Annotated in this window: 38 protein-coding genes, 1 rRNA gene and 1 CRISPR repeat array; of the genes, 19 read left to right on the top strand and 20 right to left on the bottom strand. The window is 39.3% G+C overall.

The features are described 5' to 3' along the window. Positions 1 to 442 precede the first annotated feature (442 nt). The 7 genes from fni (at position 443) to proX (ending at position 10,254) form a co-directional block, all read left to right on the top strand. A complete protein-coding gene (fni, locus tag IQ236_RS17575; RefSeq protein WP_193870498.1) occupies positions 443 to 1,516 on the top strand; it encodes a type 2 isopentenyl-diphosphate Delta-isomerase in 1,074 nt (357 codons plus the stop codon). Between the two features lie 74 nt (positions 1,517 to 1,590). Next, positions 1,591 to 3,417, top strand: a complete 1,827-nt coding sequence (sppA, locus tag IQ236_RS17580) for a signal peptide peptidase SppA (protein ID WP_193870499.1) — start codon at positions 1,591 to 1,593, stop codon at positions 3,415 to 3,417. A 194-nt stretch (positions 3,418 to 3,611) separates the two neighbouring features. Further along, positions 3,612 to 5,147, top strand: a complete 1,536-nt coding sequence (locus tag IQ236_RS17585; RefSeq protein ID WP_193870500.1) for a radical SAM protein — start codon at positions 3,612 to 3,614, stop codon at positions 5,145 to 5,147. 27 nt (positions 5,148 to 5,174) lie between these two features. Then, positions 5,175 to 5,672 (top strand): DUF427 domain-containing protein, encoded by a 498-nt coding sequence (locus IQ236_RS17590; RefSeq protein ID WP_193870501.1) that lies wholly within the window; start codon positions 5,175 to 5,177, stop codon positions 5,670 to 5,672. 3 nt (positions 5,673 to 5,675) lie between these two features. Continuing rightward, positions 5,676 to 7,031 (top strand): hypothetical protein, encoded by a 1,356-nt coding sequence (locus IQ236_RS17595; RefSeq protein WP_193870502.1) that lies wholly within the window; start codon positions 5,676 to 5,678, stop codon positions 7,029 to 7,031. 33 nt (positions 7,032 to 7,064) lie between these two features. Beyond that, positions 7,065 to 8,267, top strand: coding sequence for a quaternary amine ABC transporter ATP-binding protein (locus IQ236_RS17600; protein WP_193870503.1), 1,203 nt, complete (start codon positions 7,065 to 7,067; stop codon positions 8,265 to 8,267). Positions 8,268 to 8,307: 40 nt separating this feature from the next. Then, positions 8,308 to 10,254, top strand: coding sequence for a glycine betaine/L-proline ABC transporter substrate-binding protein ProX (gene proX, locus IQ236_RS27830; protein WP_228041711.1), 1,947 nt, complete (start codon positions 8,308 to 8,310; stop codon positions 10,252 to 10,254). 45 nt (positions 10,255 to 10,299) lie between these two features. Here the strand turns inward: proX and IQ236_RS17615 are convergent, their stop codons facing one another. Then, the gene (locus IQ236_RS17615) at positions 10,300 to 11,085 is read right to left on the bottom strand and encodes a TIGR00297 family protein (protein ID WP_193870504.1); all 786 of its coding nucleotides are present in this window, start codon (positions 11,083 to 11,085) and stop codon (positions 10,300 to 10,302) included. 18 nt (positions 11,086 to 11,103) lie between these two features. On the opposite strand from IQ236_RS17615, the gene IQ236_RS17620 reads away from it, so the two are divergent. After that, a complete protein-coding gene (locus IQ236_RS17620) occupies positions 11,104 to 11,532 on the top strand; it encodes a VOC family protein (RefSeq protein ID WP_193870505.1) in 429 nt (142 codons plus the stop codon). A gap of 11 nt (positions 11,533 to 11,543) precedes the next feature. On the opposite strand, the gene IQ236_RS17625 is transcribed toward IQ236_RS17620, so the two are convergent. Then, positions 11,544 to 12,194, bottom strand: coding sequence for a lipase family alpha/beta hydrolase (locus IQ236_RS17625; RefSeq protein WP_193870506.1), 651 nt, complete (start codon positions 12,192 to 12,194; stop codon positions 11,544 to 11,546). A gap of 316 nt (positions 12,195 to 12,510) precedes the next feature. On the opposite strand from IQ236_RS17625, the gene IQ236_RS17630 reads away from it, so the two are divergent. Further along, on the top strand, positions 12,511 to 12,882 hold the full coding sequence (locus tag IQ236_RS17630; RefSeq protein WP_193870507.1) for a hypothetical protein: 372 nt from the start codon (positions 12,511 to 12,513) through the stop codon (positions 12,880 to 12,882). Positions 12,883 to 13,336: 454 nt separating this feature from the next. Continuing rightward, the gene (hetR, locus tag IQ236_RS17635) at positions 13,337 to 14,239 is read left to right on the top strand and encodes a heterocyst differentiation master regulator HetR (protein ID WP_072720060.1); all 903 of its coding nucleotides are present in this window, start codon (positions 13,337 to 13,339) and stop codon (positions 14,237 to 14,239) included. Positions 14,240 to 14,298: 59 nt separating this feature from the next. On the opposite strand, the gene IQ236_RS28235 is transcribed toward hetR, so the two are convergent. From IQ236_RS28235 to IQ236_RS28240, 4 genes are all read right to left on the bottom strand, one after another. After that, complete coding sequence (locus tag IQ236_RS28235) at positions 14,299 to 15,582, bottom strand: O-antigen ligase family protein (protein ID WP_193870508.1); 1,284 nt, start codon at positions 15,580 to 15,582, stop codon at positions 14,299 to 14,301. Next, a complete protein-coding gene (locus IQ236_RS17645) occupies positions 15,582 to 16,430 on the bottom strand; it encodes a PEP-CTERM sorting domain-containing protein (protein ID WP_193870509.1) in 849 nt (282 codons plus the stop codon). Before IQ236_RS17645 ends, IQ236_RS28235 begins: the two co-directional genes overlap by 1 nt. Positions 16,431 to 16,698: 268 nt before the next feature. Then, positions 16,699 to 17,385 carry a hypothetical protein gene (locus tag IQ236_RS17650; RefSeq protein WP_193870510.1) on the bottom strand — a complete coding sequence of 229 codons (687 nt, stop codon included), beginning with the start codon at positions 17,383 to 17,385 and terminating at the stop codon, positions 16,699 to 16,701. Between the two features lie 730 nt (positions 17,386 to 18,115). Further along, on the bottom strand, positions 18,116 to 18,877 hold the full coding sequence (locus tag IQ236_RS28240) for a peptidylprolyl isomerase (protein WP_193870511.1): 762 nt from the start codon (positions 18,875 to 18,877) through the stop codon (positions 18,116 to 18,118). Between the two features lie 97 nt (positions 18,878 to 18,974). Between IQ236_RS28240 and IQ236_RS17660 the strand changes: the two genes are divergently transcribed. Then, positions 18,975 to 19,250: a cupin domain-containing protein gene (locus tag IQ236_RS17660; RefSeq protein WP_193870512.1), complete on the top strand. Its 276-nt coding sequence runs from the start codon at positions 18,975 to 18,977 to the stop codon at positions 19,248 to 19,250. 81 nt (positions 19,251 to 19,331) lie between these two features. Here the strand turns inward: IQ236_RS17660 and IQ236_RS17665 are convergent, their stop codons facing one another. Then, the gene (locus IQ236_RS17665) at positions 19,332 to 20,213 is read right to left on the bottom strand and encodes a 4-hydroxybenzoate solanesyltransferase (RefSeq protein WP_193870513.1); all 882 of its coding nucleotides are present in this window, start codon (positions 20,211 to 20,213) and stop codon (positions 19,332 to 19,334) included. A gap of 103 nt (positions 20,214 to 20,316) precedes the next feature. Between IQ236_RS17665 and IQ236_RS17670 the strand changes: the two genes are divergently transcribed. Continuing rightward, entirely contained in the window at positions 20,317 to 21,936 is a 1,620-nt protein-coding gene (locus IQ236_RS17670; protein WP_193870514.1) for a Ppx/GppA phosphatase family protein, read from the top strand. 82 nt (positions 21,937 to 22,018) lie between these two features. Here the strand turns inward: IQ236_RS17670 and IQ236_RS17675 are convergent, their stop codons facing one another. Continuing rightward, positions 22,019 to 25,945 carry a hypothetical protein gene (locus tag IQ236_RS17675; protein WP_193870515.1) on the bottom strand — a complete coding sequence of 1,309 codons (3,927 nt, stop codon included), beginning with the start codon at positions 25,943 to 25,945 and terminating at the stop codon, positions 22,019 to 22,021. A gap of 242 nt (positions 25,946 to 26,187) precedes the next feature. Between IQ236_RS17675 and IQ236_RS17680 the strand changes: the two genes are divergently transcribed. Further along, positions 26,188 to 26,967 carry a Uma2 family endonuclease gene (locus IQ236_RS17680; protein WP_193870516.1) on the top strand — a complete coding sequence of 260 codons (780 nt, stop codon included), beginning with the start codon at positions 26,188 to 26,190 and terminating at the stop codon, positions 26,965 to 26,967. Positions 26,968 to 27,177: 210 nt separating this feature from the next. Here the strand turns inward: IQ236_RS17680 and petN are convergent, their stop codons facing one another. Then, positions 27,178 to 27,267 (bottom strand): cytochrome b6-f complex subunit PetN, encoded by a 90-nt coding sequence (gene petN, locus IQ236_RS17685; RefSeq protein WP_071782645.1) that lies wholly within the window; start codon positions 27,265 to 27,267, stop codon positions 27,178 to 27,180. Positions 27,268 to 27,335: 68 nt separating this feature from the next. Here petN and IQ236_RS17690 point away from each other — a divergent pair, with 68 nt between their 5' ends. Further along, positions 27,336 to 27,758: a hypothetical protein gene (locus IQ236_RS17690; protein ID WP_193870517.1), complete on the top strand. Its 423-nt coding sequence runs from the start codon at positions 27,336 to 27,338 to the stop codon at positions 27,756 to 27,758. 28 nt (positions 27,759 to 27,786) lie between these two features. On the opposite strand, the gene IQ236_RS17695 is transcribed toward IQ236_RS17690, so the two are convergent. Further along, positions 27,787 to 28,464: an SDR family oxidoreductase gene (locus IQ236_RS17695; RefSeq protein ID WP_193870518.1), complete on the bottom strand. Its 678-nt coding sequence runs from the start codon at positions 28,462 to 28,464 to the stop codon at positions 27,787 to 27,789. Between the two features lie 275 nt (positions 28,465 to 28,739). Between IQ236_RS17695 and IQ236_RS17700 the strand changes: the two genes are divergently transcribed. The 3 genes from IQ236_RS17700 to IQ236_RS17710 all read left to right on the top strand — a co-directional run bounded on the left by IQ236_RS17700 (position 28,740) and on the right by IQ236_RS17710 (position 35,681). Further along, positions 28,740 to 30,668 (top strand): PP2C family protein-serine/threonine phosphatase, encoded by a 1,929-nt coding sequence (locus IQ236_RS17700; RefSeq protein WP_193870519.1) that lies wholly within the window; start codon positions 28,740 to 28,742, stop codon positions 30,666 to 30,668. 628 nt (positions 30,669 to 31,296) lie between these two features. Further along, a CRISPR array of direct repeats spans positions 31,297 to 32,969; the repeat unit is 37 nt; unit sequence GTTATAATAACCATTAATCCCTATCAGGGATTGAAAC. Between the two features lie 187 nt (positions 32,970 to 33,156). Next, entirely contained in the window at positions 33,157 to 34,671 is a 1,515-nt protein-coding gene (locus tag IQ236_RS17705) for a family 10 glycosylhydrolase (protein WP_193870520.1), read from the top strand. 152 nt (positions 34,672 to 34,823) lie between these two features. Further along, positions 34,824 to 35,681 carry a prohibitin family protein gene (locus IQ236_RS17710; protein WP_193870521.1) on the top strand — a complete coding sequence of 286 codons (858 nt, stop codon included), beginning with the start codon at positions 34,824 to 34,826 and terminating at the stop codon, positions 35,679 to 35,681. A 3-nt stretch (positions 35,682 to 35,684) separates the two neighbouring features. Here the strand turns inward: IQ236_RS17710 and IQ236_RS17715 are convergent, their stop codons facing one another. Both IQ236_RS17715 and IQ236_RS17720 read right to left on the bottom strand, forming a co-directional pair. Then, complete coding sequence (locus tag IQ236_RS17715) at positions 35,685 to 36,065, bottom strand: DUF5615 family PIN-like protein (RefSeq protein WP_193870522.1); 381 nt, start codon at positions 36,063 to 36,065, stop codon at positions 35,685 to 35,687. An 11-nt stretch (positions 36,066 to 36,076) separates the two neighbouring features. Beyond that, a complete protein-coding gene (locus IQ236_RS17720; RefSeq protein ID WP_193870523.1) occupies positions 36,077 to 36,322 on the bottom strand; it encodes a DUF433 domain-containing protein in 246 nt (81 codons plus the stop codon). A 113-nt stretch (positions 36,323 to 36,435) separates the two neighbouring features. Here IQ236_RS17720 and IQ236_RS17725 point away from each other — a divergent pair, with 113 nt between their 5' ends. After that, positions 36,436 to 38,376 carry an ABC-F family ATP-binding cassette domain-containing protein gene (locus tag IQ236_RS17725; RefSeq protein WP_193870524.1) on the top strand — a complete coding sequence of 647 codons (1,941 nt, stop codon included), beginning with the start codon at positions 36,436 to 36,438 and terminating at the stop codon, positions 38,374 to 38,376. A 46-nt stretch (positions 38,377 to 38,422) separates the two neighbouring features. Here the strand turns inward: IQ236_RS17725 and IQ236_RS17730 are convergent, their stop codons facing one another. The 8 genes from IQ236_RS17730 to IQ236_RS17765 form a co-directional block, all read right to left on the bottom strand. Next, entirely contained in the window at positions 38,423 to 38,731 is a 309-nt protein-coding gene (locus IQ236_RS17730) for a hypothetical protein (protein WP_193870525.1), read from the bottom strand. A gap of 225 nt (positions 38,732 to 38,956) precedes the next feature. Next, positions 38,957 to 39,994, bottom strand: coding sequence for a galactose-1-phosphate uridylyltransferase (gene galT, locus IQ236_RS17735; protein ID WP_322744237.1), 1,038 nt, complete (start codon positions 39,992 to 39,994; stop codon positions 38,957 to 38,959). Positions 39,995 to 40,038: 44 nt separating this feature from the next. Then, positions 40,039 to 41,079, bottom strand: a complete 1,041-nt coding sequence (locus tag IQ236_RS17740) for a DUF2891 domain-containing protein (RefSeq protein ID WP_193870527.1) — start codon at positions 41,077 to 41,079, stop codon at positions 40,039 to 40,041. 243 nt (positions 41,080 to 41,322) lie between these two features. Further along, positions 41,323 to 41,775 (bottom strand): CVNH domain-containing protein, encoded by a 453-nt coding sequence (locus IQ236_RS17745; protein ID WP_193870528.1) that lies wholly within the window; start codon positions 41,773 to 41,775, stop codon positions 41,323 to 41,325. 163 nt (positions 41,776 to 41,938) lie between these two features. After that, positions 41,939 to 42,604, bottom strand: coding sequence for a DUF4340 domain-containing protein (locus IQ236_RS17750; protein ID WP_193870529.1), 666 nt, complete (start codon positions 42,602 to 42,604; stop codon positions 41,939 to 41,941). Between the two features lie 82 nt (positions 42,605 to 42,686). Beyond that, positions 42,687 to 44,312: a GldG family protein gene (locus tag IQ236_RS17755; protein WP_193870530.1), complete on the bottom strand. Its 1,626-nt coding sequence runs from the start codon at positions 44,310 to 44,312 to the stop codon at positions 42,687 to 42,689. A 62-nt stretch (positions 44,313 to 44,374) separates the two neighbouring features. After that, positions 44,375 to 45,175, bottom strand: a complete 801-nt coding sequence (locus tag IQ236_RS17760; RefSeq protein ID WP_193870531.1) for an ABC transporter permease — start codon at positions 45,173 to 45,175, stop codon at positions 44,375 to 44,377. Between the two features lie 5 nt (positions 45,176 to 45,180). Then, on the bottom strand, positions 45,181 to 46,281 hold the full coding sequence (locus IQ236_RS17765) for an ABC transporter ATP-binding protein (protein ID WP_193870532.1): 1,101 nt from the start codon (positions 46,279 to 46,281) through the stop codon (positions 45,181 to 45,183). A 499-nt stretch (positions 46,282 to 46,780) separates the two neighbouring features. Between IQ236_RS17765 and IQ236_RS17770 the strand changes: the two genes are divergently transcribed. Further along, positions 46,781 to 46,900: ribosomal RNA gene (locus tag IQ236_RS17770) — 16S ribosomal RNA — on the top strand; the annotation flags it as partial.

Below are 46,900 nucleotides of genomic sequence, written 5' to 3' on the forward strand. Positions count from 1 at the left end.
TCATTAATTTCTGTACAGATGCACCTAGGGGGGAGTGAGGCTGTAGGCTTTAAGTACATCTAAGCACTGATGACTGATGACTGATGACTGATGACTGATAACTGATAACTGGTACAGACGCGCCATGGCACGTCTCTACACTGATGACTGATGACTGATAACTGATAACTGATAACTGATAACTGGTACAGACGCGCCATGGCACGTCTCTACACTGATGACTGATGACTGATAACTGATAACTGATAACTGGTACAGACGCGCCATGGCACGTCTCTACACTGATGACTGATGACTGATGACTGATAACTGATAACTGGTACAGACGCGCCATGGCACGTCTCTACACTGATGACTGATAACTGATAACTGATAACTGATAACTGTCAACCGTCAACCAAAATAGGTAATACTGTTAAAAGTTGAGTCTTAATAAAACTCAATGTCTGTGTTAATTTCCCCGAATACTGTTCCGATGGATATTGCTTCTACTCAAATTGAAAGCCGCAAAGCAGATCACCTGCGGATTTGCTTAGAAGAAGATGTGCAGTTTCGACAAACAACAACGGGATTAGAACGTTATCATTTTACCCATTGTTGTTTACCGGATTTAAACCGCAGTGAAATTGAAATCACAACCTCGTTTTTAGGTAAAATATTAGGAGCGCCGTTCTTAATTTCCTCCATGACCGGGGGAACACAACCAGCAAAATTAATTAATTATCGGTTAGCGGCTGTAGCTCAACACTATAATATTGCTATGGGGGTAGGTTCCCAACGGGTAGCGGTAGAAAATCCTGATGTTGCAGATACCTTTGCGGTGCGATCCGTTGCTCCTGATATTTTACTTTTTGCCAATTTAGGAGCCGTTCAGCTAAATTATCAATATGGTTTAGAAGAATGTCGAAAAACCATTGATTTATTAGCAGCCGATGCCTTAATTTTACATCTTAATCCCTTACAAGAATGTATTCAAACCGAAGGTGATACCAACTTTAAAGGATTACTCCCTAAAATCGAACAATTATGTACTCAACTTCCTGTTCCTGTGATTGCTAAAGAAGTCGGAAATGGTATTAATGCAGCCATGGCAAAACAATTAATCGAAGCCGGAGTTGCTGCCATTGACGTTGCAGGCGCAGGCGGCACATCTTGGGCTAAAATTGAAGGAGAACGCGCTCAAGACCCCTTACAACGTCGCCTAGGGGAAACCTTTGCTAATTGGGGAATCCCGACGGCTGATTGTATTAGCAAAATTCGCGAACTTTCCCCCGATATTCCGTTAATTGCTTCCGGGGGATTACGCAATGGTTTAGAATCGGCAAAAGCCATCGCCTTGGGTGCAAATTTAGCCGGGTTAGCATGGCCGTTTTTGCAAGCCGCTGCTGAATCTGAAGCAGCCGTCTATACTTTAGTTGAAATTTTACAAGCTGAACTGATTACGGTTCTTTTTTGTACAAATAATCGTACCCTTTCTGAACTGCAAACATCAGGAGCATTAACTCTGGAAAAATAAAATCTTCCCTCCCTCTCCTCCCTCCTAATTGAAATTAATTACAATAGATTTAACCCTATCCCTAAATCATAATTATGAAAGATTTTTTCAAGTTTACATTAGCAAGTTTATTAGGAAATTTAATCGGACTTGTCTTAATTACCACAATGGGAATTGGCGGATTAATTTTCCTGATTATTATGAGTGCGAGTCAAGATTCAGGGCCACAAGTTAAGGATAAATCTGTATTAGTATTTGATTTATCCTTAAGTGTTAGTGATACTGGCCCTAATCCTTCAACTTCGGAAGCATTACAACAAGCCTTATCCGAAAATACTGCAACAGAAATTCAATTAAGAACCTTAGTTCAAAGTATTGATCAAGCCAGCAAAGATGACAAAATTATCGCTCTTTATTTGCAAGGAACTAATAGTCCCACCTCCGCAGGATTAGCTAATTTAAAAGAAATTCGTCAAGCCTTACAACGGTTTAAAGAGAGCGGAAAAACCATTATTGCTTATGATATGGACTGGACAGCACCGGAATATTATTTAGCTTCCGTTGCAAATCAAGTCATTGTTAATCCTTTAGGGTCTTTAGATATTAAAGGCTTGAGTTCTCAAGTCATGTTTTTAACAGGTGCATTAGAAAAATATGGCATTGGCGTGCAAGTTACACGGGTGGGGAAATATAAATCAGCCGTTGAACCTTTTTTACTCAAAAAATTAAGCCCGGAAAGTCGGCAACAAACCCAACAATTGTTAGGGAATATTTGGGGAGAATGGTTAAGAACAATTGCCCCTAGTCGTCAAGTTACACCCCAACAGTTACAAGCTTTTTCTAATACGGAAGGCATTTTATTAGCAAATACCGCTTTAAAAACAAAGCTGGTAGATCAGATTGCTTATGGTGATGAAGTGGTTACTAACTTCAAAAAAATCACGGGAGAATCTCAAGAAGAGGATAAGCAATTTCGCCAAATCAGTATTACTTCCTATTCAAAACTACCTGAAGTTGCTAAAAACAATAGTGGCGATAAAAATAGCGATAATAAAATTGCTATTGTTTATGCTGAGGGTGAAATAGTCGATGGAAAAGGAACCTCAACTCAAATTGGAGGGGATCGGTTAGCCAAAGAATTAAGAAAACTTCGCTTAGATGAAAAGGTAAAAGCAGTAGTTTTACGGGTTAATAGTCCAGGGGGAAGTGCCACAGCCTCCGAGGTAATTGGACGGGAAATAGAACTGATCCGCAAGCAAAAACCTGTAATTGTTTCCATGGGAAATTATGCGGCTTCCGGGGGATATTGGATCTCAATGGGTGCGGATCAAATTTTTGCCGAAACCAATACCATTACTGGATCAATTGGGGTGTTTGGATTATTATTTAATATTCAAGATATTTCTAATCAAAATGGCATTACTTGGGATATTGTTAAAACAGGTAAATTTGCCGATATTCAAAGCATTAGTCGCCCGAAAACTCCAGAAGAATTAGCAAAACTACAACGGATTGTAGACTTAATTTATGAACGGTTTGTTTCTCATGTAGCGACGAATCGTAAATTACCCAAGACTAAAGTTCAAGAAATTGCTCAAGGGCGAGTTTGGTCAGGATCACAAGCCAAACAGTTAGGGTTAGTCGATGAAATTGGAGGGTTAGATGCCGCGATCGCAGCAGCAGTTAAAAAAGCAAACTTAGGAGATAATTGGACATTACAAGAAGCCCCGAAACCTCGAAGCTTAGAAGAACGAATCTTAGAAAATTTAGCCGGAGAAAATACCGGACATTCCCTAGGGACTCCGGTTGATCCCTTAACCCAGGAATTTCTCAGACTTAAAGAGGAATTATCGACCCTAACAACAATGAATGATCCCAAAGGAATTTATGCTCGTTTACCCTTTAATTTAAGAATTGAATAAAGAAATCGTAAAGATTAATTAACGATTGGTGGGTTTGGTATTGAAAATCCTAAAGACTACCCCTACAATCAATAAAACATAAACAGATTCTGAAATTTCCCCCTCCCTATAGGTCTATAAACTTAGAGATTGATGTCTCCAACAATCTACATCCAGTGACATTAAAATTTTCCCTCTGTTTTTAGGAGATTCTCATGACATTACCCTCAAAAAAGGCGCCGACCATTGGACTTGTGGAAGTACCCGCCCTGGGATTATATGACGAAGAAGGGCATAATTGGACAGCCTTATATCGACGGAATACTCTACTCAGTAAGCAGGTTTTAATGGCTGACTTACAAGCGGGTGGTTTCGATGCTCAATTGGTTAATCTCAAAGATGGTGATTGTCGAGAACCCTTTGGAGAAGTGACCTGGAAAGGCATGAATCTGACTAAAGCTTATGTGGGGCGACGGATTTTTGATGTCGATCCAGACGCTTATGATGCTTGGGGAGTGACTGTTAACTACACCCAAGAACGCCAAGTCACCTGTATGACCATCGCCCATCTCGCCAGTCAAGGCAAACCCGTTGTTGTGGGCGGGTCTGACGCCATTGCTGAACCGGAACATTACCTGAAAGCGGGTGCAACAGCCATCGTCACGGATAAATCCGGTGCAGCCAATTGGCCGATTTTTGACCATGTAGTGGGAACACTGCCACGAGAAAAGCTGACGGGTGTGCTTTTTGCCGATGGTCGTTCTTATCCCAACCGGACTAAAGCCATGAGCCCCGATGAGTGGGCACTGCCATCGGTGGACGTCGCCCGACAATGTTTGGGTCAAGAATATTCAGAAGAGCCTTTTATTGAAGACCTTGTACCCATCGGCTCAGTCTATCCTGATATTGGGTGCGATCGCAAATGTGACTTCTGCCAAACCCCAACCTACACATCAGGCTTTCGGCGGATGTCACCGGAAACTACCCTCAAATGGATTGCTCGTCAGAAGGAAGCTGGGGCAAAATGTACCGTGATGGGTTCTGATCAATTTCTGGGTCGTGTTTTGTTTCCAGAGGGACGAGAAGAAGTTCTACAAATTACTAAGGGTGCCAGAGAAATTGGAATGCCGCTTTTATGGCCTAATGGTTTAGAACTGAGAAAAGCGACTTTAGGTCGAGGACGCAACTACGATCATACAGACCTCACACCGGATGAAGAATTAATCGAAGCCCTTTGGGGATGGGATGGCAAAGTTGGCGGTTTTCTCGGTTATATTCCCGCCGAACGTCCGGTTTTTGGCCGAGAATCCTATGCAAAGCTTCTCCCTTGGCGGCAACATTGTGAGATGATGCGAGCCATTGTTCGAGTCGGTCTTCCGGTGATTGTCTATGGTTTTATCATTGGATTTCCTGATGACAACCATGACAGTTTATCGCGTCTTGAAGAAGCGATTTTAGAACTCCATCAACAACTCCGAGAAATTAACCCCAATTTAGAATTTCAAGTTGCTTCCTATTCTATTTCTCCCATACCCGGAACACCCCAAGGCGAAAATATCCGTAAATCGGGTTTATTGCGGTTTGATGATCCCTCAATTGTGGGTGGTTTATGGACGCCCTGTTGTGACACCCACCACCTCAGTTATGAAGAGATTTCTGAGTGGCAATTTCGATTAGCTCAAATTGGCAAAGCTGAATCTAAATTGATTAACTATCATGGCGGACTGACCAAACTATCAACCGCTAGTTAAACAGAAATTCTACCCAGTTATACAACAATGAGAACACCCAATCCTATTCCACCAGAACCCGGTCAAGAATCCGTTTGGAATTATCCCCGTCCTGCTATTTTGGAAGATACGAATAAACATCTGAAGGTGATTTGTAAGGGGATTATTTTAGCCGAAACCAATAGAGGCAAAAGAGTCTTAGAAACTAGCCATCCTCCAACTTATTACTTTCCCCCAGAAGACATTAAATTAGAACATCTGATTGCAACACCTAAAAAAGGATTGTGTGAATGGAAAGGGCGATATCAATATTACGATATCAGCATCGGTGATCAATATATTAACCATGCCGCTTGGCGCTATTTTGAACCGACCCCCGGTTTTGAGTCGATTCAAGAATACTATGGTTTTATTGCTAGTTTAATGGATGCTTGCTATGTTAACGATGAGCAAGTAATCCCTCAACCAGGGGAGTTTTATGGGGGATGGATTACGGCTGATATTGTGGGGCCGTTTAAAGGTAGCCCTGGGACTTATGGATGGTAAGTCATGAAAATTGAAGTCATTAAAATAGATGATTTGGTAATTCATGAACATCATCTTGATATCTCCTATCGTGCCGATCAATTTCGATTTTCCACGAAAGTTTTTTATCATGATGTCTCATTTTCGGCACTGATAGAAAAGTATTCTCAACCCTTAATAGAACGGATTGCTGCCCATATTGCCTTATTTGAAGGCATGAAATTCTGTTCTTTATTTCCCAAATATTACGATATTTCAAAAATTTCTCCCCATCTGGAAAAGCCTGTTTTAGATTTATTTATCAAAATCTATCAAGGCGTATTTGGTCAACATTGGTATGAAAATAACATCACAGATTATCAACATCCCGAAATCATTTATTCACAAACATTAGGAGAAAGTCATCCGGTTTCAATTTTAGGGGATAATCCTACAATTCTGACAGGTTGCGGGGGCGGGAAAGATAGTATTTTAGCGATGAAAATGTTGGAAGAAGCAGAAATTCCTTTTGCTTCTATGCAATATTCTCATAGTGTTTATGGCAAAGCTGATTTACAACATCAATTAATTGCTCAAGTATTGGAAAATGTTCAACCGATTAAAAGCCATAAAATCTCAATTTTTGATGATTTTATTGACTTTCCCTTTTTCCAACTTTATTTTCCCGAAAATTCAGGAATTACTGCTCCAGAAACCCCTGTTTCTATCTTTGAATCCTTAATTTTAATGCTCGATGGAGGATACAATTATTTGTGTTTAGCCCATGAAAAAAGTGCCAACACAGGGAATCTGTTTTGGTCAGAAATCGGACAAGAAGTTAATCATCAATGGGGTAAAAGTCTGGAAGCTGAACAAATTTTAGATCAATTTGTTCGAGAGCATCTTTTATCCAACTTTAAATATTTTAGCATCTTACAACCGATTTACGACTTCCGCATTTTTCAAAATTTAAGTAAATATCCCGAAGTTATTCCCAAAATCCATTCGTGTAATATCCAAAAACCTTGGTGTAAAAAATGCCCAAAATGTGCTTATGTTTGGTTGGGGTTAATGGCTTTTTGTCAGCCGGAAGAGGTTAATGCTGTGTTTCAATCCAACTTGTTTGATGATGAAGATTTACAGCCTACATTTCGAGAAATGTTAGGTTTATCAACCCATACTCCGTTTGAATGTATTGGCGAAATCGATGAAAGCCGTTTACTGATGAAAAAATGCTTTGAAAAAGGTTTATCGGGTAAGGCGTTAGAAATGTTTAGACAAAAAATTCTATCAGAAAATTCAATAGATTGGAAAAAGCTAGAACAAAAGTATAATTTTGTTTACTCCCAAGAACACGCTATTCCAGAGCAGATATTTGCTAAAATAAAAGATAAATTATAAACCGAGTTCTACCCGTCTTACAACTTATGTTTCATGAATGATTCTCAACCCAAAATCCGCATTGAACATCTGATCAAAATCTATGGAGAAAATTGTCGTGATGCACTGAAACTATTTTCCCAAGGCGCAAACCGAGAGGCGATTTTGCAAGCAACGGGTCAGGTTTTGGGGATTGCAGATGTGTCTTTTACCATTAACCCAGGTGAAATTTTTGTAGTCATGGGGTTGTCCGGTTCGGGTAAATCGACTCTGATTCGTTGTATTAATCGTTTGATTACCCCAACCAGTGGACACATTTATATTGATGATGAGGATATTGCCTATATTGATGAAAGACGGATTCGTCAAATCCGCCTCACTAAAATATCAATGGTGTTTCAGCATTTTGGCTTATTTCCCCATCGAACCGTCGCTGATAACGTAGAATATGGATTGAAGTTACGGGGAATCAGCAAAACCCAACGTCGGAAAAAAGCCTTGGAAGCCTTGGAAGTCGTTGGGCTGGCTCAATGGGCCGACTACCGACCTTCGGCGTTGAGTGGGGGAATGCAGCAACGGGTGGGACTGGCTCGTGCGTTGGCGACGGATGCTGAGATTTTACTCATGGATGAACCCTTTAGCGCCCTCGATCCCTTGACTCGCCGGGAGATGCAAAATGAATTATTAAGACTTCAGAAAGAGTTGAACAAAACTATCGTTTTTATTACCCATGATACTCCCGAAGCTTTAAAATTAGGCGATCGCATTGCGGTAATGAAAGAGGGAGTAATTGTTCAACTTGCGACTCCTGAAGAACTATTAAATCAACCGACTAATGATTATATCCGGGATTTTATTCAAGATGTTAATCGCGGACAAATCCTGAAAGCAGGAACCATTACCCGTCCAACTATTTCCTTAACTCTCGGTGAAGATTTAGATCAACTCGCACTCCAACAGATACAAAGCTCAAACAAAGAGCGAATCTATATACTCAATCCTAACAAAGAACCTGTTGGTTTTCTTGATCCACAACAGCTTGATCTCGCAATTCAACAAGACGTTAAAAATATTACTCAATTCATGGAAACTAACTTTTCCAAAGTTTCAGAAACTGTACCTTTAGAAGATGTTTTTCACCTTTACCGCCATGAACAAAACCTAGTCGTGGTTGATGAAACTGGAAAATTTAAAGGAGTTTTAAAACCCACAGATATTCTCGCTAGTTTAAGCAAGGTTAGCGAGAATTTCAACTAAAAAGATCGTAATTCGTAATTCGTAATTCGTAATTCATAATATGTTCAAATATTCAAAAGTAAAACTATTAAAAACGTTGATTTTAACGATTCTATTGTTAATCGGTTTAATCAATTTTTCCTCCTTAGCACAAACCACAACTAATTCAGATCTACCTGGAAAAGGCGTGATGATTCGTTCCGCAACAAGTGATTGGATTGACGATCGATTTCAATCTGAAATTATTAATATAGGCTTAGAGAAACTCGGTTACAAAATAGCACCCCTGGTAGCAGCAACTTATCCGGCTGTCTATACCGCAGTGGCGAATGGAGATTTAGATTTTGCGCCCATTTTTGGAGATCCTGGACATAATGAATTTTATAAAAATGCGGGCGGTGACAAAAAATTAGAGAAAGTGGGTCTACTGTTTCCCCTGATTCAAGGTTATCAAATTGATAAAAAAACGGCTGATCAATATAAAATTACTAACTTACAACAATTTCAAGATCCGCGTATTGCCAAGATCTTTGATACCGATGGAGATGGGAAAGCAGATCTCGTGGGTTGCGATCCCGGTTGGAGTTGTGAGTTAGAAATGGATTACCATTTAGATGCTTATAAACTGCGGGATACTGTAGAAATTAATAAAGGAAATTATACCGCCTTAATTGCAGATGCTTTAACTCGTTATAAACAAGGAAAACCAGTTTTTTTGTATGCTTATAGTCCGTTCTGGTTGGGTGATATTCTGAAAGTAAATCAAGATGTTATCTGGTTAGAAGTTCCTTTTACTGCTGTTCGCCCAGGTTATGGAAAACTAACCGACAAAGATACATCTGTAAATGGTAAAAATCTGGGAATGGTTCAAGGTAAATATCGAGTGATTGCTAACAAGAATTTTTTAGCAAATAATCCGACGGCTCGACGTTTTTTTGAACTGGTTAAAATTCCTTCTGAGGATATGGCTAGAGAAAGTTCTCGTATTAAACAAGGTGAAAATAAACCCCAAGATATTCGTCGTCATGCTGAAGAATGGATTAAGGAGAATCAAACCCAATTTGAAGGGTGGCTGAATCAAATTAAGCAGATTAATAACAATCCCGAAGCATCCTCATCTAGTATTCCAAACCCAACTAACCCGGAAGCTTTAAACAGACTAAATATTCTATTAGATCCCTTCCAACTATACACAATTCCTCTCGCTCAATGGATTACCACCGCCATTAATTTCCTAGTAGAACACTTTCGCCCCTTTTTCCAAGCGATTCGGATTCCGATTAGTTGGGTACTCGAAGAAATTCGCCGTTTATTATTAACAATTCCTCCGCTTATTTTCCTTATACTGTTGGGTGTGACGACTTGGAAACTGGCTGGGCGAAGAGTCGGAATTTTCAGCGTCCTCGCTCTCGCGTTAATAGGTTTTATGGGACAGTGGGAAGCAGCAATGATTTCCCTGGCTTTGGTGATTACGGCGGTAATTTTCTGTATTCTTGTTGGTATTCCGTTGGGTGTGGCTTGTGCACGCAGCAACCGATTTGAACAAGGGTTTCTTCCCCTTCTGGATGTGATGCAAACTCTACCGACTTTTGTTTATTTGGTTCCGGTAATTATGCTGTTTGGAATTGGAGAAGTTCCGGGGGTCATTGCTACAATTATTTACGCCCTTCCTCCCTTAATTCGCTTTACAAATTTGGGAATTCGACAAGTCTCAACTGAGTTTGTTGAGGTAGGTTATGCGTTTGGTTCAACGCCGAGACAAATCCTCTGGGACGTGCAAATTCCTCTGGCTATTCCGACGATTTTGGCGGGAGTCAATCAAACGGTATTATTCTCTCTGGGGATGTCGGTTATTGCTTCTATGATTGCAGTTCCAGGGCTGGGTTTAACGGTATTACAAGGGATGGGACGTTTGGATGTGGGGATGGCGGCGGTGGGAGGACTAGCAATTGTTTTGTTAGCTATCTTACTAGATCGGATTACTCAAGCCATTGGAAAGGTGAATTAGGAATTAGGAATTACGAATTACGAATTAGGAATTACGAATTACGAATTAGGAGAAAAATTGCCCATAAAAACCGAAAAGGATAGCTGCGATCGCACCAATTAACGTATTAATAAAATTAACGATTTCATTGGTTAACCAGGTAAACTTGGTTTGTAAGGTTGCACCAATCACACTTTCTAAATTCGTCGCTATAAATGCAGCAATGACACACCCAAGAATTCCCCAAACATTAATTAAACCGATACTCCAGCCCAAAACAGAAACAATAATAGAAGCCAAAACACCTGCTAATGTTCCTTCTAAACTAACAGCCCCTTCTGTCCCTCTAGGAACGGGTTTTAAGGTGGTAATTAAAAACGTACTTTTGCCATAGGCTTTACCAATTTCACTTCCACAGGTATCAGATAATTTTGTACTAAAACTGGCAACATATCCTAATAATAATAGCGGAATCCAAGGCTGTAGTTCAACTGCATCAGGAAAAAAACCCTCTAGGACAAAGACTCCTAACGCGCATAATGTGGCCGTTAACGCCGAACCCCAGACATTTTCTGGCCCCCTAGCACCGCCTCGTTTTTCTGCAATTCCGGCGGCTTCTTTTTCAGCTTTTCCAATGCGAGTCACACCCGAACCCACTAAAAAATAAAATACTACAATTACATAACCTCGCCACCCCAAACACCCCCAAATTAGTACCCCCAACAGCCAAGCGTGCAGCCATCCGGCGGTTGTTAATAACCTTTTGGCTAAAATTACCCCTAAACTAATTAAAACTGTATTTAAAGCGATCGCAAATAGCCAAGGATTAAGCCAGACTAATTCATGAATCATAATCTCAATCTCAAAACAATGAACAAAACTTTATTCCATCTTGCCTTTCCCGTGAACAATATTGCAGAAACTAAAGCCTTTTATGGGGAAGGGTTAGGCTGTGGACTGGGGCGAGAAACCCCCAATTCCATTATTATGAACCTTTACGGTCATCAAATTGTTGCCCATGTTAGCAAAGAACCCCTAACGTCCCAAAACGGGATTTATCCCCGACATTTTGGCTTAGTCTTTACCTCGGAAGCGGACTGGGAAACCCTGTTAAACCGTGTCCAACAAAACCACCTCAAATTTTACCAAGACCCTAAACGCCGTTTTCCGAATTTACCCACCGAACACCGCACCTTTTTCTTAGAAGATCCCTTTGGGAATCTTTTAGAGTTCAAATACTATTGTTATCCTGAAGCGGTGTTCGGTTGTAACGAATACGCCCAAGTCGGAGACGTGTAAAATTCGGTTTGTCACCCGTTGTGACGTGAAACCATAGCGGGTGATACCGGAGTGGGGAGGGTTTTTAACGGTGCATTTAAGGCTTCCTCAACCCGAACTAAACATTTTAAATCACTCACCATCCAGGAGTGAACCAAAACATTTACAATAAATTCTTGACCAATGGGCATTTGAGAACTTTGAGCCGGAACAATCATGCTGTCATAGGGTGTCCAAATTGAGGTAAAATTAATTCGGTCTAAGGTTTCTAAATCCCGATTTAAATCTTTTAAAAACGGACAATTTGAACGCATTTGAGATGCGGCTAAGGTGGGGTAAAGGTATCCGGTTAAGGTTCCATGATGAGGCGAGGAAATGGTGATGAAACGTTGAACTCGTTCAATTCCTCCTAAGCGTTGAACATAGTAACGGCTGACAATTCCCCCCATACTAAAGCCGATTAAATCAATCGGTTGTTCTGCTGGGAAAGTTTGAGTCACATAATCTGCAACTTGTTTGGCTAATATTTCTAATCCTAATCGGCCATCATTAGGAATAAGATTCAAACTATGAACATTCCATCCCCGTTGAGTTAGATGGGCTGTCATGGTTTTAAAAATAGCTTTAGTATCAAAAATACCATGAATCAATAAAACCGGATTGCGAAGGGTGCTGTTATTCATCGGATCAACACGAGATTAATCTGGTTCCAACTTAGACTATCACAAACCCTACCCGACTACGGGATATGACACTGCGGGAATTGGATGTCAGGAAATGGGCAACCGAGAACAGGCCACCTGCAAGAGATTCTGAGAAATTTGTAAATAAACGCAAAGATTTAACAGAATTATGGCGGAAAAAGCCCAATACAGGGGGTTGTCCTGGGAACAAATGTAACGAAATGTAAATTTTTATCGACAAATCTTTCATTCTTCCTTAATCTATCGTTAAGGCTAAAGCTTTAAAGTTGTTAAAAATACGGACGGAGTAAGCATAATGTTAGGTAAACTATTCAATTCTAAAAAAGAAGAATATTTTTTAGAGTTTGACGAAGCGAAAGACAAGCAGGCTCCTCAACCTGAGTCTAAACCTGCACCAGAACCTCAAACAAAAGCAGAAAAATCTGCAAAGACTAAAACCCCATCGGCCCCATCAGCGCAACCTCAAACCACCGCCGTTGTTCCTCCTCAACCTAAACCCGCCCCTGCTAAGGAGCCCGCACCCCTCAACCCGGGACAAGTCAAAACACCTGCGGGGATGACCTTCGCCCCAGATAATTTAATGCCGAACGCCTCTACTCCTCGCCGGGGGCCAGGGCCAAGTATGGCAATGTTTACAAATATGGCAGGTCAGATGAATCGTTCTTAATCAATATCAATCTTTCAAAACAATTTTTCAAGCGATTAGACCCCCCTAACCTCATTGAGACGGCTAGGGGGGTTGTTCTCTTTCTTAGGGATGAAAAATATCCAAAAATCGGGGGAATTTTATTGAGAATTCAGCAAATTCTTGTAGAAAGCAAGAGGTCTTGTATAATAGAGTCGTGTGACACATCCATCAATAGAGAACCCTGAGTGCCAAGGGTGCGAAATAATCTACTTAATTTTTGACGATGCTCATCGATAATCGTGTCGTCACATCCCAGTTCAATTCACAACGCTCACTCAAGCGTCAAAACCTCACTCATCTCAGGGATAGGAACTGGCGTAGATTGAGTAAAAAACTGACTTCCCCTAAACTTAGGGTTTCCAAGTCAGAGAATTTCTCACAATTTATGGAGGATGCTACCATGCCTCCAAGGTAGGCGATTTCAGGGATGATTATGACAAAAGATACCGATCTGATCAAAAGTCTAAGCCCCAGCGCCATGGATCAGATCATGTTATATCTGGCCTTTAGCGCGATGCGAACCAGTGGACATCGACATGGGGCTTTCCTGGATGCAGCCGCAACGGCGGCAAAATGCGCTATCTATATGACTTATATGGAACAGGGAAAAAACCTGAGAATGACAGGACACCTGCACCATATTGAACCGAAGCGAGTTAAAGTGATTGTTGAGGAAGTTCAACAAGCATTAACCGAAGGTAAACTGTTAAAAATGTTGGGGTCTCAAGAACCTCGATATTTAATTCAGTTTCCCTATGTTTGGTTAGAACATTATCCTTGGCAACCCGGTAAATCTCGCATTTCCGGCAGTAGTTTAACCTCAGAAGAAAAACGGGTTATTGAAAGTAAACTCCCGAAATATTTACCCGATGCTCAATTAATTAATTCCTTTCAATTTATGGAATTAATTGAATTTTTGCATAGGCGTTCTCAAGAAGATTTAGAACCCAGTCGCAGAATGCCTTTAAGTGAAGCTTTAGCAGAACATATTAAGCGACGTTTAACTTATTCCGAAACAGTTATTAAAATAGAATCACCTTGGGGAATGCCTTTTTATGCCCTAAATCGTTCTTCCTATTCTCCAGAAGATCAGGAAGAGCGCACTTATATTATGGTTGAAGATACAGCTAGATATTTCAGATTAATGAAAGATTGGGCTGAACGTCAACCCAGGGTGATGAGGGTTTTGGAAGAATTAGATATCCCTCCTGAACGAATTGATCAAGCCATTGAAGAATTAGATGAAATTATTCGTCAATGGGCTGATCGATATCATGAAAAAGGGGGAGAACCGATGGTGGTACAAATGGTATTTGGGCCAAAAGGAGAGGATTAAAAAGCAAGGGCTAGGGCTGTTTCAACGTCGGGTCAGAAAGAATAAAGAAAAAGCGGTCGTTACTTGATAAAATCATTCAGCGATCGCAATTTTTTGTTAAAACTGAGCACCCACCAAAAGATATGGGTGAATTGGGCGCATTCAAACCAGGTGAAGGTAAAAATAAGATAGCAAATCGCTACTGCTTCCATGCCATAGTAAGGCGATTGTATCAGAAGCTTGATCGGGAATATTATGAGTGCAAAATACGACAGTAACCCTAACACACCGACAGATAAAGTTACGTCCAATATGAGATTATGAGCTTTAGCAGTCGGTAAGGGTTTTGTGTGTATTTTTCCTTTTTCGTTCTCCACATCAAAGCTGAAATCACCCAAATGTAATACTTTTAGCTTTTTTTCAGAATTGACAATATACGGATAGGCAATGCCAAACCCATCAAAACCCCACCCCAGTAAGGGACGCTGACTAATTCCATGTTTTGAGAGTTGCCACATCCCAATGCGACCGGAAGTGATTTGTTTAATTAAAGGTAAATTATTGATCTGCCGAGTAGTTGTAGCAATACCAATGACAAGTAAACAAATAATTGTGGCAGGAATTAACAGTTTGTAGTATTTTTTTTCTAATAAGTAAATTGTTGCTACTAACAGAGCTAACACGGCTTGCCGAGTCTGAGTTAATAGTATAGCTAATCCGATTAATAATCCTGCTGCTTTCATCAGGCGATCGCTGATCCACTGGTGCTGCCAACTGGTGATTAAAAGAACGACTATTGCTGCTAATACAAATGAAGCATGACCCCGATGGGAGTATAAACCAATGGGTTGCTGACCTTGGAAAATGGTACTGGCTAAGACATTTTTCTGGATGAGTTGCCCCATTGTAGCAGTATAGTCAATTCGCCAATCAATGACTTGGGGAAAGATACTCAAGGCAAGGATAATTCCTCCTATCAGTAGTCCTTTGAGTTGAGAGTGAAAAAGTTCGGGGTGATGGGTTAAGAGTAAGGAATTGCTGAGGGTAAAAACAGCTAGTGTTAACCAATATAACCAGCCGTCACCCATCTGTTCTTGACCGAATAAAGAGTATAGGGGGAAAGGACTTAATAAAGTAGAAAGCAGTCCAATTCCTAAAAATATTCCCCATAGAATTGAGTAGATTTTCCAGCTACGGGGTACGGTGAGGGATTTTCTGGCTTCCCAAAGCATTGAGAGGTTCAATAGGGTAATTAACAGAACAGCTAATATTTTGGGTTCCGTCCAAATTGAACCTCGACTGTTACCCCAAGGGTCGATAAGGATGATGCTGAAGGTAAATAGCAGGGTGTAAAAACTTTTCACTATTGTTTGTTAAACTTGTTTTTGAGGATTTCAATTGTTCCAGCAACACCTAAAGCCAAGAGTCCTAATAGGGTAGTGGGTTCGGGGACTTTTTCTGGTAATTGATTGGGGTCGCCACTGTCAAAGTCGGAAACTGGAAGTTCTCGGATTGCAATGTCGCTGGCTGTGGTAACGCATCCGCCGCCACCACTACTTCCGTCACAAGGAAGTGGAGGCTGAGAAATAGGAGGAGGAGAAGGTGTGAAGGTATTGTTCCACCCCCACGAAATGCCGTTATAAATCGTTACTGTCTTGGGTGCGGTTTCTTGAACAAGATATAGTTCAGCCGACCAGTCATTATTATTGAAGAAATCATTTCTGCCTGAAACATCTCGGACAAGAATACTGCTATTTGAGTAGCTCCATACCTGACCGTATGTATCATAAAAAGGATTAAATGTTTGCTTCTGAGGGTTTTGAAGATCCACATAGATTGGATTAGTTTGCTCTATGACGGTATCAATCTTATTCTCTAAAGTACCGTATGGTAGTTCGATATTTCCCTGACGGGTAGCTATAACAGCATGGTTATTGAATACCCGTTGAATAAAATGGACTTGGTTGCCTATGGGGTCTTGTCCAATAACAGGGTTGTAAAAGAGTTGTATCTCACCCGATACTCCAGGTGAAGTAGAAGCCATTGAAGCCAAAGGAGCGTATACTCCTATGTTGAAACTACCAGCTAAGTTTGTTGTTGAACGCTGAAAAGCCCAACCGTTTGAAGCCCAAACTGATGAAGATAGCAGGTTAAAAAAATCGTCTGTTCCACCTAGTTTCAGACTAGATACTTGCTTCAAATTCGTAGTCACAGTGCCAATACCTTCCTGGGTACTGGATGTTGATAAACAGTAATTTGAGCTTAGGGTACAGGGGGAATCGGGCGTTTGGGAGGGCATCGTAAAAGAAAAGGCGAAACCCGCTCGACCTGTTGACGCAATCAGTAAAGGGGAAGAGAGTAAAACTATCAGGCATTGTCGTAATCGCATTCTTAGTAGATCCTTTACTTAATAGATATTTAAGAAATATCAGCCTCGCTCAGAAATCCGAGCTAAATCGGGGTTTAGATGCTGTTTTCATTTAAAACTGCACTAGGTGAAACATCACAAACGGAGTTGATGCCTTACCTGTCCAAATCCCTGGGATTATCTCACCTCCATCTGTTGTTGGGTCATAGCACGGCATCACCGATCTAGCACTCATGTATGTGAACCGAGCTTGGTAATCACCCGGCTTAAGATGGTCAAAATACCACGAGCCACCTAATCCATCAGAGCCTCCAAGTAAAAGCTTATTGTTCTGCCAAAAAAGCTTGGCATCCAGAAAAAAGATCGTACTTTGTCCCGGCTTAACTAACGGACAAGCAGCTTGCTCTGACTTGAGGAGCATAGCTCTAGTCCAGTGCTTTTGAAATGGTTTACCATCCGCTCCCACTATTTCTATAAAAACTGCAAAAAGGGGGTCAAACGGAGGGAAGCGAATCAGAATTTGGGTGTTATTGGTAATTTCAATCCCAAGTTGCACAGGCGTATGAGCCCCTGGTATTTTTGCCGGAATAGTCAACTCCCGTTGGGGCATTAAGATTTCAAACCGGATACCATCAACTTCAACTGCATTGCTATCAGTCGATTCAATAGATATCAAGTTAGCGTATTTCCTCATGCCCAAATCTTCCGTCGCACTCAACCCAGTTGGCATCAGAAAATGCGCTATTTGCCCTAACAAAACTAAAACCAAAGCCCAACTGAAAATCAAGAAATTACCCATGAGAAATAGTAGGTTTTCACCACCCTAAATAGAGAATAAAATTTTTATAACAATTCAAAAACAAGAATTGCCAACAGGTAGCAGTGATGTAGTAGCGATTGAAAGTTTGGGTAGACTCAGCCTTTACTGTAAATCTTGAAAAATAATTAAGCCAGAGTAAATTTACGGAAATTTAGAAATGTCATAGCTCCGTAAAATCCCGATATTGACTGATTGTTCTACTAGATTCTCTGAAATAGCGACTCCTAAGCGTCAGTCCTAGATTTAACACAACATGAGAGTGCAACATAGAAGCTGCTCCCTGCAAGGCGTACAATCGCTTATACCCTAAAGCTTGTTTTGCGATTCAGAAGACGACATCAGCAAAAGCACCCTTAATTTAAATAAGGAGCAATCCAATCGCCGACCTAGGGAATGATTCCGTAATCTTTTTATTAGACAAAATATTAACTCTGAATACGCAGATTAATCTATTAGAAAAAATACTGAATTTTTCTCAATTAATCTGTCAACCTTTTACCCGTAAATTCAGTAATATTACTAAATTTATTGAGAAAGAAACCGAAAAGGGAAAGATTAGCCTCATCCGTACTGACGCCGAACGTTGCACTCAACTAAACTATCCAGCAAAAATAGAGGAGTTAGAATTAATTCTAACTCCTCTATTTTTATAGGAGTCGCAGAAGCGCTGTTCCCTGTTCCCTGTTCCCTGTTCCCTACTATAAGAGAATTAATCTTGAATATTTAGGGTAATTTTAGCGGATTGAAGTTGTTGATTTAACCAGCGTTCAAATAATTCATTTTGCAACCGTTGTTTGATTTGAGGATTCTCTAAGGACGCTTCTAAAAATTGTTCAACTCGGAAAATACACCAGCCGCCTTCCACTTCTAGGGGGCCAATAATTTGTCCGGGTAGGGTTTGTTGGACAACGACCTTAAGAGAATCGGGTAAAGTTGACAAAGCAACGGCTCCCATCATGCCATTAAACGAGCTTTCATTGGTAATAGAATACTCTTTTGCTAATTCTTCAAACCGGGTTTCATGTTCTTTTAAACGGTTGAATAATGTTTCTGCTAATTCATAGTCATTTAATGAAATTCGAGAGAGAACAATTGCATCTAAAGCAGGTTTTCGTTGGATAAAATAGTTTTCCAGTTCCGGTTCAACCACCGACAGTTTAAGTTTTTCTCGTTTGAACCCCAGCATAATTTGCTGGTGAAACCCTTCATAACTCATGCGATTATTTTCTAACCACTGTTGAAACGCTTGAGGGTCACTAAGATTGCGTTCTAGTCTAAAATTAACAACCGCTTGTTCAATACTCGCAGCCGGGACATCTAAATCAGACCTCGACTGTAATTCCCGATCCAGAATATATTCGCGCAGAATATCTGTGATCATCGGCTGTAATTTTCCAGCCGCTTGCAAATATTTTAGTGCTTGACCTAAAAGAATGGGTTCGTCGTTAACGGTTAAAAAGGGATTAGCCACTGAGATTTACATCCTAAAAAATTCTATTTACCAATATTGTAGGGGTTGAGGTTCCCTTCCTGTAAAATTTGGGCGTAGATGTTGATAGGAATTTGAAATGAGCATTCAGGTTGAATCTCAACCCAGTTTAGAACGATTAGAACAATTGGGGGTTTTGAATTGGCCAATTTGGGAAAAGGAGGTTTCGGAGTTTCCTTGGACGTATGATGAAAGCGAAACCTGCTATTTATTAGCGGGGGATGTCATCGTTACCCCAGAGGTCGGTGAACCTGTGCAGTTTGGAAAAGGGGATTTAGTTACCTTTGAGGCGGGACTGTCTTGTCGGTGGAAAATCCGGGCAGAGGTTCGTAAACATTATCGGTTTGGGAAATAAACCTGTAATATTTAGACGTGCCGTTATTTAGACGTGCCGTTATTTAGACGTGCCGTTATTTAGACGTGCCATGGCACGTCTCTACAGTAATAATCCGCTAATCATTCCCCCTAATAAAATAAAACCAATTCCGACATTATCACTAAAAATTTTGCCATAAATCGGTCTAGGAAGATCGGGGTTTCGCAGTTGCCAATATTGTCTTGACCAGAGCCCAATAGCAGCCGTTAGGGTCAGCCAATATTCCCAATGTAAGTGTAGATTCCAGCCTAGAATTCCTAATAAAATTGCTGTACCTAAAAAGAAAATACCCACAGCATTCGCCGATTGTTCTCCAAAAAAGATAGCACTGGAATTCACCCCTAAACGCAGATCATCTTCGCGATCGCTCATAGCATAAACGGTATCAAATCCTAACGTCCATAATATCGTTGCTCCCCATAAAAACCAAGTAGCTGTTTCTAAATTTCCCACGGCCGCCGTCCAACTAATTAATACCGCAAATCCCCAAGCAATTGATAAAACTAATTGGGGAATGGGAAACACCCGTTTTGCTAAGGGATAACCAATAATTACAGGAACAGCCACCACACATAAACCAAAACTTAAAGGGTTTAAATAAACCGCCAGTCCCGCCGCACAAATAAAGGCAACCCCAGCGATAACCAACCCGGTTTTGACCGTTAAGGCACGGGAGGCCAGGGGACGGGTGCGGGTGCGTTCTACTTCCGGGTCAATATCCCTGTCCCATAAATCATTGACGACACACCCGGCGGCACTGGTGGCCAAGGTTCCAAAGACAATCACCAAAATTAAAGCCAAAGGAGGTGTGCCATGGGTGGCTAAAACAATAGCCCATAAGGCAGGGATCATCAAAATTAGGCGTCCGGCGGGTTTGTCCCATCGCAACAGTCGAATAATAATTTGCCAAGTCGGTTCCGGTGGATTAGATTGGGTCAGCATTGCCAGTTGCACCGAGAGAGTTAGATTGAATCTTCACAATATTTTTTAACACAGATCCGCCCTCGGTCTAAAATTAAGAGGATTAGCTTCTGAGAGAGTGATTATGGTCACATCAATGCCTTTGGTGAAGAGTTTTGAACCCGCAGATAATCGAGATCGAATCTTAGCCGCCATTGATTTAGGAACAAATTCTCTGCACATGGTTGTGGTGAAAGTTCAGCCCCAACTGACCACTTTTACGATAATTGCACGGGAAAAAGAAACCGTTCGTTTGGGAGATTGTGGAGAAAAGGGCAACCTCAAACCCGAGGTAATGGAACGGGCGATTAATTGTTTAAAACGGTTTCAAGACATTGCTAAAACATTTAATGCGGAACAAATTGTAGCCGTAGCAACCAGTGCAGTGCGAGAAGCTCCCAATGGTCGAGACTTTATTCGCAGAGTTGCTGATGAATTGGATTTAGAAATTAGTTTAATTTCCGGTCAGGAAGAAGCCCGACGCATCTATTTAGGGGTGCTTTCGGCAATGGAATTTAATAACCAACCCCATATTATTATTGATATTGGTGGGGGGTCTACGGAATTAATTTTAGGAGATGGTTGGGAACCCCGATTTTTAAGTAGTACAAAAGTGGGGGCGGTGCGATTAACTCATGATTTTGTGCATACAGATCCGATTAATCGCGCAGAATTTTTATATTTACAAGCTTATATTCGAGGCACATTAGAACGAGTTGTTGATGAATTATCCTCCCATTTAAAATCCGGGGAAATACCCCGTTTAGTCGGAACTTCGGGAACGATTGAAACTTTAGTTGGAATTAAAGCGAGAGAAAAACTAGGAACAGACCCGACTCGGTTGGTGGGGTATGAATTAACGTTAGAAGAATTACAAGAATTTATTAATAAAATTCGGAAATTATCTTATCAAGAACGATTACAAATTCCGGGCATTGCTGACCGTCGCGCCGAGATTATTTTAGCGGGGGCTTTAATTTTACAAGAAGCTATGACGTTGTTAAATCTGCGGTCTTTAACGGTGTGTGAACGCAGTCTCCGAGAAGGGGTGATTGTAGACTGGATGTTAACTCATGGGTTAATTGATGATCGACTTCATTATGGCCGTTCAGTTCGGGAAAGAAGTGTTTTAAAAATTGCTCAAAAATATCAAGTTGATTTAGAATCTAGCCAACGGGTTGCTACTTTTGCCTTAAGTTTATTTGATCAGACAAAAGGATTATTACATAATTGGGGAGAAACTGAACGAGAATTATTATGGTCGGCGAGTATTCTTCATAATTGCGGATTATATGTCAGTCATTCGGCTCATCATAAACATTCCTATTATTTAATTCGCTATGGGGAATTATTAGGATTTACAGAAATGGAAATTGAAGCGATCGCAAATTTAGCTCGATATCATCGCAAAAGTAGTCCTAAAAAGAAACATGAAGCCTATCAAGGTTTACCGCGACGATTTCGACAAGTGATTGATCAATTGCATCCTTTATTACGATTAGCAGTCGCTTTAGATCGGCGGATGATTGGCGCTATTTCTCAAGTTATTTGTGAATATAAACCCATGACACGGGAGTTTTATGTGAAATTAAAACCGACCCATGCTGATGATGATTGTGCTTTAGAATTATGGAGTTTAGACTTAAAGAAAGAAGCCTTTGAAACTAACTATGGCTTAAAGTTAGTGGCTCAATTAGAACCTTAATCTTATGGAGTTCGGTGCGTGCGCGGAGCTTACGCACCCTACAATATTTAGGTTGGAGCCAAATTAATGCCTGATTTTTGCCTTATTCCCAGGTTTCTAATTCTGCCATCCAGTTATTCCAAAGAGCAATTAATTGTTCTCGACGGGTTTCAAAAGTAGCAGCAATCCAAATTAAAATTAACCCTAAAATAAAGGAAATTACCCATTTCATAAAAGAATAATGAGCATTAAGAATCATTAGTTGCTCTACAATATTAATTAAAAATGTTGCAGTTCCAATATAGAGAAAAGCTCGAATTTTAAATCCTAACCCCGCAAAAATTGTGATTAAGCTTAACATTCCCGGAAGAATCCCTATCCCTTGATTAGTTATCAGAGACATTCCACAAAATAGACTGGTTCCAAAAATCCGAAATCCATGCCTCCAAGGGCGATTTTGTTCTAAGATTAAATTGGGTTCAAATTGGGCAAAATAAAGTAATGATAAGGCAATGGGGAGGGTTAGAATAAACTCATCCGCTTGATAATTAATCAACCCTAACCAATGATAAAAGGTAAAATTAATTAAGATTAAACTGAAATAACTTAAGCGAATATTTCGGGTTAAGCTTGATAATGCCATATACAATATAATGGCAAGAATAGCTGAAAGATATCCCGTTAATTGTTGTTCAGGTTGTAAGAGGAAAAAGGAAGTGATAACCGTGATAATCGGAAGAATAATGGCGGCTCTTTTCCAGGGTTTCTCCGACCATCCCCCATTATTCCAAGGCAAAATATAAAAGAACCAGGATAGGATTGATACAATTGACCCTGACCAAGGAATAAAAAATTCGTTTAAATTGAATAAATTTTGCAGATAAAGAATTAAAGCGGTTGCTTCTGCTAAACCGAGATAGACCCAAATTTCCGAGGCTGTAGGATTGGAATTATAACGACCTTGGAAAATAGCATAACGCACGACTAATATACTGGTTCCAATGGCTAAAAAAGGTTGAGAATAACCCGGAGTTAAACTGGCTAATAATAAAAATAAACTACTAATCAACCAATGAACATGGGCAATAAATTTGATTTCACTTTCCTGAAGTTGTAAATAAACGGTTAACCCCGGACTGAGAACTCGATAAGCATACATTAAACTGGTTCCTAATGTGGCAAAAGCAATCCATTGTGTGGCTAAAGGTTGAGACTGAATTTGATAAAATAAAATTTCATAGGTAGAAATAGAAATTCCTATTAGTCCTAAATAAGTTAAAGGTTTGGTGTCGATACTGCGTCTGCCAATGCCAATTAAAATTAAGGCAAGTCCTAGGGAAATTAATCCGGTCCAATTAGCAATGGTTTGGAACCGAAAAACTACACCTAAAAGACCGTATAGCATGGGAATTGTTTGCCAAGGGTTGGGCAATTTTTGAATTTGATAATGACGTTGCCACCAATCTCCTAAAAGTTGTGTAATTAGTCCTAAAATAATATTAGCAACTGCCAAGCTAACTAAAGAACGGTCGTTAAAAATTAGGATTTCAACAATTAGTAATTCAACGGCCCAAGCTAAACTATATAATATCCAAGGGGAGAATCCCAACCTGTCTCTTCTGGGGGGTTCTGCTATATTCAATCCTCGGAGAATTAAGGCAATGATTAAAATGATTAAGGGTGAAATTAAGTTTAAATTAGCTGGAAATCTAGCTGTATATAACCCAAAGGAATGTAGGGTTATGGCAGAAAGTTCAAACCCTAATAATCCTATTGCCCAACCGTCAATAGATTTTTTATAAAGTTTAATAATTCTTGATTGAGGTGAACCATAGCGAGATAACATTAATCGTAATATCCATAACCCGGTGACGGTTAAACTCAATAGCATTAACCATCCTTCTCTGACTACAAAATCCTGTACGGATAAACAGAGTACAGTTAATCCTAAACCAACGGTAAAAGTTGATGCAAATAACGTTTTTAGAATTTGGGTATTAACAACCATTAATAGCGTTGTTAAGCCTAAACTCCATAAACGGATTTCAGGATGGGGTAAAGTTAAAATTTGAACTAACCCACAAGCTACAAAACTAAATTGGCTGGCTTTTATTCGTTGGGTGTCTGTGGTTTGGGTTGCTACAACTGTTAAGGCTAGGGGTGTGATTAACCAAGTAATTTCTAAAATTTTGTTATCAAAATAAAAGTTAGTTAAAAATAACATATAACTGAGTTCAGATAATACTATTCCTAGGTTTAAGGCATCTTTTCGGATAATATTATCTAGGGGGCTATTGACCGTAAATAATAAAAATTCACCCAGCATTAAGCCCAATAAAATTATTGCCCAAAGTTCTAAGGTTAAGTTGGGAAATTGCCAGTAAACTAGATTACAAACGGTAACTAACCCTAAAAGATGGGTAGCTAAAACTAAGGGGGGGTTTAGGGGTTGACGACGGCTCGTAATAACGGCTAAAGTAATAGTAGATGCTAATAAATTTAGCGATCGCAATGCAGGGTTTAATAATGATAAACTGGTTAGAAATACCCCAAACATTAAACTCATTTGATCTCCAAATTGAGCTAATTTTCGTTGTGGACGGTGGTAAATCCAATCCGTCAAGACAACCATTGCAATCAGATAGGGAAACCAGGTTAAACTGAGTAAAGCCCAAGGGGAATGCTGAGAACGGGTAACTTCTACTCCAACTGTAATCGCCGTTTGTCTAAGTTCCGGTGGAATTAAACGACCGACTAACACCACCATTGATAATCCAAAACCAAAGATTGCAGCTAAATCTTGGCGTTTCCAATATTTTAATAAATTATGAGTAAAAATTCCAACGCCAATTCCACTGATTAAAAAGGCTTGTCCAGGTTGGGTAAAAATCGTGATTAACCAACCGAAAAATAGAATGATATAGCTACACCGATGTAAAATGATAGATGGAGAAAGGTATAAAAATATTGAAAAGATTCCTAAACCTAATCCCAGTTCACTAATGGCAATATCAACCCCAAAGATTGCCCGACCAAACAGCAAGGCGAGAAGATAAATCACAATAATTTTAGGGTCAATACCGTGGAACAGGCATCTTGCCTGTTGATTATGACTTGCCTGTTGATTATGACTTGCCTGTTGATTATGACTTGCCTGTTGATTATGACTTGCCTGTTGATTATGACTTGCCTGTTGATTATGACTTGCCTGTTGATTATGACTTGCCTGTTGGTTTTGAGGGGAGGAATTAGGGGGAGAATTAGCAATAGTTAAAATTCCACTAATGATAATTCCCAAATAAACCGCGATGACGGGAAACCCTGGAATTTGCCATCCCCAGTTTAAATAACTTAATCCTAACTGGTTGAAGAGGAAACGACGTTGCAATTGTCCTTGATTTCGATATAAAATAATAGTTAGCGCTGTTAGAGCAATTGTAGCGATCGCTATTGTAACTAACCCCAAGGGATATAACCACAACTTTAATCCATCCATTGCCCAAAAATTTAGAGGAATTAACAGTAAGGTGACTAATTTTAAAGCTTTCGCCGTCACGGGTAAGCTAGACTGTTGACTTCCCCATAAACTCGTCCCCCAGAATGCAAAGGTATAGGCAAATAAGATTAAATATTGTCCGGTGGCTGGAAATTTTTCCCATTGACTTGCTGCTAAAACCCCAGAGGAAACAATGACTAAAAATAACCCTAAAAATAAGAGCCAGCGAACACTCAATTCAGCTTTTAAAGATTCAACTAAATCCGTGACAATAGCTGGTAATTCAAAAGCGGGTTGAGGCGGTTTAGAAACAACAGAATTTCGAGTTGTTGTTTCCATACTCACAACGTTAGTTTTAGCAGAAGAGACAACTTTTTGAGAGATAGGGTCACTTAAATAAAGTTCACCAATTTCGCGGACTTGGGTATCGGATAATAAACCTAAACGCAACCAAGCTTCTAACCCTTCTAAAATCATGGGATTAGTTGTATCGGCTTGAATTAAAATGCGAATTAAGGGTTTTGGCGGAGACATGGGGGGGAAGGGTTGGGGTTTTGGGAAAAAGACGGAATGGATTTTGATGTATGTCTACGATAACGGCTGATCTTGCGAGTTAGATTTTTATTAATAATTATTTTAGATCATCAAAAAGCTAAAAACCAAGCTTCTCGTCTGAATTCATTAATGATTGAGGACGACTATAATTTTATTTGAAATTAATGGCGATTTCGGTTATTTTATGCTATTCTAATACTTAAGCATTTATTCAGTCTGCTATGGTTCAAACTGATCCCCCACGTTCCCCAAAAGAAGTCCTACCGACGATGTATGACCTCAAAAGTGAAGACCCGGAGGAACCCGGTTTGCCTGACGAATTCCATGATTTACAACCCGAATTATTGAGAATAACGTTTCATCTCCCTGATTATTCTCCTGACTCGATTTTTATTGCCAGTGACCTCAATCTCTATTATGACCCTCACCATCTGAACTGGTATAAACGCCCAGATTGGTTTGTGGTTATGGGGGTATCTCGGTTATATGAACAACGAGATTTACGCTTAAGTTATGTCACTTGGCAAGAAGGAGTAAACCCGTTTGTGGTGGTAGAATTATTATCACCGGGAACAGAAGCTGAAGATTTAGGTCAAACCTTGGGAGAAATTCATCAACCGCCGACAAAATGGGAAGTCTACGAACGAATTTTACGCATTCCTTATTATGTGGTTTTTAGTCGTTATACCCATGAACTGCGGGTGTTTCAAAATAATGCCAGTCGCTATCAGGAATTAACGGTTTCAAATTCACGGGTTTGGATGCCCGAATTGGAATTAGGGTTAGGATTATGGCAAGGATGTTATCAAGGAATTGCAGGATGTTGGTTGCGTTGGTATGATCAAAATCAGAATTGGATACCAACACCGACAGAACAAATAGAACAGGAACGTTTAAGGACAGAACAGGAGCGTTTAAGAGCAGAACAAGAACGACAAAAAGTTGAAGAATTAGAAGCCCTATTGCAGCGTTATCGAGAACAATATGGGGATTTATCCTAATAATTGTAGAGACGTGTCCCCTAATAATTGTAGAGACGTGCCTCCTAATAATTGTAGAGACGTGCCTCCTAATAATTGTAGAGACGTGCCCCCTAATAATTGTAGAGACGTGCCCCCTAATAATTGTAGAGACGTGCCCCCTAATAATTGTAGAGACGTGCCATGGCGCGTCTCTACAGATTTTGGGAAGGGTTAGATAGGGAATCAACGTTAGAATCCGTTACGAGCCCAAACAACCATTGAAATTGAAAAAGTAAACAGCACTAACAGCGAAACCCAGCCCAGTGACACAATATCCATAGTAATGTTTTAAAAAAACGTTGCAAAATAACTGCACTGTAGATCATAACTTGAAACGGAGCGATCGCGTGAACCTAAACTCCTCCTCAAATTTTACCGCCATAGAACGGTTAGAATCTCTCAAGGGAGGTCTTTTAGCCGGATTTTGTGTCGGACTGACTCATATTCTCCTCACTAGCCTTAACCTGTGGCTTTGGGGACAACCAATTAATGTTTGGCTTTCCGTCCCCATCGCAGGAATTAGCGGGTTTTTATTTGGTGTCACCTATCGATATATTATTCGGGGTGACCATAACCCCCAATTAAAATTAGGAGGAATTTTTGCTTTTGGACTGGTTCGCGGTTTAGCAGAAATTGAAATCCAACTTAAAACCCAAACCCCCCTGGAACAAATAGTTATTGTAGCTGGCGAAAGTTTATTATTATTTGCAATAGCGGGATTAATCTTAGATAAAGCTTTACAAAAAGGTTGGATTAAACCCTTTTGTTAAACTTTTCCCCTATTCCCGGTTTCCGATTTTAACTCAAATTCAAAACCTCAAAATCCGGTTCACCATAAGCCATATTGCGGTCAATCGCTGACAAAATCTTACCATTTGCTAAATCTGAAAATAAACAATTACAAACCAACTGACCCACATCCGCCCGATGAATTAGACCTGCAACCCGATAATTTTCCGTTAATACTCCATTCCCCGTTGCGGGTTCAGATTTTAACCCCCCCGGACGAATAATCGTGTAAGTTAGTCCACTCTTGATTAAATGTTGTTCGGCTTTTTCCTTTTCCACCAAAACCGATTTTAAAGTTTCCAACGCTTGAGGCGGTAAAGCCACCACACTCTCCCCACTCCCAATAGAAGACACTAAAATAAACTTTCTAACCCCTGCTTTCACCGCCGCATCAATTAAATTTTTATTTCCTAAATAATCAGCCCTCTCTCCATCTTTGGGTAAACCGCCAATGGTACTAATTACGGCGGAAATAGGTTCTGGGCCTAACATCGCCTGTTCAACGGTCGTTATCTCTAACGCATCCCCCATCACCACTTGTACCCCCATCCCTTCCAACTCTGGGCGAGTGTCCGGTGTTCTTAATAATGCTTTCACGTGTTTCTGTTGGTTTCGTAAGCAGTTCACCACTTCCCGTCCCACACCTCGACTCGCACCCCCAACAAAAATATAAGATTCCGTGTTCATAGATGTTAACGATTCAACAATTCTTTCTATGTATCAATCTACTATAGCAATCCGTATAGGGGTTGTAATATTTTATCGTAGGGGTTTGGTCTCCAAACCCAGGCAGAAAGAGGGTTGGGAGGGACGCCACCCCTACAGGTTTTGATCACAAATCATTTAGGATTGCTATAGATGGTTGTGCTAACCTAATCCTTCTAATAAATCAATAAAAGCTACAATCGTTTTATATTATCAATCTTTGTACGATTAAGTCCCCCCTATTAACAGTTCTAGCCGTGTCCTTACAAAAATTATTTCAAATTACCACTTCGGCGCCGCCGCCTATCCATTGTACAAATCCCGCCTGTCCCCAACCTCGGAACTCCTTGGGAAATCACATCTGCGAAACCTGTCAAACTCCCCTAACCTATCGGTATTTGTGGGCGACGGGCTCTGGGGCGAATCAAATTCAACCGGGTCAGTTAGTGGGAAATCGCTATTATGTGACCTTTCCCCAAGTTTGGTTAGATACCAAACCCGGAGCTCCGCCGATTTTACCCGATATCCTCTCGGAGTCAATTTTATCCTATTTATACTTACATCCTCATCGCCTGCATATTCCTGGAGTGTTTGGGGTGTATCCCTTGGGAATTCCCCCCGAAGCAACGGAAACTTTATTATTAGATAACATTCCCGTTGATAGTCGGGGTCAACTGTTACCGACATTAGTAGAAGCATGGCCCAAAACAAACCCCGTGCGTCAGGTGTATTGGTTATGGCAAATGCTGCAATTATGGACACCCTTAACCGAACAAGGTGCCGCCTATAGTTTATTAGTCAAAGATAATTTACGAGTAGATGGATGGCGGGTGCGGTTGCGAGAACTGCATCAAGGTAAAGTTCAACCCACCCAACGAGATTTAGCCGAATCTTGGACAGCGTTTATTGAAACCGCCCATCCCACCATCCAATATCGGTTACAAACCATTCATCAATTGCTGCGTCACCAGGAAGATTCGTTAAAAGAAGTGGCGAGTCAACTGAATCAATTATTAATGGAACAAGCGGCTCAATTACCCTTACATTTAGCCGTAATGGGATTAACAGATGTGGGGATTAAACGTTCCCATAATGAAGATAGTTGTTATCCGAATTTTCAGGATGTACGGAATCTCTATATTTATCCGAATGATAAATTAATTCCTAATTTAAGTATTGTTTGTGATGGTGTGGGCGGTCATGACGGGGGGGAAGTTGCTAGTCAATTAGCCGTACAATCTGTTAAACCGTTAATTCATAGTTTAATGGCGGAAATTTATGCTCAAGAAGAATTAGCATCGCCAGAATTAATTATGGAACAATTGCAAGAAATTGCTCGGGTTATTAATAATGTAATTGCGGCGCAAAATAATCAACAGGGACGAGAATTTAGACAACGGATGGGAACAACCTTAGTCATGGCCGTTCAACTCCCCCAAAAAGTCAAAACTCCAGAGGGAATTGAATTCAATAATTGCCATGAACTTTATATTGTCAATATTGGGGATAGTCGGGCTTATTGGATAACCCAGAATTCCTGTCAACAATTAACCCTGGATGATGATGTAGCAAATCGAGAAGTCCGTCAGGGTCGCTGTTTATATTGGGATGCTGCTCAACGCTCTGGTTCGGGTGCTTTAACCCAAGCGTTAGGAACTAGAGAAGCGGAATTTTTGCGCCCTATGGTGCAACGATTTATTATTGAAGAAGACGGATTATTATTATTATGTTCCGATGGATTAAGTGATAATCAACGAGTTGAACAATGTTGGCAAGATTTTTCCGCTTCGGTCTTAAATGGAGAACAATCTTTAGAATCTGCTGTACAAGGATGGATTGATGTTGCTAATGATAAAAATGGTCATGATAATGTTTCCGTTGTTTTAACTTATTGTGGGGTTTCTCCTCAAAAATTAGTGTTAGTAGAAACCATCCCGTTATCCACCAAACTAGAATCCCTAGAAACTGAACCAACGGAAGCATCTAAGGTTTTATTATATGGTGAATCCATTCCTGAACCGGAAATTCAACCCACACCAAAACCTGCCTCTAAATGGAAAGAACTTGCCTTTATTCTGAGTTTATTTGCCATAGTAATCTCCGCAGGTTTTGCCATTTGGTGGCAAGTCAGTCAATCTCAAATCCAATCAATTCCTGAACAACCAAAACCCACCAATAAACCTTAGTTTTAACTTAATTATGGTGTTCCCGCAGGAGTTCCACTTCCTAACTGAACATTAGGGGTTTGAATAATATTCGCTTGTTGACCATTCCATTTTTCCACCCGCACTCGTTCTATTCTTAAACGTTCTAATTCTAATAATTGGGGGGTAATTGAATTGGCTAATAAACGGTTTGATTCTGCTTCTGCTCTAGCTTGTTCAATGGTGACTTGAGCTTCTCCTTTTATATGCTGTTTTTTCTAAACTTTTTTCAGGGGGATAACCGTACTTTTTAAACGCTGTTGACAAAAGATTAAAATTTGCTATAACTAGATAGAATCTGGGAAATTTGCGATCGCTATTGAAAACCAACCTAATTTGATCAATCTTTTGGCTTCCACTAGCGACAACTGATAGGTGTTGGGAACAGAAAGACAAAATTAAGGGCTGAAACTTTTGTCTGTTCTGGGTTTGAAGTCTATCTACTTGATTAAGAGGTTGGCGCAAGTTCTGAAAGTCTTATGGGAAAGGTGTTTTAGGCTATTTTTATTTTTTCCTCTTGCTAACTCAATGGCTGAAATGGTATATTTAGATCTGTTAGGCGCAATCGAACCTCGAAAACTTCATAAATTAAGGGTTTCAGAAGCCTGCGGTTATAATAACCATTAATCCCTATCAGGGATTGAAACCTGAACCGATGAACGATTGAGTTCACCCCGTTCTGGTTATAATAACCATTAATCCCTATCAGGGATTGAAACTAGACTCTAGCTCCTGATTCCGTTCCCCTAGCTCCTCAATAGTTATAATAACCATTAATCCCTATCAGGGATTGAAACATCTTCCCCGCCGTAAATTTCATGCCAGAATTTCTGTTATAATAACCATTAATCCCTATCAGGGATTGAAACTCAATATTTATTCAACTTGAATAAACTTAAAAATAGGTTATAATAACCATTAATCCCTATCAGGGATTGAAACAAAGCCAAAAGATGATTATGAAATTAAGAATATGGTTATAATAACCATTAATCCCTATCAGGGATTGAAACTACCGTTCTGCTTATACTGTCTAATTTGGGCGGGGTTATAATAACCATTAATCCCTATCAGGGATTGAAACTAATTGGCTTATAAAATTAATTGTATTAATCATTATTTTGTTATAATAACCATTAATCCCTATCAGGGATTGAAACGGCTGAGTTCCCGTTCCTTGGGGGTGAGCAAGTTATAATAACCATTAATCCCTATCAGGGATTGAAACAAAAGGAAGTGTTGGATTAAAAACCACGCTGGCAGAAGAGTTATAATAACCATTAATCCCTATCAGGGATTGAAACAATAATTATATTATTTTAAATAATTATTTCATTCCTACGGAACATATAAAGTTATAATAACCATTAATCCCTATCAGGGATTGAAACCTCTAACGCATCCATTACTGCATCAAAATATTCCTCGTTATAATAACCATTAATCCCTATCAGGGATTGAAACATCTAATTTATCCATTTTCTATCCATTCACAAGTTATAATAACCATTAATCCCTATCAGGGATTGAAACAGGATGGCGGTGATGACGGTGAGGATGACGGTGATGTTATAATGTTATAATAACCATTAATCCCTATCAGGGATTGAAACCTATATTGAGATGTGGGAGACAACAACAAAGCCTGTTATAATAACCATTAATCCCTATCAGGGATTGAAACATAATCAAAGAAGGGTGAAGGCAGTAATTGATGTTGTTATAATAACCATTAATCCCTATCAGGGATTGAAACCTACGGATAGCAGTTTTGACAGAAATACTGTTCCCAGTTCCTCGGTTATAATAACCATTAATCCCTATCAGGGATTGAAACCTACGGATAGCTGATTCAGTCTGAATCTCAAACCGGGTTATAATAACCATTAATCCCTATCAGGGATTGAAACTGGTGTGAGGGAAGAGATAAGGAGGGAAAATTAACGTTATAATAACCATTAATCCCTATCAGGGATTGAAACACAGGAGTAATTCTGACCTCAATAACTGTATTGAGGTTATAATAACCATTAATCCCTATCAGGGATTGAAACTTCATGTTTAGCTGCATAGTCAACCGCGTCTAGAATGTTATAATAACCATTAATCCCTATCAGGGATTGAAACTTCCTCCCTTAGTAAAATTTGTTAATTCCCATAAAATCGTTATAATAACCATTAATCCCTATCAGGGATTGAAACAAAAGAGGTTTAGATCCCCGGTGGGTAGCGAAAAACTGTTTCACGTTATAATAACCATTAATCCCTATCAGGGATTGAAACAACGACAATTTGGATTCCTATTCACAAGGGATTAAGTTATAATAACCATTAATTCTATCAGTCAATAGGGACTCTTGCAATCGGGAATGGGGAATGGGGAATGGTTAAGAGTCAACACCCCTCTTTTCCACTGATCTGTTTAAGAATGTTGTGAATCATTTAATATAGTGAAATCCTGTAATAATTTATGTTTAGTTTAATGATTCATCAACAGCGTTTTTCCAGATTGTTATTGAGTTTCTTGATAACCCTTTCCTTGAATCCCTTACTGTTAGTGTCTGTCGCTCGTTCTCAAACTTTAGCTTATTGTAAATTATCTCCCCAAGCGATCGCTCAAAAAGAAAGTTTACGACAAACCGCATTAACCGGAGATGCCCAGGGTATTCAAAACTATAATACCATTATAATTCAACACGCTCAACAAGTCAATCAATGTCGTCAACGAATTAACCCCAAAACTCAAGCGATATGGTTAAGATTATATCCCTGTGATGCTCGACCCGGAGAAATTGAGCGGATTTTAGATAATATTATTAATAAAGGATATAATAAAGTTTATTTAGAAGTATTTTATGATGGTCAAGTGTTGTTACCTGCTAGTAAAAATCCCACAGCTTGGCCATCAGCAATGCGATCGCTAGGAATGGAAAACCGCGATTTATTAGCAGAAACCATCCAAAAAGGAAGACAACGAGGATTAAAAGTTTATGCTTGGATGTTTATGCTGAATTATGGTTATACTTATACTTTAAAACCCGATAGAAATTCAGTTTTGGCGCGGAATGGGAAAGGAGAAACAACAACAACAGCAGTGATTGACCAAACGAAAATCGACGAATATGGAGAAAGTTTTGTCAATCAAGGGTTTGTTGACCCCTATCATCCCACCGCTAGACAAGATTATTTAACCTTATTAAATACTATTTTACAACGTCGTCCCGATGGTGTTTTATTTGATTATGTTCGCTATCCCAAAGGGTTAGGAGGAGAATCCGTTGCGACCAAAGTTAAAGATTTATGGATTTATGGAGAAGCGTCTCAACAAGCCTTTTTAAATCGAGCTAGTAGTCAAAAAGGCAAAGACTTAATGCAGCGATTTATACAGCAAGGATTTATTACCGAAAATGATGTTAAGGCTGTCAATGAAAAGTATCCTGATGAAAAAGATAAACCTTATTGGCCAGATGAGAAACAATGGAAAACATTAGCCTCTGTTCCTAAACTGGGAGAAACTTTACAATTACAATTATGGCGGTTAAGTGTTGCCCATGCCAGACAGGGAGTTTTAGACTTTTTAGCAACCGTAACTCAACCTGTTCAAAGCCAAGGAATTCCTGCGGGAGCCGTATTTTTTCCTGAAGGAAATCGTAAAATAGGAGCCATGGGGTTTGACTCCCGAATGCAGCCTTGGGATCAATTTTCATCCTCAATAGAATGGCATCCCATGTCCTATGCAGTGTGTGGTCAAGTTAACTGTATTACGGCGCAAGTTCAGCAAGTTATTCAGCAAGCACCCCCAGGAACTCAAGTGATTCCCGCTTTAGCCGGAGATTGGGGAAAAGCATTAAAAAATCGCCCTTCTTTAGAACAACAAATGGTAAATATTTCGGCAACAATTCCTCAAATTAATGCGTTTAGTCATTATGGTTATGATTGGCAAGATTTGGAAGAAACCCGACAACGAAAATTCTGTAAACAGTAAATAGGTGTTGGGTGTCAGGGAAAGGACGAACAGTTAGCTAAATCTGTAAAATCTGTGATCAGAATTTTTTGTGATGTAATTTAGATAACGATGGGTTTAGCTCATAGCTGATAAATTCCGTTATAATAGAGGTATCAATTGGAGTTAATACAATGAAAAGTGCAGAACCTCAAGCAGGTTTAACCAGTATTATTTTAGGAATTGGATTAGCAATATTAGCATTAATCTCTGTAAATTCCTTTGTTATTGTTAACCCCGGTCAAGCGGGAGTATTGAGTATTTTAGGAAAAGCGCAAGATGGGGTATTATTAGAAGGAATTCATTTTAAGCCCCCTTTAGTTTCTAATGTTGACATTTATGATTTAACCGTGCAGAAATTTGAAGTTCCCGCCCAAAGTTCTACGAAAGATTTACAACAATTATCAGCGAGTTTTGCCATTAACTTTAGGCTTGACCCGCTACAAGTGGTGAGAATTCGACGAGAACAGGGAACGTTACAAAATGTTGTTTCTAAAGTAGTTGCTCCTCAAACTCAAGAATCCTTTAAAATTGCAGCAGCAAAACGAACCATTGAAGAAGCAATTACTCAACGGGAATTATTGAAATCAGACTTTGATGAAGCACTGAATGAACGATTAGATAAATATGGAATTATTGTCTTAGATACCAGTGTGGTTGATTTGGCTTTTTCTCCTGAATTTGCCAAAGCCGTTGAAGAAAAACAAATTGCTGAACAACGAGCAAGACGAGCCGTTTATATTGCAAAAGAAGCAGAACAACAAGCTCAAGCTGATATTAATCGGGCAAAAGGAACGGCAGAAGCTCAACGATTATTAGCCGAAACATTGAAAGCTACAGGGGGACAATTAGTCTTACAAAAAGAAGCCATTGAAGCTTGGGAAAAGGGAGGAGCACAAATGCCAAAAGTGTTAATTATGAATGGGGATAATAAAAGTATGGTGCCGTTTTTATTTAATTTAGGAAATCTCCCAGAAATGGGTTATGAATAATTGTTAAAACTCAGACTGTTGTGAGGGTTGATATTGCCAAATTTTGTCTCTTTGGATTATCCAGAGTTTACCTTCTACTTCTGCTTCATCTAAGGCATTAACTAGGGTATCAATTGCCTCATCCAAATCTTGTGGGGTAGGTTGAGAAGGTAAACGGATAACCACAATTCCTGAATAATTAGAGGGATTATAGCGGAAACGATTACTAAATCCTCTATCCAAAGTAATTAAACATCTTCCCTCACGATGACAAATTTCAATTAAGCTTAAATCATCCGTTGAACTTAGATTTTGACTTCTGACAGTTTCAACATCATGACCTGCTAAACGTAAACGTGCTACAGCCCGAAGATTTCCTAAATTTTCATCAAGTTTGATTTTCATTTAACCACAAATTAACGAGATCTAACCGAAATTTCCACATAACAATCACGGGACATTTCAGCACCATAAGCAATACAAGCTAGAATATCTTCACGTTCTATTCCAGGGTACTCTTCTAAGAGGGATTCAATGGTAACTCCACTGGCTAAAAAATCTAAGATGAGAGAAACCCAAATTCGATGACCCCGAATGCAAGGTTTGCCAAAACAAATGTTAGGATCAATAGAAATTCGAGACAGTAAACTTGCTGGTGTCATACTTCACCTATGGTATTGGGTTTCAGTTCGACTATTTCATAGTATAATTATACTTGATTTTTGTTAATTAATTGAGTCTGCTGAATTCATCTATTTTAAAACCCTTAAAAATCATGTCTATTTTTACACTACAATCCGTCAAAAAAGAATTTGGAACCAAAGAAATTCTCAGAGAAGCTAACTTTAGTTTAGATGCAACGGATAAAGTTGGTTTAATTGGTACTAATGGGTCAGGAAAATCAACGTTATTAAAAATGATTGCCGGACAGGAACCCATTGATGGGGGGCAACTTTGGGTGAACCCTAGAGCGAAAGTTATCTATTTACCGCAACAACCGAATTTAGATGAAAATCGCACGGTTTTAGAACAAATTTTTGCCGATAGTGGCGAACAAATGCACTTAATTCAAGAGTATGAAGATTTATCTCATAAATTAGCAAAACATCCTGAAGATTCCCAACTCTTAACGCAATTTTCCCAAGTGACTCAAAAAATGGATGCAACCAACGCTTGGGAATTAGAAAACCGAGCTAAAATTATTTTAACAAAATTAGGAATTGAAGATTTTGACACACCCATTCGTCAGTTATCCGGGGGATATCGCAAACGCATTGCTTTAGCAACGGCGTTATTAGTTGAACCCGATGTTTTATTAATGGATGAACCGACTAACCATTTAGATGCAATGTCCGTTGAATGGTTGCAAGATTACTTAAAAAATTATCGCGGTGCTTTATTATTAATTACCCATGACCGCTATTTCTTAGACCAAGTAACAAATCGGATTTTAGAATTAGACCGAGGAGACTTATTTACCTATTCAGGAAATTATTCTTATTTTTTAGAAAAGAAAGCGGAAGCCGAGGATATTGCTGTTAGTCAACAACGCAAACATCGGGGGGTTTTACGTCGGGAATTAGAATGGTTGAAGCGAGGGCCAAAAGCCAGAAGTACCAAACAAAAAGCTCGAATTCAACGCATTGAAGGAATGCAAGAAACGGAATTTAAACAAGTTCAGGGGAAAGTCGAAATTTCAACTCCGGGTCGTCGCATTGGGAAAAAAGTAATTGAATTAAATAACGTTTCTAAATCCTATAATAATCGGGTTTTAATTCAAGAGTTTACCTATAGTTTTAATCCCGATGACCGTTTAGGAATTATTGGAGGAAATGGCGTTGGAAAATCAACGTTATTAGATATGATTACAGGTCGAGTCCAACCCGATAGCGGAATATTAGAAATCGGGTCAACCATTCATATCGGTTATTTTGACCAACATTCTGAAGATTTATTAGAGGCGATGAATGAAAATCAGCGTGTAATTGATTATTTAAAAGAAGTGGCTGAATATGTGAAAACCGCCGATGGTACTCAAATTACTGCTTCTCAAATGTTAGAACGGTTTTTGTTTCCTCCCAGTCAACAATATTCCCCGTTAAACAAACTTTCGGGAGGAGAAAAACGACGGTTATTTTTATTACGGGTGTTAATGAGTGCGCCGAATGTATTAATTTTGGATGAACCGACAAATGATTTAGATGTGCAAACGTTATCGGTTTTAGAAGATTATTTAGAGGATTTTAATGGTTGCGTGATAGTGGTTTCCCACGACCGTTATTTTTTAGACCGAACTATTGAGACAATTTTTTCTTTTGAACCTGGGGGAAATTTACGACAATATCCGGGGAATTATTCGGTTTATTTAGACTATAAAAAAGCTGAGGATTTAGAGTTAAATCGTCAGGCGGTAAAAGTCGAAGAAAAAGGGAAAGATGTGGGGATGGAATCAGACAAATCTCAACGGTATTCTTGGGATAAAAGCGGACAACGTAAATTATCCTCTAAAGAACGGCGAGAATATGAAAAATTAGAGGTAAAAATTGCTGAATTAGAAGCAAAAAAAATCAAGTTAGAACAGGAATTATATCATGCACCGCCAGGGTCAGTTTCTAAAGTTCAAGACTTACATCAACAAGTCGAAACGATTACCCAAGAGATTGATAATGCAACAGAACGTTGGTTAGAATTAGCTGAAATTGCCTCTTCTAACTAATAAAAGGTAGAGATGATTTTAATCACCTCTACTGTTAGAAATTAAGCTATAAACGGCTTTGTTCTATGGAAGGTGAGGTATTGACATTCGTATCAATGGTTTTGGGTTGACTTGCTACCCGAATTAATCCAATTAATAATACCAGAATAATACCCATCAACGGCCAAAATGAATCTTCCGAGGATTTCTCTTTAGGGGTAGCCGGTTTTTCTCCAATCTCTCTAATATCATATTCATTCCCACCACAACTTTGACAAAACATCACATTTTTGTTGTAGGGATGGGGCAGAAAGTCACAGGGGAGCTTTTGAAGACCTTCATGATTTTTATAGGGGCAATTCACTTTATGAGTCATAGCGACCTCCCTATTTGTGGGATGATTAAAGAGTATGTCTTCTTAATGAGATACACCCTGTTAAAACGGTTTATTTTTATAATATAACGGTTATTTTCCGCAAAAGTCTCTATGAAAAGGGGGAAATTAAGCTTCTATCCATAGGCTTATCACCTTATATATTTTTCTATCTTATTATAGAGTTAAGTTTAAAGTTTGGCTGCTTTTAAAGTCAGTTAAAAAATTTTAGTTTTTATTAATAATAGAATGAGAAGGAATTTCAATCGAACGTAAAAATGCAGCACTTTCTTCAGGTAAAGCCGTATTAATATACATTCCACTGCCGAGTTCAAATCCGGCGGATAAAGAAACTCTGGGAATTAAAGCAATATACCAATGGGAATAATCAGTACGTTGTTCTGCGGTAGGAATTGAACGAATGGTATAGTTATAATCAGGATTATTTAACCCATAGTAAAGTTTGGCTAGGACAGTTTTTAAAGTTTTGGCTAAATCTAAAATTTCCACTTCGGTAATTTCATCAAAGGAAGACGTATGACGACGGGGAAAAATCCAAGTATGAAACGGTGAAAGAGCAGCATAAGGAATAAACGCCACAAAATGTTCACTGGTAAAAATAATTCGTTCTTGTGCTTGTAATTCCTCGGCTAAAGTTCGGCAAAAAATACATTCTCCCGTATCATCATAATAGCGAATTGCTTCCCGTGCACGATCACGCCATTGATAGGGTACAATGGGAATGGCGGCAATTTGAGAGTGCGGATGTTCTAAGGAAGTTCCCGCACCTCGACCATGATTTTTAAAGATAATAATAGTTTCCACACGAGAATCTAGGCGAATATCAGCATAGCGTTGGCGATAAACCCGAATAATATTCGCTAAATCTTCGATTTCCATTAACGCCATTGTTAAATCATGACGAGGATGTTCAATCACAACTTCATGAAATCCAAACCCTGATAAAGCTCTAAAAATACCGTCAGTTTCTCGAACTCTTTCACCTTCAGGAGATAAAGCGGGATATTTATTATTAACAACCCGGACTCGCCATTCTAAATCATGCGATAACCTTAACATTTCTTGACCTCCTGTTAACGGTTCATTCCCAGCACAAAAGGGACAATTAGAACGATAGTGAGGAATAGGGGTGAGAGACATTTCAGACTTAGAAAATTCATCGGGTCGTTTAGCCCGTTCAGTGGCAATAATCACCCAATCTCTTGTAATTAAATTTTGTCTGAGTTCAGTCATATTATCAAAAATGAATTGAAAAGGCTGAATATAAAATGAGGAACAGAGAGAATGATTTAATTGGGTAGAGTTAGTCCTCGTTTTGTTCCTAGATAAACAGCAAAACTCCCTAACCAATGACTTCCCCCATAGGAATTTCCTGATAAAGGATTTAAACCGACTTGGCGATGAAGATTTGCCACAGCTTTTAAAGCAGGAATTCGGTTATCTTCTGGAAATAAGCCTGAGATAATCCCGTCTAACATCCATGCCCGACTTAAGTTTAACCCATCAAAATGGGATTGTCCGTAATCTTCAGGATTTTCCAAAGTAATCGGATGAAACCAGTCCGTTTTCAAGTCACGGGGAAGTTCGGGTAAAAAAAGAGTTAACCATTCGCTAAATTCGACAGCCGGAAGCACCCGTCGCATTAAGTCTGCTTCTGCTAAACACGGAGAGAGAAAATCATAACCCAAGGGTTCACAATGCCAGGAATAATTGTGATCTTGACTATAGAATTTTTGAGCTTTATATTCAACTTCATCTAAGAGATTTTCCTGAGCCGTAATCGTTGCCCAATCTAACATTAATCCTAACGCAAAGGCGGTTTGATTGTGTAGTCCCGTGCGATTAGGATAGGTTAAGGTGTGTAACCAACTTCGCAGATTATTGACAACAACAGTTTCTAAAGGGGCTAAATTCTCCAATAAACCTTTAGCTTGTTCGTTATCCCATTCGGTTAATTCTGCTATTAACTGTAAAAACCAAACTAACCCATAGGGACATTCAAATCGAGGTTGAGACTTTAAAAACTCTGCTTCAATTTTAATAGTTTCAGGCGTTAAATTTTGGTTTAAGATCTCTCTAGCGGGGATAACAAAATCTGCTTCTGGAAAATATCGAATTAATCGGGTTAACATCCAATGATTATGAACCGCAGAATGCCAATCTAAACAGCCATAAAAAGCCGGATTGAGTTTTCGAGGAGGAATCAAATCAGCATCACTTTCTAACCAGTAACACTGAACATGAGGATATTCTTGAAGGGTACATTTCAAGCCAAATTCAGCAAAGCGATTGGCAACTTCTAAAGAAAAGGTTTCAGGGTTTAAATTCACGGGTTTGAAAATGGGATTTTAACTCATAAATATGATATAAATATTAGTTATATTGGAGAGTTGACTAAATTGCAATCATAATTAATAAATATTAAACTTAACTCTATATCCGTATATTTACTGACACTTTCAGTCATTGCTCTTAATCTGACTTAAAATTGGCAATCCTTCTTAACCTTAACCCCCAACTGAAGATGAAAGTTAAGGTTAAACAGATACAAAATTTAGGGAAACTTTGTGACCTTATTCATATTTGAGGCTGCCATCAATATTGGCAATATGTTCATTCAAGTTAATTGATGTTTCCACATCTGAACTCGTTTTGCTCGATAAATTAAAACAAATTCCTTCAAGTACCCCCTGATCAGATACGGTCAAATCGTAACAATTGATTAACCCTTGCTGTCCTAATTTTTTTGCTTCTTTCCAAGATAGAATGCCTTGGCGATTATTTTCAAGATATGGATTTAATTCCAGGGTTGTTTGCTGATAAGAACCATTCATTTTTTCACAGTTTGCTGAGAGAATGGCTTTTCCTAAACTTGCCATATCTGTACCACTCGAAACAGTAATATCTGTACAGGTATTACTAAATTCACCAATTGCCCATGCCTGACCACCCCATACATTGAAGCCTAGAACAACGGCTAAGACAAAGGTAATGATTACTTTTACCCACCCAGATAAAATTTTCATACTTTCCCTCTGAAAAATTAACATCTTCTCTAGTTTACAAGAAGATCAGCGATCGCTGCCATAAATTTCTCTCAATCACCTGAAGTACCCAGGAAAAACCAATGGTCAGAGTGCTACCACCATTTAGTCAAAGATTTTGTAGCGAGAACCCAGCACCAATTCGTTATTTAGGGGTTGCTGACGGGTTTGGAGTTTGAGTTTGTGTTTGACTTTGTTGAGGAATTTTAGGCGTTTCTGGGGGAAGTTTCCAATCTTCCAGGGAACGATTCATCGCTGATAAAATCTCATCAGAAATGACTAAAACTGTCATATCTTTTGGTGTAGGTTGAGGGGAGTTAATTTGAGCATATAAAGACTTTCCTTGAAAATCTTTTTTTCCTAATCGTAATTGATAAGTTGTATTATTCTTGAGTTTGATATCTATTTTATCTGTTACCGTATCTAACCCATAATCCTTGATTTTATCGGGTGAAACCGTTAACTTTTGAATTCCCGAATTAGGGTCAGAGGGGATGCTTTGATTTTTTAATAATTCCATTAAGAGATAATCTACTGAAGCAGGGTTTGCTAAAAATTGTGTTGGGGTTGTAATTTTCCAAGGGGATTTTTTTAACTCATCGGCATTCGTAACTCGTTCCACAGTAATGATTTGTTGAGGAGTTGTTACCGTAAAAGATTGAATTTCATCCTTACCAAAGGAAAATATTTTTTGTTGTTTGGCTTGAATTTCTTCCTGCTGTGTTTTTCCTCGAATTTCAAACACATAAACAAACCCTGCTAAACCTAGGGCTAAAGTCATTAAAATTAAAGTTGAACGTTGAAATTTCATAACCAATTCAGCATTAAACTACTTTTCAACCAGACACCGGGTTTCTCGCGTTAGTATAGAAACCCGGTTTCTACACCTAGATTTACCGTCTTTTCCACCATAAAAACACCGCCATTCCAAATCCAAATAAAGGGAGAACAACTAACCCTAACCAACTGAGAGTTTGTCCTAAAGTTGGAGTTATAGCAAGGCGACGACTGGTGGGTAATTTGGGGCGAATGGATAACGTTTCCTGGTCAGACTTGCTTAACCAACTCACTGAATTTAGAAACACATCGCCATTGAGTTGTTGACCAAACCATCCATTTGTTGCAAATTGTGAATTTCCAAACACCACTAACCGCGCTTCAGGTTTTTCCTCGGAAGGTTGGGGCGTTGGCGTTGGACTCGGTGATGGTTTATTCGCCGCATCCTCCGCTTTTTTTGGGGTACGACTTAAGGCCACACCCAGAGATAGGGGGCCTTGTCGGTCAACTCCGGGGTTAAGCTGAAGTTCAGGACTCTTCAGGTCACTTTCAGCCCAAGTTTGATCATTTGTCCAAATTAACGGACTTTCTGTAATTCCATCAATGGGGCGACTTTCAACGGGACTAGCATAGGGATAAATCGAAATACCATTACCAAAATCTTGCGTAATTGGATGTTGACCATATTCTCGCACAATCGGAACCGTAGGCCCTAACCCGACTAAACGCCCACTTCCTGACCCATCAATGGCTAGGCGAGTATCAACTTTAATTCCCCATTTTTCTAATAGATCATCTAAACCATGATTGGTTTGTGGGTCTAACATTAATAAAATAGAGCCACCTTGGTCTAAATAAGCTTCTAATGCTTTCACTTCCCCTTCAAATAATTTTCGTTGAGGACTAGCAACAATAATCACATCCGCATCCGTTGGAACTGCTGTTTTTTCGGCTAAATTTATCGGTTCTGCTATAAAATTCTTTTCTTTTAAACTATTTAAAGCCTCTGATAATCCTCCTTGTCCTTCGGTTAAAGGCCGTTCTCCATGACCTTGCAGAAAATAAACTTTAGGAGTGCGGTTACTCACTAATTGTTCAAGATTATTTGTTAGTTTTATTTCTGTTAACGGTTCTAATGCTTCTTTTCTAACTCGTTGGCGTTTTTCACCTGATTCTAAATAAATTTCTCCAAATTCTTGTACCCCAAATTGTTGAGCCAGCCCCGGTTTAGCTTGGGGGTCTACAAATTCATATTGAAAATTTTTGCCCCCAATGCGTTCATAACTGACTAATAATTCTTGGGTTTGAGGATTTTCCCCTCGGTCAAAAACCCAAACTTTCACAGGTTGTTTAAAGCTTTTTACTAAAGTTTGGGTTTGGGGAGATAACGTAAATTGTTGATTTTCCGTTAAATCAATTCGCCAGTTATTTCTAATGGCAATAAAATTGATTAATCCCAAAATAACCAAAACAGAAATTGTAGAAGCTAAAGCATTTGTTCCGGCTTGGGTAGAGCGACGACTCCAATAAGGTGTTTGAGATTGATTCTGGGGTTTAAAATAAGCTTGAAACAAAAACCATAAGCCTAAAAATACCACTCCGGTAATGATTAAAATTAAGGAAATTGGTTCCCAACTTCCGATCACAACACCCGCCGATATTCCCATCACGATTAAACAAGGCCCAAGCCAAAATAGGAATAAAATCAGTTTACTATTGATTTTAAATTGTTTTTTTTTCATAACTTAATCAAGAGTCAGGATAAAAAAGTTTGATAGATTTAGATTCCGAACTGAGTCAGTTATTAACTTCGTTGGAAGCGTAACGCATCAATAGATTGAGCCGTCAGAAATATTCCGACAATAATATAACTAGCTAATAGAATAATGCTACTACTATCAACAATTCCTCGAATAAAGTTAGTATAACTGGAAATCAAAGACAAATGTTTTAACCCTTCTCCCAAAATTCCCCCTACACTGCTTCCAATTAAGTCTATAACCCATAAGAATAAAATCAGGGCAAAGGTAAATACAGCCGATAAAATTGTGCTATCCGTTAAAGAAGAAATAAACATTCCCAAGGATAAAACCCCCGCCGCAAATAAAATTAACCCTAGATGAGCCAAAAGAAATACCTGCGGTGCAAGAGGCGGGTTAGAAGCACTTAACGCTAACGCTTCTAATCCCATCAATGGTAAAATCATCGTGAAATAAAAGGTCAGTACCCCCAATAATTTTCCGGTTGCTACTACCCAATTTGTTAGGGGAGAAGTAGCTAATAGTTCTAAGGTTCCCCGTTTGCGTTCTTCCGCATATAATCCCATTGATAACATCGGTAATACAAATAAAGATAACGTTCCAATTAATCGCAAATAGACTTGTAAAAATTCATAAGGTAAATCAATTGGTGGCTCAGTCATTCCCATTTGATCTCGATAAGCAACCTGTTGAATTAACCCATCTGGCCCCAATAAAATCGCAATAAAAAAGTAACCCGTAATCAGCCAAAAAACTCCTGCAATGGCATAGGCTAAGGGAGAGGCAAAATACCCCTGTAACTCTTTCCGATAAATTGCCAGAATATTGTTCAGCATCACTAACATAATTATTACTTATCCGAGTCAGATGTTAAATTTTCGGGTTGAGAGTCAGTATCTTCTCGTCTTTCAGATTCCAGATTTTCCGGTTCTGAAGCCAGGTCTCCCTCTGTTTCTGTATCCGTTATCATATCTGAGTTGGTGTCAGTTATAAACTCAGTTTTTTCAGGAGGATTTTGGGTTGTTAACTCTAAAAATACATCTTCTAAAGTGGCGCGAGTTCGTCGCAGTTCATACACTTTTAAATCTAAGGCGAATAAAGCAGCAAGAATTTCAGGTGCAGGTTCTTGATCCAGTTCACAACTCAACCTTAACTGCTCTCGATTGTTTCCTTCTGAAATTTTGAGTTGCTCAACAACTTTCACCCCGGATATCTGGTTTAAGGTAACTAATTTTTCAGACGTGATTTCCCCCTCAACTTCTACTTCATATCCTGACCCCCCAGTTAACTGTTCCATCAAGGTTTCTGGTGTTCCCGTTGCCACAATTTGACCTCGATTAATAATGGCAACTTGGCTACAAGTCATACTCACTTCCGGTAAAATATGAGTTGATAAAACAATCGTATGACTTCCCGCTAAACTTTTAATTAAATTCCGAACTTCAATAATTTGCCGAGGATCTAGTCCTACCGTGGGTTCATCTAATACAATCACAGGCGGATCATGAACAATCGCTTGAGCAATTCCAACCCGTTGTCGATAGCCTTTTGATAATTTCCGAATTAAAGATTTTCGTCGTTCTAATAATCCACATTTTGCCATCGCCGTTTCTACATTGGTTTTGCGATCACCAGCGACAACTCGTTTAATCTGTGCAACAAAATGCAAATATCCTTCAACCGTCATATCAGGATATAAGGGCGGATTTTCCGGTAAATACCCAATCCGTTGCCGCACATCCATTGATTGTTCGTGGACATCAAACCCAGCAATTCTCGCCGTTCCACTCGTTGCGGGAAGATAGGCTGATAAAATTCGCAGGGTGGTTGTTTTACCCGCCCCATTAGGCCCTAAAAATCCCAAAATTGCCCCCGGCTCCACCGCAAAGGAAACATCCCGCAGCGCCACAGTAGAACCATAGGTTTTACACAACTTCTCGACTTCAATCATGCTGACCGCTTGAGCAACGTTTCTTACTGTAGCTTGAAATGGGCATCCTCAGACACAGACATAAATCCTTCAGGACTGACGCAACTCCTAACAGCACTCTCTAAAAGATTCAACGGCTCTATCCTCAAGTCATATCTATATATATAAGAACTTTTAACGGATCAATCTGAACTGTCATCCAAGCTGTATCAGTGTTTGAGGTACATATAAACCAAATTCATATCAGCTACTATAATCGATAACTATAACAAATATAAAAAAATCCCCCAAAGGGTTGACACAGCCAAGAAAGGCTGCTAGATTAATAAGAGTGTCGAAAAACAAAGACGGCACGCCGAACCTGGACAACTAAAGAGTTTGAAAGCCAAGTTAGCACATTCTATAATCTCGTCTTTAAGAATTTCTTCTTAATCGGGGAGTTTAACACAAACTTTCTGAAAAAGCAAAAAATTCTAAAACTTTGAGAAACAAGTTTTAGAGCCAAAAAAACAGATTCTTCAAAATGGAGAGTTTGATCCTGGCTCAGGATGAACGCTGGCGGTCTGCTTAACACATGCAAGTCGAACGGAAGTAGCAATACTTTAGTGGCGGACGGGTGAGTAACACGTAAGAACCTGCC

It is taken from the genome of Planktothrix mougeotii LEGE 06226 (assembly GCF_015207485.1).
Taxonomy (GTDB): domain Bacteria; phylum Cyanobacteriota; class Cyanobacteriia; order Cyanobacteriales; family Microcoleaceae; genus Planktothrix.

Excerpts from the sequence above, each read along its gene's own strand:
- IQ236_RS17670 (WP_193870514.1), top strand. The coding sequence starts at position 20,317 with ATGGTCACATCAATGCCTTTGGTGAAGAGTTTTGAACCCGCAGATAAT.
- IQ236_RS17755 (WP_193870530.1), bottom strand. The coding sequence starts at position 44,312 with ATGAAAAAAAAACAATTTAAAATCAATAGTAAACTGATTTTATTCCTA.
- IQ236_RS17710 (WP_193870521.1), top strand. The coding sequence starts at position 34,824 with ATGAAAAGTGCAGAACCTCAAGCAGGTTTAACCAGTATTATTTTAGGA.
- IQ236_RS17585 (WP_193870500.1), top strand. The coding sequence starts at position 3,612 with ATGACATTACCCTCAAAAAAGGCGCCGACCATTGGACTTGTGGAAGTA.
- hetR (WP_072720060.1), top strand. The coding sequence starts at position 13,337 with ATGACAAAAGATACCGATCTGATCAAAAGTCTAAGCCCCAGCGCCATG.
- IQ236_RS17715 (WP_193870522.1), bottom strand. The coding sequence starts at position 36,065 with ATGAAAATCAAACTTGATGAAAATTTAGGAAATCTTCGGGCTGTAGCA.
- IQ236_RS17765 (WP_193870532.1), bottom strand. The coding sequence starts at position 46,281 with ATGATTGAAGTCGAGAAGTTGTGTAAAACCTATGGTTCTACTGTGGCG.
- IQ236_RS17675 (WP_193870515.1), bottom strand. The coding sequence starts at position 25,945 with ATGTCTCCGCCAAAACCCTTAATTCGCATTTTAATTCAAGCCGATACA.
- fni (WP_193870498.1), top strand. The coding sequence starts at position 443 with ATGTCTGTGTTAATTTCCCCGAATACTGTTCCGATGGATATTGCTTCT.
- IQ236_RS17695 (WP_193870518.1), bottom strand. The coding sequence starts at position 28,464 with ATGAACACGGAATCTTATATTTTTGTTGGGGGTGCGAGTCGAGGTGTG.
- IQ236_RS17680 (WP_193870516.1), top strand. The coding sequence starts at position 26,188 with ATGGTTCAAACTGATCCCCCACGTTCCCCAAAAGAAGTCCTACCGACG.
- IQ236_RS17760 (WP_193870531.1), bottom strand. The coding sequence starts at position 45,175 with ATGTTAGTGATGCTGAACAATATTCTGGCAATTTATCGGAAAGAGTTA.
- IQ236_RS17745 (WP_193870528.1), bottom strand. The coding sequence starts at position 41,775 with ATGAAAATTTTATCTGGGTGGGTAAAAGTAATCATTACCTTTGTCTTA.
- IQ236_RS17620 (WP_193870505.1), top strand. The coding sequence starts at position 11,104 with ATGAACAAAACTTTATTCCATCTTGCCTTTCCCGTGAACAATATTGCA.
- proX (WP_228041711.1), top strand. The coding sequence starts at position 8,308 with ATGTTCAAATATTCAAAAGTAAAACTATTAAAAACGTTGATTTTAACG.
- IQ236_RS17590 (WP_193870501.1), top strand. The coding sequence starts at position 5,175 with ATGAGAACACCCAATCCTATTCCACCAGAACCCGGTCAAGAATCCGTT.
- IQ236_RS17665 (WP_193870513.1), bottom strand. The coding sequence starts at position 20,213 with ATGCTGACCCAATCTAATCCACCGGAACCGACTTGGCAAATTATTATT.
- petN (WP_071782645.1), bottom strand. The coding sequence starts at position 27,267 with ATGGATATTGTGTCACTGGGCTGGGTTTCGCTGTTAGTGCTGTTTACT.
- IQ236_RS17630 (WP_193870507.1), top strand. The coding sequence starts at position 12,511 with ATGTTAGGTAAACTATTCAATTCTAAAAAAGAAGAATATTTTTTAGAG.
- IQ236_RS17650 (WP_193870510.1), bottom strand. The coding sequence starts at position 17,385 with ATGGGTAATTTCTTGATTTTCAGTTGGGCTTTGGTTTTAGTTTTGTTA.
- IQ236_RS17720 (WP_193870523.1), bottom strand. The coding sequence starts at position 36,322 with ATGACACCAGCAAGTTTACTGTCTCGAATTTCTATTGATCCTAACATT.
- IQ236_RS17615 (WP_193870504.1), bottom strand. The coding sequence starts at position 11,085 with ATGATTCATGAATTAGTCTGGCTTAATCCTTGGCTATTTGCGATCGCT.
- IQ236_RS17625 (WP_193870506.1), bottom strand. The coding sequence starts at position 12,194 with ATGAATAACAGCACCCTTCGCAATCCGGTTTTATTGATTCATGGTATT.
- IQ236_RS17705 (WP_193870520.1), top strand. The coding sequence starts at position 33,157 with ATGTTTAGTTTAATGATTCATCAACAGCGTTTTTCCAGATTGTTATTG.
- IQ236_RS17600 (WP_193870503.1), top strand. The coding sequence starts at position 7,065 with ATGAATGATTCTCAACCCAAAATCCGCATTGAACATCTGATCAAAATC.
- IQ236_RS17730 (WP_193870525.1), bottom strand. The coding sequence starts at position 38,731 with ATGACTCATAAAGTGAATTGCCCCTATAAAAATCATGAAGGTCTTCAA.
- IQ236_RS17725 (WP_193870524.1), top strand. The coding sequence starts at position 36,436 with ATGTCTATTTTTACACTACAATCCGTCAAAAAAGAATTTGGAACCAAA.
- IQ236_RS17660 (WP_193870512.1), top strand. The coding sequence starts at position 18,975 with ATGAGCATTCAGGTTGAATCTCAACCCAGTTTAGAACGATTAGAACAA.
- sppA (WP_193870499.1), top strand. The coding sequence starts at position 1,591 with ATGAAAGATTTTTTCAAGTTTACATTAGCAAGTTTATTAGGAAATTTA.
- IQ236_RS17595 (WP_193870502.1), top strand. The coding sequence starts at position 5,676 with ATGAAAATTGAAGTCATTAAAATAGATGATTTGGTAATTCATGAACAT.
- IQ236_RS17750 (WP_193870529.1), bottom strand. The coding sequence starts at position 42,604 with ATGAAATTTCAACGTTCAACTTTAATTTTAATGACTTTAGCCCTAGGT.